This is a genomic window from Modicisalibacter radicis (genome assembly GCF_900961225.1).
In the GTDB taxonomy this organism is placed as follows: Bacteria; Pseudomonadota; Gammaproteobacteria; order Pseudomonadales; family Halomonadaceae; genus Modicisalibacter.
Genome location: NZ_CAAHFN010000050.1, coordinates 56,218 through 113,888, shown reverse-complemented (window position 1 = coordinate 113,888; position 57,671 = coordinate 56,218). Strand labels below are relative to the sequence as shown.

General features: G+C 64.7%; 46 protein-coding genes and 1 CRISPR repeat array (2 of these 47 only partly in view). Of the genes, 25 read left to right on the top strand and 21 right to left on the bottom strand.

The window, feature by feature from the left end; translation table 11 throughout:
• The 3 genes in view from HR9077_RS04465 to HR9077_RS04455 are tightly spaced (at most 53 nt apart) and all read left to right on the top strand, a layout consistent with a single transcriptional unit that may run on beyond the window.
• Positions 1-773, top strand: partial view of a HalD/BesD family halogenase gene (locus HR9077_RS04465; RefSeq protein WP_136065550.1) — the 3' portion only. 124 nt of this gene lie to the left of the window's left edge; the window shows 773 of its 897 coding nt (coding positions 125-897); its start codon lies beyond the left edge, outside the window; the stop codon is at positions 771-773.
• Positions 774-826: 53 nt separating this feature from the next.
• Positions 827-2,128 (top strand): M24 family metallopeptidase, encoded by a 1,302-nt coding sequence (locus tag HR9077_RS04460; RefSeq protein ID WP_136065548.1) that lies wholly within the window; start codon positions 827-829, stop codon positions 2,126-2,128.
• Positions 2,129-2,178: 50 nt separating this feature from the next.
• Complete coding sequence (locus tag HR9077_RS04455; protein WP_136065545.1) at positions 2,179-3,039, top strand: glycine betaine ABC transporter substrate-binding protein; 861 nt, start codon at positions 2,179-2,181, stop codon at positions 3,037-3,039.
• Positions 3,040-3,162: 123 nt separating this feature from the next.
• Here the strand turns inward: HR9077_RS04455 and HR9077_RS04450 are convergent, their stop codons facing one another.
• Together HR9077_RS04450 and HR9077_RS04445 are read right to left on the bottom strand one after the other, a co-directional pair.
• On the bottom strand, positions 3,163-5,721 hold the full coding sequence (locus HR9077_RS04450; RefSeq protein ID WP_136065543.1) for an ABC transporter permease: 2,559 nt from the start codon (positions 5,719-5,721) through the stop codon (positions 3,163-3,165).
• Complete coding sequence (locus tag HR9077_RS04445; protein WP_136065541.1) at positions 5,718-6,383, bottom strand: ABC transporter ATP-binding protein; 666 nt, start codon at positions 6,381-6,383, stop codon at positions 5,718-5,720. Before HR9077_RS04445 ends, HR9077_RS04450 begins: the two co-directional genes overlap by 4 nt.
• Positions 6,384-6,621: 238 nt before the next feature.
• Here HR9077_RS04445 and HR9077_RS04440 point away from each other — a divergent pair, with 238 nt between their 5' ends.
• Positions 6,622-8,298, top strand: a complete 1,677-nt coding sequence (locus tag HR9077_RS04440) for a methyl-accepting chemotaxis protein (protein WP_136065539.1) — start codon at positions 6,622-6,624, stop codon at positions 8,296-8,298.
• A gap of 52 nt (positions 8,299-8,350) precedes the next feature.
• Here HR9077_RS04440 and HR9077_RS04435 read toward each other — a convergent pair whose 3' ends face one another.
• Positions 8,351-9,280 (bottom strand): LysR substrate-binding domain-containing protein, encoded by a 930-nt coding sequence (locus HR9077_RS04435; protein ID WP_136065537.1) that lies wholly within the window; start codon positions 9,278-9,280, stop codon positions 8,351-8,353.
• 104 nt (positions 9,281-9,384) lie between these two features.
• Between HR9077_RS04435 and HR9077_RS04430 the strand changes: the two genes are divergently transcribed.
• The gene (locus tag HR9077_RS04430; RefSeq protein ID WP_136065535.1) at positions 9,385-10,308 is read left to right on the top strand and encodes a DMT family transporter; all 924 of its coding nucleotides are present in this window, start codon (positions 9,385-9,387) and stop codon (positions 10,306-10,308) included.
• A 24-nt stretch (positions 10,309-10,332) separates the two neighbouring features.
• Here the strand turns inward: HR9077_RS04430 and HR9077_RS04425 are convergent, their stop codons facing one another.
• The 5 genes from HR9077_RS04425 to HR9077_RS04410 all read right to left on the bottom strand — a co-directional run bounded on the left by HR9077_RS04425 (position 10,333) and on the right by HR9077_RS04410 (position 14,069).
• Complete coding sequence (locus HR9077_RS04425) at positions 10,333-11,364, bottom strand: metal ABC transporter solute-binding protein, Zn/Mn family (protein WP_136065533.1); 1,032 nt, start codon at positions 11,362-11,364, stop codon at positions 10,333-10,335.
• 79 nt (positions 11,365-11,443) lie between these two features.
• Positions 11,444-12,355: a metal ABC transporter permease gene (locus HR9077_RS04420; protein WP_136065531.1), complete on the bottom strand. Its 912-nt coding sequence runs from the start codon at positions 12,353-12,355 to the stop codon at positions 11,444-11,446.
• Positions 12,352-13,098, bottom strand: a complete 747-nt coding sequence (locus HR9077_RS04415; protein ID WP_136065529.1) for a metal ABC transporter ATP-binding protein — start codon at positions 13,096-13,098, stop codon at positions 12,352-12,354. The genes HR9077_RS04420 and HR9077_RS04415 overlap by 4 nt, the downstream gene beginning before the upstream one ends.
• Positions 13,098-13,244, bottom strand: coding sequence for a hypothetical protein (locus HR9077_RS21855; RefSeq protein WP_168380889.1), 147 nt, complete (start codon positions 13,242-13,244; stop codon positions 13,098-13,100). The genes HR9077_RS04415 and HR9077_RS21855 overlap by 1 nt, the downstream gene beginning before the upstream one ends.
• A 138-nt stretch (positions 13,245-13,382) precedes the next feature.
• On the bottom strand, positions 13,383-14,069 hold the full coding sequence (locus tag HR9077_RS04410) for a hypothetical protein (RefSeq protein ID WP_136065527.1): 687 nt from the start codon (positions 14,067-14,069) through the stop codon (positions 13,383-13,385).
• 339 nt (positions 14,070-14,408) lie between these two features.
• Here HR9077_RS04410 and betT point away from each other — a divergent pair, with 339 nt between their 5' ends.
• Positions 14,409-16,472 (top strand): choline BCCT transporter BetT, encoded by a 2,064-nt coding sequence (betT, locus tag HR9077_RS04405; RefSeq protein WP_136065525.1) that lies wholly within the window; start codon positions 14,409-14,411, stop codon positions 16,470-16,472.
• Between the two features lie 330 nt (positions 16,473-16,802).
• Here the strand turns inward: betT and HR9077_RS04400 are convergent, their stop codons facing one another.
• The 3 genes from HR9077_RS04400 to HR9077_RS04390 form a co-directional block, all read right to left on the bottom strand.
• Positions 16,803-17,372 carry a DUF2335 domain-containing protein gene (locus tag HR9077_RS04400; protein WP_136065523.1) on the bottom strand — a complete coding sequence of 190 codons (570 nt, stop codon included), beginning with the start codon at positions 17,370-17,372 and terminating at the stop codon, positions 16,803-16,805.
• On the bottom strand, positions 17,344-17,541 hold the full coding sequence (locus HR9077_RS04395; RefSeq protein WP_136065521.1) for a hypothetical protein: 198 nt from the start codon (positions 17,539-17,541) through the stop codon (positions 17,344-17,346). The genes HR9077_RS04400 and HR9077_RS04395 overlap by 29 nt, the downstream gene beginning before the upstream one ends.
• 227 nt (positions 17,542-17,768) lie before the next feature.
• The gene (locus tag HR9077_RS04390; protein WP_136065519.1) at positions 17,769-18,635 is read right to left on the bottom strand and encodes a WYL domain-containing protein; all 867 of its coding nucleotides are present in this window, start codon (positions 18,633-18,635) and stop codon (positions 17,769-17,771) included.
• Between the two features lie 138 nt (positions 18,636-18,773).
• On the opposite strand from HR9077_RS04390, the gene cas1f reads away from it, so the two are divergent.
• The 8 genes from cas1f (at position 18,774) to HR9077_RS04350 (ending at position 34,691) form a co-directional block, all read left to right on the top strand.
• A complete protein-coding gene (cas1f, locus tag HR9077_RS04385; RefSeq protein WP_136065517.1) occupies positions 18,774-19,754 on the top strand; it encodes a type I-F CRISPR-associated endonuclease Cas1f in 981 nt (326 codons plus the stop codon).
• Complete coding sequence (gene cas3f, locus HR9077_RS04380; RefSeq protein ID WP_136065515.1) at positions 19,751-23,068, top strand: type I-F CRISPR-associated helicase Cas3f; 3,318 nt, start codon at positions 19,751-19,753, stop codon at positions 23,066-23,068. The genes cas1f and cas3f overlap by 4 nt, the downstream gene beginning before the upstream one ends.
• 27 nt (positions 23,069-23,095) lie before the next feature.
• Positions 23,096-24,442, top strand: a complete 1,347-nt coding sequence (gene csy1, locus HR9077_RS04375) for a type I-F CRISPR-associated protein Csy1 (RefSeq protein ID WP_136065513.1) — start codon at positions 23,096-23,098, stop codon at positions 24,440-24,442.
• Positions 24,439-25,431 carry a type I-F CRISPR-associated protein Csy2 gene (gene csy2, locus HR9077_RS04370; protein ID WP_136065510.1) on the top strand — a complete coding sequence of 331 codons (993 nt, stop codon included), beginning with the start codon at positions 24,439-24,441 and terminating at the stop codon, positions 25,429-25,431. The genes csy1 and csy2 overlap by 4 nt, the downstream gene beginning before the upstream one ends.
• 19 nt (positions 25,432-25,450) lie before the next feature.
• The gene (gene csy3, locus HR9077_RS04365) at positions 25,451-26,482 is read left to right on the top strand and encodes a type I-F CRISPR-associated protein Csy3 (protein WP_136065508.1); all 1,032 of its coding nucleotides are present in this window, start codon (positions 25,451-25,453) and stop codon (positions 26,480-26,482) included.
• Positions 26,483-26,485: 3 nt separating this feature from the next.
• On the top strand, positions 26,486-27,055 hold the full coding sequence (gene cas6f / locus HR9077_RS04360; RefSeq protein WP_136065506.1) for a type I-F CRISPR-associated endoribonuclease Cas6/Csy4: 570 nt from the start codon (positions 26,486-26,488) through the stop codon (positions 27,053-27,055).
• Between the two features lie 129 nt (positions 27,056-27,184).
• A CRISPR array of direct repeats spans positions 27,185-30,513; the repeat unit is 28 nt; unit sequence GTTCGCTGCCGCCCAGGCAGCTCAGAAA.
• A gap of 296 nt (positions 30,514-30,809) precedes the next feature.
• Complete coding sequence (locus tag HR9077_RS04355; RefSeq protein WP_136065504.1) at positions 30,810-32,483, top strand: methyl-accepting chemotaxis protein; 1,674 nt, start codon at positions 30,810-30,812, stop codon at positions 32,481-32,483.
• Positions 32,484-33,029: 546 nt separating this feature from the next.
• Positions 33,030-34,691, top strand: a complete 1,662-nt coding sequence (locus HR9077_RS04350) for a methyl-accepting chemotaxis protein (protein WP_136065502.1) — start codon at positions 33,030-33,032, stop codon at positions 34,689-34,691.
• A gap of 85 nt (positions 34,692-34,776) precedes the next feature.
• On the opposite strand, the gene HR9077_RS04345 is transcribed toward HR9077_RS04350, so the two are convergent.
• The 10 genes from HR9077_RS04345 to HR9077_RS04305 all read right to left on the bottom strand — a co-directional run bounded on the left by HR9077_RS04345 (position 34,777) and on the right by HR9077_RS04305 (position 44,212).
• Positions 34,777-36,156, bottom strand: a complete 1,380-nt coding sequence (locus HR9077_RS04345; protein ID WP_136065500.1) for an alpha,alpha-trehalose-phosphate synthase (UDP-forming) — start codon at positions 36,154-36,156, stop codon at positions 34,777-34,779.
• Positions 36,153-37,982, bottom strand: coding sequence for a glycoside hydrolase family 15 protein (locus HR9077_RS04340; protein ID WP_168380888.1), 1,830 nt, complete (start codon positions 37,980-37,982; stop codon positions 36,153-36,155). Before HR9077_RS04340 ends, HR9077_RS04345 begins: the two co-directional genes overlap by 4 nt.
• On the bottom strand, positions 37,949-38,704 hold the full coding sequence (otsB, locus tag HR9077_RS04335; protein ID WP_136065498.1) for a trehalose-phosphatase: 756 nt from the start codon (positions 38,702-38,704) through the stop codon (positions 37,949-37,951). Before otsB ends, HR9077_RS04340 begins: the two co-directional genes overlap by 34 nt.
• A gap of 195 nt (positions 38,705-38,899) precedes the next feature.
• Positions 38,900-39,076 carry a hypothetical protein gene (locus HR9077_RS21850; RefSeq protein ID WP_168380887.1) on the bottom strand — a complete coding sequence of 59 codons (177 nt, stop codon included), beginning with the start codon at positions 39,074-39,076 and terminating at the stop codon, positions 38,900-38,902.
• 22 nt (positions 39,077-39,098) lie between these two features.
• The gene (locus HR9077_RS04330) at positions 39,099-39,302 is read right to left on the bottom strand and encodes a hypothetical protein (protein ID WP_136065496.1); all 204 of its coding nucleotides are present in this window, start codon (positions 39,300-39,302) and stop codon (positions 39,099-39,101) included.
• Positions 39,303-39,383: 81 nt separating this feature from the next.
• Positions 39,384-39,689, bottom strand: a complete 306-nt coding sequence (locus HR9077_RS04325; RefSeq protein ID WP_136065494.1) for a hypothetical protein — start codon at positions 39,687-39,689, stop codon at positions 39,384-39,386.
• A 94-nt stretch (positions 39,690-39,783) separates the two neighbouring features.
• Positions 39,784-40,410 carry an OmpW/AlkL family protein gene (locus HR9077_RS04320; RefSeq protein ID WP_136065492.1) on the bottom strand — a complete coding sequence of 209 codons (627 nt, stop codon included), beginning with the start codon at positions 40,408-40,410 and terminating at the stop codon, positions 39,784-39,786.
• Between the two features lie 211 nt (positions 40,411-40,621).
• Positions 40,622-42,448 carry a translational GTPase TypA gene (gene typA / locus HR9077_RS04315; protein WP_136065490.1) on the bottom strand — a complete coding sequence of 609 codons (1,827 nt, stop codon included), beginning with the start codon at positions 42,446-42,448 and terminating at the stop codon, positions 40,622-40,624.
• A 92-nt stretch (positions 42,449-42,540) separates the two neighbouring features.
• Entirely contained in the window at positions 42,541-43,536 is a 996-nt protein-coding gene (locus tag HR9077_RS04310) for a polysaccharide deacetylase family protein (RefSeq protein ID WP_136065488.1), read from the bottom strand.
• Between the two features lie 112 nt (positions 43,537-43,648).
• Complete coding sequence (locus HR9077_RS04305; RefSeq protein ID WP_136065486.1) at positions 43,649-44,212, bottom strand: glycosyltransferase family protein; 564 nt, start codon at positions 44,210-44,212, stop codon at positions 43,649-43,651.
• A gap of 603 nt (positions 44,213-44,815) precedes the next feature.
• On the opposite strand from HR9077_RS04305, the gene glnA reads away from it, so the two are divergent.
• The 11 genes from glnA to siaA form a co-directional block, all read left to right on the top strand.
• Positions 44,816-46,222 carry a glutamate--ammonia ligase gene (glnA, locus tag HR9077_RS04300; protein WP_136065484.1) on the top strand — a complete coding sequence of 469 codons (1,407 nt, stop codon included), beginning with the start codon at positions 44,816-44,818 and terminating at the stop codon, positions 46,220-46,222.
• Positions 46,223-46,354: 132 nt separating this feature from the next.
• A complete protein-coding gene (locus HR9077_RS04295; RefSeq protein ID WP_136065482.1) occupies positions 46,355-46,924 on the top strand; it encodes a DUF4124 domain-containing protein in 570 nt (189 codons plus the stop codon).
• Positions 46,925-47,188: 264 nt separating this feature from the next.
• Positions 47,189-48,232, top strand: coding sequence for a nitrogen regulation protein NR(II) (gene glnL, locus HR9077_RS04290; protein ID WP_136065480.1), 1,044 nt, complete (start codon positions 47,189-47,191; stop codon positions 48,230-48,232).
• A gap of 87 nt (positions 48,233-48,319) precedes the next feature.
• Complete coding sequence (glnG, locus tag HR9077_RS04285) at positions 48,320-49,729, top strand: nitrogen regulation protein NR(I) (protein ID WP_136065478.1); 1,410 nt, start codon at positions 48,320-48,322, stop codon at positions 49,727-49,729.
• A 197-nt stretch (positions 49,730-49,926) separates the two neighbouring features.
• Positions 49,927-50,979 carry a class I fructose-bisphosphate aldolase gene (locus tag HR9077_RS04280; protein WP_136065476.1) on the top strand — a complete coding sequence of 351 codons (1,053 nt, stop codon included), beginning with the start codon at positions 49,927-49,929 and terminating at the stop codon, positions 50,977-50,979.
• A 215-nt stretch (positions 50,980-51,194) separates the two neighbouring features.
• Positions 51,195-52,388 (top strand): 5-demethoxyubiquinol-8 5-hydroxylase UbiM, encoded by a 1,194-nt coding sequence (gene ubiM / locus HR9077_RS04275; RefSeq protein ID WP_136065474.1) that lies wholly within the window; start codon positions 51,195-51,197, stop codon positions 52,386-52,388.
• Positions 52,389-52,698: 310 nt separating this feature from the next.
• Positions 52,699-52,920, top strand: a complete 222-nt coding sequence (gene nrdH / locus HR9077_RS04270; RefSeq protein ID WP_136065472.1) for a glutaredoxin-like protein NrdH — start codon at positions 52,699-52,701, stop codon at positions 52,918-52,920.
• A gap of 47 nt (positions 52,921-52,967) precedes the next feature.
• Positions 52,968-53,384 carry a class Ib ribonucleoside-diphosphate reductase assembly flavoprotein NrdI gene (gene nrdI, locus HR9077_RS04265; RefSeq protein WP_136065471.1) on the top strand — a complete coding sequence of 139 codons (417 nt, stop codon included), beginning with the start codon at positions 52,968-52,970 and terminating at the stop codon, positions 53,382-53,384.
• Positions 53,385-53,391: 7 nt separating this feature from the next.
• Entirely contained in the window at positions 53,392-55,551 is a 2,160-nt protein-coding gene (nrdE, locus tag HR9077_RS04260; RefSeq protein ID WP_136065560.1) for a class 1b ribonucleoside-diphosphate reductase subunit alpha, read from the top strand.
• A gap of 102 nt (positions 55,552-55,653) precedes the next feature.
• Positions 55,654-56,634 carry a class 1b ribonucleoside-diphosphate reductase subunit beta gene (gene nrdF, locus HR9077_RS04255; RefSeq protein WP_136065469.1) on the top strand — a complete coding sequence of 327 codons (981 nt, stop codon included), beginning with the start codon at positions 55,654-55,656 and terminating at the stop codon, positions 56,632-56,634.
• A 236-nt stretch (positions 56,635-56,870) separates the two neighbouring features.
• Positions 56,871-57,671: the 5' portion of a biofilm regulation protein phosphatase SiaA gene (siaA, locus tag HR9077_RS04250; protein ID WP_136065467.1), read on the top strand. It continues 1,254 nt past the right edge of the window; only the first 801 of its 2,055 coding nucleotides appear in the window; the start codon lies at positions 56,871-56,873; its stop codon lies beyond the right edge, outside the window.

Below are 57,671 nucleotides of genomic sequence, written 5' to 3'. Positions count from 1 at the left end.
GCGAAGCCGTGGAAGCGGTTCGGGCACAGCTTCGCGTCGACGGCTGCGCATTGCTGTCGCGCTTCATCCGCAGCGACGTTCAGGCGGCGCTGCAGGAGGAGAGCGAGGCCCTCGCGCCGCAGGCCTTCTTCTCGGACAACTGCGTCAATCCCTACGTCACCCCAGACGACCCGAGCCTGCCCGCGGATCATCCGGCACGCTGCTTCCAGCACTATACCAACGGCTTCGTGGCCCGCGACCTCATCCCCGATGAGGCGATCGTCAAGCAACTCTACGGCAATGCCACCTTTCAGCGCTTCATCGCCGACTGCCTGGAAGAGCCGGTGATCCACGAGTTCGCCGATCCCATCGCCGGCCTGGTCATCAACGTGATGCCGGACGACACCGAGCTGCCGTGGCACTTCGATACCAACGAGTTCATCGTCAGCCTGATGACGCGGCGTCCCGACGAGGGCGGGGAATTTCAGTACTGTCCGGACATCCGGCGCCCGGGCGAGGAGAATTTCGCCGACGTGCAGCGGGTCCTTCAAGGCGATCACAGCCTGGTCAAATCGCTGACGCTGAATACCGGCGACCTGCAGCTCTTCAAGGGGCGCTACTCGATGCACCGCGTCGCGTCCGCCAGGGGCCAGCGTCTCTGCACCCTGCTCGGCTACGCCAAGACGCCCGACATGATGGGCAGCCTCGAGCACACCCGCAAGATCTATGGGCGCGTGACGCAGCAGCATATCGATGCGCACAACCAGCGCCGCCAGGACGAACTGATGGGCTAGCCCATGAAGGCAGACCGTACGCGTTTCCTTTCACTTATCCTTGATCGAGAGCTATGAGCGACTTTCAGACCCTCGCCGACGGCGATGCCGGCAAGACCCATATCGTGGCGCTTGCCGATGGCGCCGCCAGGAGCGATTACGCCAGTGGCGCCTTCCGCCGGCTGGCGATCGATGACGATCTGCTGGCCCGCGTCGAGCGCTACCGCCTGGGGCGGCTACGCCAGCAGATGCGCCACCATGACCTGGACGCCGTGATCCTGTTCGACCCGATCAACATCCGTTACGCCTGCGGCTCGCGCAACATGCAGGTCTACTCCCAGCGCAACCCGGCGCGCTATCTCTACGTGGCGGCAGAGGGTCCTGTCGTGCTGTTCGAGTTCAGCGCCTGCCTGCACCTGGCCAAGGGGCTGGAATTGCTGGACGAGGTACGTCCGGCGAGGGCCGTCATGCCCCAGTACAGTGGCCCGCACTGCGCGCGCCACACCGCCGCATTCGTGGACGACATTCGGGGGCTGTTTGCGCGGTCGCAAACGCTGGGCCAGCGGATCGGCATCGAGTCGGCGCCTACCGGAGCGCTGGCGGCGTTGAAGGACGCCGGCTTCGCGCTCACCGATGCGGCGATCGCGATGGAAGGGGCGAAGTCGATCAAGAGCATGGACGAGCTGGCGTTGATCCATCGCTCGGTCACGCTAACCGAGGCCGCGATGACGCGAATGGAAGCCGCGCTGCGACCCGGCATGAGCGAAAACGCGCTGTGGTCGATCTTCAACCAGCACGTGCTCGCGACCGGCGGTGAGTATGCCGAGACGCGCTTGCTGGCTTCCGGCAACCGGACCAACCCCTGGTTCCAGGAATGCTCGGACAAGACCATCGCCCCCGGCGAGCTGGTGGCGTTCGATACCGATATCGTCGGCTGCTTCGGGTACTACACCGACTTTTCGCGTACCTTCCACGTGCCCGGCGCCGGTGCGCCCACGCAGGCCCAGCGATCGCTCTACCGTATGGCCGCCGATCAGCTCGAGACCAATATCGCCCTGCTCGCACCCGGCATGAGCTTTCGCGAGTACTCCCGACGCGCGTGGCCGATTCCGCATGGCTATCGGGAGAATCGCTATCTCGACATCGTTCACGGCTGTGGCATGACCGGGGAGTGGCCGCTCATCGCGCACGACATGGATTGGGACGACGTCGGCTACGACGGCGAAATCGAGCCCGGGATGACGCTCTGCGTCGAGGCGTACATCGGCCATCGCGATGGCGAGGAGGGCGTCAAGCTCGAGGAGCAGGTGCTGGTCACCGAAACCGGCATCGAGCGGCTTTCCAGCTATGGCTACTCCCGGGAATTGATGGGCTGAAAGACATCGTGGGTCACCGACCCGACCCGGACACCAGGAAAAGGAACAGCATGAAATCATTCAAGACGACCCTGATCGCCAGCGCATTGATCGGCCTGAGCGTACAGACGTTCGCGGACGACAGCGTGACCATCGGGACCAACAACTGGGCGGAGAACGTCGCCGTCTCTCATCTGTGGCAACAACTGCTCGGCGAGCAGGGCATCGAGGTGACGCTCGATGAAGTGTCCAAGCCGCTGTTGTTCGGTGGTCTCGCCGAGGGCGATATCGACGCGTCCCTGGAATTCTGGCTGCCCAGCGACAACTCGTACCTGGAGGCCTACGAGGAACGTATCGAACTGCACGGGACCTGGTACGACGATGCCATGGATGCGCTCGTGGTGCCCGCCTATGTCGATGGCGTCGACACGGTAGCGGATCTCGACGCACGCGCCGAGGAGTTCGGCTATCGGGGGGAGCCGACGATATTCGGCATCGAGCCGGGGGCGACGATCCATGAAGAGGCCGAGACGGCGATCGAACGCTACTCGCTGCCCTTCCGCCAGCTCAGCAGCAGCGAAGCGGCGATGTTGGCGCAGCTCGAGGAAGCCTATCGCCGCAAGGAACCCATCGTGCTGACGCTGTGGCAGCCGCACTGGGTCTTCGCCAAGTACGACCTCAAGATACTGGACGATCCGCAAGACACGCTGGTATCCGGACAGCAGATCAAGTGGTTCTCCCGGCGCGGTTTCGTCGAGCAGCATCCGGAAGTGGCCAGGATGCTCGATGCCTGGCATATGACGCCGGAGCAGCTTTCCCAACTGATGCTGGCGATCGAGAAGAGCGGCGATCCCGACAAGGGCGCCGCGCAGTGGATCGCCAACAATCGGCAGTTGGTCGATCAATGGCTGGCGGCGAGCAGCGGTGACTGAGACACCGGCCTGTGGTCTCAATGGTCGCATCGAAACGCCCGCGCGCTCTTGAACTGCACCTCGAGCGCGGGCGTCGTCGTTTCGGCCGGGCGGCGCGGAACGCAATCTGGAGACGCCGCCGGGTCATGTCGCCGCGAACTCCTCGAGCAGCTGGCGGGGCGGACTGTGCCACAGCCGGCGGGCCGGCAGCAGTGCCGCGCCGGCGGCGACCAGCACCGCCAGCGCCAGGGTGATCGCCAGCTCGCCGGGGAAGACGTACAGCGGCAGGCGCCAGCCGAACGCCGCGACGTTGATCACCGCGACCAGCGCCCAGGCCAGGGCGATGCCCAGCGGCAGCGCCACCAGCGCGGTGGCCAGTGCCGCGCCGACCAGCTGGCCGAGCTGCACCGCGACCAGTTGCGCGCGCGACACGCCGAGCGCCCAGAGCGGCGCGAGCTGGGCGCGCCGCGCGCCGGCCTGGGCCAGCAGCGTGGTCAGCAGGGCCAGTGCCGCGACCCCCAGGGTCAGCGCGTTGAGCGCGCGGGTGATGGCGAAGGTGCGCTCGAAGACCTCCTTCGAGGTGGCCTTGAGCCGGCGCTGATCGGTGAGCGTCTCGCCGGGAATCGCCAGCGCCTCGGCGACCCCTTCACGCAGGCGTGCCAGCGCGGCCTCGCGGGCGGTGCCACTCGCGCTGCCCTCGGCAAGCACCACGCCCAGGCTGCCCGGCGGCGCGGCGAACTCGCGGGCGAGTCGCGCGGTGGGCATGACGATCTCGCCGTGGGGGTTGCCGTAGTCGGGGTAGACCGCGGCGATGGCCAGGCGCCGTTCGCGCCGGTCGGGGCCGCGCAGGGTCAGCGTCCCGCCGGCCTGCAGGCCGCGGCGCCGGGCGAGCTGCTCGTTGATGAACACCGCGCCGTCGCGCAACGCCCGCCAGGCCGTCTCGCGGCCCGCCACGCTCGACTGCAGCGGCCACTGGCGGGTCAGTACCGGCGCCGGCTGGATGCCGAACAGCGCCACCGGCACGGCACGCGATGCGGAATCAGTATCGGCATCGAGCAGCAGCGTGGCCTGGGCGTGGCGGGCCGGCAGCAGCGTGGCGACCTCGGGTTGCGCGGCCAGCCAGTCGTGGAGCCTGGCGTAGTCGCCCGCCTCGGGATGGGCGTAGATGTCGGCGAGCAGGCGCTGGTCGAGCCAGTCGAGGAAGGTCAGCCGAAAGCCGCCGACCATGCTGTTCACCCCCAGGTTGGCAGCCAGCGCCAGCAGCAGCGCCATCATCGCCAGTTGCAGGCGCGGCAGCTGGAGCTGCAGGTCGGCCACCGCCCATTGCCACAGCGGCCGGCGCCGCAACGCCCGGCTGGCGAGCTGCAGCGCCATGGCCAGTAGCGCCGGCAACCACAGTGCCACACCGAGCAGCGCCGCGGTGACCATCAGGAAACCGGCGACCAGCGTCGCCCGGCCGCCCTGGCCGAGCGTGGCGCCTCCCGCCGCGGTGAGCCACGCGCCGAGGCCGAGCGCGACGATCAGCAGCACGCTGCCGGCCAGTGCCTGGCGGCGCCATTGGCGAGCCAGCCGCGCGCGCCATGCCTGAGCCTGGCCCAGCGCCAGCACTTCGAGCCGGGCGACCCGCCACAGCACCCCGGAGCCGGCGGTGGCCAGCCCGCCGAGGGTGATCGCCAGGCCGCCCAGCCAGTAGTACCAGGGCAGGGCGAGCTGGCTGCTCACCCGGCTGTCGTAGAGTGCGTCGAGGCTGGCGGCAACGTCCGGCAGCAGCCAGCGGGCCAGTGCCACGCCGCTGAGAATGCCGGCGAGGGCGCCGGTCAGGCCGATCGCCAGCAGCTCGACGATCAGCGCGCCGACCAGGGTGCGCGCCGGCACGCCCAGCGCGCGCAGCGTGCGCATCAGCCCCAGGCGCTGCTCGAGCGCCAGGCCCAGCGCGGCGTGAACGATGAACAGCCCCACCACCAGCGCCAGCAGGCCCATCGCGGTGAGGTTGAGATGGAAGCTGTCGGCGAGCTGCCCGGGCGAGGCCAGTTGCCGCGCGGGGATGCGCACCAGCCGCTCGGGCAGCGCGAACCTCGCCGAGGGGGCGGCGACCAGCCGGGTCAGCTGGCGGTCGAGCTCCAGCAGCGCCTGGGCGACGCCGATGTCGCTGACCAGGGTGGCCGGCGGCAGGCTGGGGTCGTTCTCCACCGGCGGCAGCCGCGGATCGGCGCGGGCGGCGTCGGCGACATCCGGCGCGGCGCGCAACCGGTGTGGCGGCAGCAGCCAGTCGCGCAGTGCCGTGGCGCTGCTCTCCCGGCGAGCCAGGCCCGAGTCGCCGGGCAGCGTCAGCGGGTCGATGCCCAGCAGCGCCACCGTCGCGGTGGTGCCGTCCGATACGCCGGTCAGGCGCAGCTCGCCCTCGATCAGCGGCGAGACCGGGGCCCCGGCACGGCGCAGGGCGAGATAGTCGTCGAGGGTCAGTGCCTGGCCGTCGCGGCGCTCGATACGGTCGAGCTGGCTCTCGAACAGCGCCTCGGCGCGGGCGTAGCTGTCGCGGGCCGAGGCATTGATCGCCTGAACGCCGCTCCATAGTGCGCTGGCGACCCACAACCCGAGCAGCAGCATGGCGAGCTGGCCGGGGTGGCGGTGGTAGTGCGACAGCAGCGTGGCCAGCGTGGTGGCGAACACGCCGCGTGGCTGCGGGGCGGGCCGGCTGCTCATGCCTCGTCGCCGGCCAGCCGGCCGCGCTGCAGGTGCACGCAGCGGTCGAGCGGGGCGGCGACCCGCGCGCTGTGTGTGACCATCAGCAGCGCGCAGCCACTCTCGTCGATCAACGTCTGCAACAGCGCCAGCACGTCGTCGGCGGCGGCCTCGTCGAGGTTGCCGGTGGGCTCGTCGGCGAGCAGCAGGTCGGGGCGCGCGGCCAGTGCGCGGCCGATCGCCAGGCGCTGTTGCTGCCCGCCGGAAAGCTGCTCGGGGTAACGCCCCTCGAAGCCGCCGAGCCCCAGCCGGGTGAGCAGATGCCGGGTCCAGTCCGGGTCTTCGCGCCTGGCGAGCCGCGCCTGCAGGGTCAGGTTGTCGGCCACCGACAGGCTGGGCACCAGATGGAACTGCTGGAAGACCAGCCCCAGGCGCTGGCGGCGCAGCGCGCTGCGCTGCGCCTCGTCGAGATCCGAGAGGCGTGCGTCGGCGAGATGGATCTCGCCGCGATCGGGCACGTCGAGCCCGGCGGCGAGATGCAGAAGGGTCGACTTGCCGCTGCCCGACTCGCCCATCAGCGCGAGGCTCTCGCCGCGTGCCAGACTCAGGTCGACGCCATCGAGGACGAACAGCGGACCTTGCGGGGTCGGGTAGCTCTTGGTGACGTCGATCAGTTGCAGCATGGGCGAGGTCTTGTCGGCACGTGTCCTCGCACATTAACAAAGCCCGTGGCTTCGTGCGTGGGACGATGGCCCCGGGCGAATCCGCTGGCATCGCGCTAAAGTCCCGGCGCCTTTGCCCGATAATACGATAGCGATACAGCCATGCGTCCCTTCCCGGCTGCCTCGCCACCCCTTCTATCGAGCAAAAGCCCGGCACGACCCGTCACGGCGGAGCCAGGCGCCAGCGAGAACCGTCACCATGCAGTTTTTGAAGAAAAGCGTTAAGCGCAGGCTGGCCGTCAGCCTCGGTGCCTGCATCGTATTGCTGATCGCGGTCGGCATCCTGGGACTGTTCAGTGCCGGTTCCGCCAACCAGGCACTCAAGCAGACCTACGACGAGAATCTCGTCACCCTGATGGAACTCGGCAATATACGCACCGCACTGCTCAGCAACCGGGTCAAGATCACCGCCGAGCAGCGCGACCGCGACCCGACGGCGGCGGCGGTGACCAAGGGCGAGGTCGCCGATAACGATGCCCTGGCCGACCAGGCCTGGGCCAACTACTATCCGGAGCGCGTGAGTACCCCCGAAGAAAAGGCGGCCGCCGAGACGTTTCACGCCGCGATGCTCACCCTGCGTGCGAGCATCGAACGCCTCAACGATTCAATGATCGCCAACGATTATGACCGTGCCCGCGAGATCGCGACGACCGCGCTGCGCGCCGAGTACCCGCCGGTACTCAATGGCCTCGGTGCTCTCATCGACCGCAATCTTGCTCAAGCCGAGAGCAGTTATACACAGTCCAACCAGTATTTCGCCTGGCTGCGCACTCTGGTGATCGGCGCCATCGTCTTCTCGGTCCTGCTGGCCCTGGGCCTGACGCTGTGGTTGTCCCGCGGCATCATGACGCCACTGGGCAAGGCGCGCGAACTGGCCGAAGCGATGGCCAGCGGAAGGCTCGACAACGCGATCGATATCACCTGCCGGGACGAGTTCGGCGACATGCTCCAGGCGCTCAAGACCATGGAAACCAAGTTCTCCCGGGTCGTGAGTTCGGTGCGGCGTAACGCCGAATCGGTGACCGTCGCCGCCGACGAGATCGCCCAGGGCAACGACGATCTCAACCGGCGTACCCAGGACCAGGCTTCCAGCCTGGAGGAAACCGCCGCCTCCATGGATCAGATCACCGCCACCGTGCGCCAGAACGCCGACAATGCCAGCCAGGCCGACCAGTTGGTGCAACGTGTCAGCCAGCAGGCGCAGAAGGGCGGCGAGGTCGCCCAGCAGGCGGTCGGCGCCATGGACGAGATCAGCCAATCCAGCAACAAGATCGCCAGCATCGTCGGCCTGATCGATCAGATCGCCTTCCAGACCAACCTGCTGGCCCTCAACGCATCCGTCGAAGCGGCCCGTGCCGGCGAGCAGGGACGCGGTTTCGCCGTGGTGGCCAACGAGGTGCGCAATCTGGCCGGACGCAGTGCCGATGCCGCCAAGGAGATCAAGGGCCTGGTGGGTGAGAGCGTGTCGCGGGTCGAGGCTGGCGCCACGCTGGTCGACCAGGCCGGGCAGACGCTGACCGAAATCGTCACCAGCATCCGTCAGGTCACCGGTCTGATGAGCGAGATCGCCGTGGCCAGCCGTGAACAGGCGCAGGGCATCGATCAGGTCAACACCGCCGTGACGCAGATGGACACGGCGACCCAGCAGAATGCCAGCCTGGTCGAGGAGTCGAGCGCGGCCAGTCGTTCGCTGCAGGACCAGGCCAGCGCCCTGTTGCAGGAGGTGTCCTTCTTCCGTGGGGCGGATGCCGCCCAGGCACCGGGCGTCGCTCGTGCCCCGAGTCGGCCGGCTCCGCCCCGTCAGCTGCCGGCCAGCAACCGCCAGCGTGCAGCGCTAGGTTCCGGCTCGTCACAGGATGAGTGGGCCGACTTCTAGAGCCACCCCGCATGATGCTTCAGGACCGCCTCCGGGCGGTCCTTGCGTTTGGTCAGCATTCCCGCTGCAGGCTCTCCGGGGTGGTGAGGACTTCCCTCAGCCACTCCAGTACCCGGTCCACGGCCGGGCGGTCGCTGGCATGACGGGCTCGATATACCGACATGCCCGCGGGCATGTCGACGCTCTCGACGACCGGGCGCACCAGCTCGCCACGGCGGACGAGCTGGCCGATGCCGCCATAGCCGAGGCAGATGCCCTGGCCGCTCATCGCCGCCTGCAGCATCACCGGGTAGCTGTTGAACAGCGTATCGCTGTGTGGCGGCGGGGGTGGCCGTGGACAGCCGACCCGTTCGAACCAGGTCCGCCAGCTCATCCATTCGTCGCCGCCGGTTTCCCGATAGTGCAGCAGGGGGCGCGTCAACAGCGACTCGACCGTCCAGGCGTGCGGTTCGGCCAGTGCCGGGCTGCAGACCGGGAAGACCTCATCGCGCACCGATAGTGTCGGGACCAGCAGCCCGCTGGGGCGATCGGTGCACTGCATGGCCAGGTCGAAGGGCTCCAGGGCCTGGACCAGTGGCTGGCTCGAGGCGTTGATGCGGACCGAAATCTCGGGATGGCGTCGATTGAAGTCGCCCAGGCGGGGAATCAACCAGTACATCGCGACGTAGAGCTCGGCGAACAGCACCACTTCGTGCGCAGGCTGGCGATGGCGCAGACGCTCGGCGCCCCCGGCGATCTCGCCGAGACCGCCGCGCACGGCCTCGGCGAACTCGCGCCCCGCCTCGGTCAGCACGACCTGTCGATGGCGGCGTTCGAACAGCGTCGTCCCCAGCGCCTCTTCCAGCGCGCGGATGCGACGGCTGATGGCCGCCTGGGTGAGGCTCAGCTCCTGGGCGGCGCGCAGGAAGCTCTGGTGGCGGGCGGCCGCCTCGAACGGCAGCAGGCTGGAAAGCGGCGGCAGCGCCTGACGCAGTCGGCTCATGACTGACTTGATCTCCGGTAAAGCGAAGCGACTCGAAAGTCGTGTGAGGCAAGACCTCCATCCAGTCACACTTTACGCCAGCTATCGCAACCAGGGGAGGCCCGATGAGCTACCCGGCCACCGTCAGAGCCGTCGAGGCCCGCGCCGTCGCCGCCATCGTGACCGCTTCGCTGACGATCGCGTTGCATGACGCTCTGGTCAAGCGAATCAACGACGAGCTCGGCATCTGGCAGCTGTATCTGCTGCGGGCGCTGTTTGCGTTGCCGCTGTTGATCGCCCTGATGCGCGCTCGTGGCGTGCCGCTGCGCCCGCGCCGCGCCGGCTGGGTGATGCTGCGCAGCCTGCTGATGGTGACGATGTGGGGATGTTTCTATGCGGCCCTGGCGCAGCTGAGCCTGCCGGTGGTGGCCGCCACCGCCTATACCTTCCCGCTACTGCTGGCGCTGATGGCGACATGGCTGCCCGACGAGCGTCTCGACGGCCGGGGGGTGGTCGCGGTGGTCATCGGCTTCATCGGCGTGCTGCTGATGCTGCGCCCGGGGGCGCAGGGCGTGTCGCCATGGAGCCTGTTGCCACTGGGAAGTGCGCTGTGCTATGCCCTGGCGGCGCTGGTGACGCGCTATCGCTGCGTGGACGAGCCGCCGCTGGTGATGTCGCTGGGGCTGAATCTGGGGTTCGTCGTGGCCGGCGTCCTGGGGCTGGCGGGGGTGGCCGGGGTCGATGCGCGCAGCGTCGCCGCCCAGCCCTTCCTGTTCAGCAGCTGGCAGCCGGTGGGAATCGGGCTGTGGCTCATGATGGCGCTGCTGGGCGTGCTGATCGTCACCGCCAGCTCGCTGACGGCGCAGGCGTTCCAGCGGGGGCGGCCGACCCTGATCGCCACCTGCGATTACAGCTATCTGCCGTTCGCGGCGCTGTGCAGCGGAGTGCTGGTGGGCGAGTGGCCCGGCCCGATGACGCTGACCGGCATGGCGCTGATCATCGCTGCCGGGGTGCTGGCGATACACGTCCGGCAGCGGGGCGCGCCCTGAACGAGACGCTCGGGGCGCGCGTCGCTAGTCAGCGGCGCCGCTCAGGCCGTCGTGCATGGTCCGGGCATTGTGGCGCATCATGCCGACATAGGTGCTGGCCTCGCCGTCACCGGCCAGCGCGCCGGAGTAGAGCGTTCCGGCGACCGGAAGATCGGTTTCCTCGGCGAGCTGGCGGATCAGCGCCGGGCTGGTGATGTTCTCGTAGAACAGTGCCGTGACCCGGTTGTCCTCGATGAAGTCGACCAGTCGCGCCAGCTCGGCGGCGGCCGGCTCGGCGGCGGTATTGAGCCCCACCGGCGACAAAAAGCGTACATCGTAGGCCTCACCGAAATAGCTGAAGGAATCGTGCCCGGTGACCACGGTACGCCGTTCGGCGGGGATGTCGGCCATCAGCTCGCGGATCTCGCCGTCCAGGGCCTCGAGTTCGCCGAGATAGCGCTGGGTGGCGGCGCGGTACTCCTTGCGGTGCTCCGGGTCGATCTCGATCAGGCCGTCGCGGATGTTGATGACGTATTGCTCGGCACGCGCGACATCCAGCCAGGCATGGGGGTCGAGATCGCCATGATGATGCTCGTCGCCGGCATGCTCGCCATGCTCGTGATCATGTTCATGGTCGTGAGCGGCATGCTCATGATCGTGCTCGCCGTGGTCATGAGCGTGGCCGGCGTGGTCGTGCTCGTCCTGTGCCGCGCCATGATCGGCATCGCTGAAGGCCAGCGGCTCGATGCCGTCGGTGGCGGTCACCGTGACGCCCTGGTAGTTGCCGGCGTCGAGCAAACGGCTCATCCAGCCCTCCAGCTGCAGGCCGTTGAAGACCACCAGGTCGGCCTCGGCGAGTCGCCGGGCATCGGCCGGACTGGGACTGAAGACATGGCTGTCGCTGTCGGGGCCGACCAGCGAGGTGACCGCGACATGCTCGCCGCCGACCTGCTCGACCATGTCGGCGAGCACGCTGAAGCTGGTGACCACGTTCAGCGGCTGCTGGGCCTGGGCGCCGGTGGCGCCGCCCAGCGCGAGGGCGCCCCAGAACAGACCGGGAAGGATACGTTGATGCATGACGGTGCTTCCTTTTGGGTTGAGGACAAACGGTGTCGATCAGCGGGTCGGCGCGCCCGTTCGCTCGGCACTCTCTCTCTCAGCACTCTCTCTCAGCAATCTCGCCGTCGGTGCTCTCCAGGGGCGTCGCGGTGCGCCGCCAGTGCGCCAGCAGGCTGTGGTGGCGTCCCAGCAGCGCGGAAAGGATGTACACGGCGCCGGCCAGCAGGATGATGCTCGGTCCCGAGGGCAGGCTGAAGTGATACGACAGCAGCAGCCCGCCGGTACTGGCGAACAGCGCGATCAGCACGGCCAGGCCGATCAGCCCTTCGAGGCGCTTCGACCAGAAACGCGCGGCGGTCGCCGGCAGCATCATCAGGCCCACCGCCATCAGCGTGCCCAGGGTCTGGAAGCCGGCGGTCAGGTTGAGCACCACCAGGCCCAGGAACACGCCCTGGATCAGCCCATTGCGAACCCCCTGGCTGCGCAGGAACAGCGGGTCGAGGCACTCGACCACCAGCGCGCGAAAGCTCAGCGCGAGGACGATCACGGTGACGCTGCAGACCCCGGCGATCAGCCACAGCGCGGTGGTGTCGACGGCCAGGATCGAGCCGAACAGCACGTGGGTCAGGTCGACGCTGCTGCCGCCCAGCGACACCAGCATGACCCCGGCGGCCAGCGAGATCAGGTAGAAGCTGGCCATCGCCGCGTCCTCGCGGTGGCCGGTGAGCTGCGAGACGCTGCCCGCCAGCCCGGCGACCACCAGCCCCGAGAGGATGCCGCCGAGGCTCATCGCCGGCAGCGAGAAGCCGGCGAGCAGAAAGCCCAGCGCCACGCCGGGAAGGATGGCGTGGGCCATGGCGTCGCCGATCAGGCTCATGCCGCGCAGCATCAGGAATACGCCCAGCGGCGGCGCGGCCAGCGACAGCGCCAGCCCGGCGATCAGCGCGCGGCGCATGAAGCCGTAGTCGTTGAGCGGGGCGAGCAGCAGGGTGTTGAGCGTGTCGATCATCGGGCGGCCCCCGGCGTCTTGAGTCCCGCCACGTTCAGCGGCAGGCGTGGCCCGCGGGCGCTGCCGCCCGCGCCGCTGCCGAAGTCGGCGAGCAATTCGCGGGGCTCACGCCAATGGCCATGGCCGTCGGCCAGTTGCAGCACGCAGCCGGCCAGCGCGGCGAGCTGGTCGAGATCGTGAAGCACGACGATGATGGTGGTGCCCTGGATGGCCATGTCGCGCAGCACCTCGGCGAGCACGACCACGGTGTCGCTGTCGACGTTGGCGAACGGCTCGTCGAGCAGCAGCAGTTCGGCCTCCTGCATCAGGGTGCGTCCGAGCAGGGCGCGCTGGCGCTGGCCGCCGGAGAGCTCGCCCAGCGGGCGGTGAGCGAGTTTCGAGATGCCCAGGCGCTGCATGACCGCGCGAGCCTGACGGTAGTGCGCCGGGTGATAGCCCTTGAAGGCGCCGCGCACCGGCCAGCAACCGGTCATCACCAGCTCCTCGACACTCATCGGGAAGCTCAGGTCCAGCGCCAGCTGCTGGGGCAGCCAGGCGCGCCGTTCGCGCGGCACGCTGCAGTCGATGCGCCCGGCCACCGGCGGCAGCACGCCCATGATCGCCTGGATCAGGGTGCTCTTGCCGGCGCCGTTGGCGCCGATCAGCGCGGTGATGGCGGCGTCGGGGAAGGTGCCGTCGAGATGCTCGATCACGGTGCGCCCGCCCTGGGCGAGTTGCAGGTCGTCGAGTCGCAAACGCGCCATCAGCCGAACGCTCCGTTGGCCCAGGCCACCGCCAGCCATAGCAGCGCCAGCGGGGCGAGCGCCATCAGCAGCCGGCGGCGGGCCGGGAGCGACATCAGGGAAAAGTGACAGGGCCCATCGGGGCGGTGACGGTGTCGGTGTGCCATGGCAACGCTTTCTAGGTTGGAGCTTCGGGGAAGCGGTCAGGGAAAATCCGGAAGGTTATAACATAACAAAGTGCGGCCTGCCCAGCCGTATCGACGCTTGCAGGCGCGTCGGCGCGGCTGGCGGTCCGGCATGCGGAGTCAATAGCGGATATTCACCCCGACCTGACTGGGCGTGAGCACCCAGGCGTATTGATAGTCGAGCCGGTTGCCGCCCAGTGACAGCGTGGCGGGCTGGAAGCGGTTGAGCGCCGCGCCGGCCTGGGTCGGCTGGGTCCATAGCTGAATCTCGCCGACCAGCATGCCGGTGGCAAAGTTGACCAGACCGTCGCGGGGGCGGTCGTCGCCGACGCCGATCGCCAAGCCGCCGAGGGTGTTGACCACCAGCGAGTCGAGCCGTGCCCGCCAGGCGTGTCGGGCACGCTCCTCGGCGGCGGTGGCGCGCATCAGTTCGCGGGCATCAGTGAGCGCCTGGCCATCGCCCCGTTCGGCGAGCGCCTCGAGGCGGCGGTGCGCTGCCGGATGCGGCTGCGGGTCGGCGATCACCCCGCCCAGCGCCAGCGCCGACTTCACCGCGCCGACCCGGCCGTCGAAGCGGTCGTCATCGTCGTCGGCTTCGCTGGCCTGGTAGATGTTGTTGGCCAGGCTCGCGGCGTAGATGCCGCCCCAGCCGTAACGCCACAGCGTGGCCTGGCGCTCGCCGCTGGCCAGGGCATCGTCGTAGGCGTTCCACTCCGCGGTCGCCGACGGTTGCGCCGCCGCCGGGGCGGCCAGCGCCAGTAACACGAGGAAGACGGCGTACCGCGGAATGGGGGGTAGGGTCGACATGGAGACTCCTTGTCATCTTGGGCGTGTGGAACGGCCGTGGCGGGCGCTGCCGTGGAGTATAGAGGAATCGCCACGGTGCGAGGCGCAAGGGTCGATACGCGGCACAAGTCTTGACGAAACCATAAATAATTGTTTCCGTGCGTCGCCTGATCGATAAACGGCACTTTTCCGTATTGCTTCTAAGCTAGTAACAGCGGGAGTGACGAGCGCAGCAGGATCCATGCGCCTGACTTGGCTGTACGAAGAGGCACGCGCCGGCGCCGAATGGCGCGTGGTTCGAAGCCTTGTATGCCCGCTGCCGTGAACGCAAACCTTGCCTGAACCAAATCAGGAACTCCTATGACGACACAATCCAATAATGAGGCCCCGCCACGCGATCGCCTCAATGGGCCGGTGTTCTACAGCTCGGTGGTCGGCATCGTCACCTTCTCGCTGTGGGCGATGATCGCGACCGAGCAGGCCAACACGGTCATCAATGCCATCCTCGGCTGGATCTCCAACACCTTCGGTTGGTACTACTTCCTGACCGTAGTGATCTACCTGGTCTTCGTGATCTACCTGGGGCTGTCGCGCTACGGCAATATCCGCCTGGGGCCCGAACACTCGCGACCCGACTTCAACATCTTCTCGTGGTCGGCAATGCTGTTCTCCGCGGGGATCGGCATCGGCGTGATCTTCTTCGCGCTGGCCGAGCCGCTGACCCAGTTCTACAACGCGCCCAACGCGCCCGATGACCAGGTCGCCGCGGCGCGCCACGCCATGGAGCTGACCTTCCTGCACTGGGGGCTTTCCGGCTGGGGCATCTATACCCTGGTGGGCATGGCGCTGGCCTTCTTCAGCTACCGGCATAACCTGCCGCTGACCATCAGCAGCGCGCTCTATCCGATCTTCGGCGACAGGATCTACGGCATGATCGGCCACGTGGTCGATACCGCCGCCGTGCTGGGCACGGTCTTCGGCATCGCCGCCAGCCTGGGCATCGGGGTCATCCAGCTCAATTTCGGCCTGGACTACATGTTCGGCATCCCCGAAAGCAACTGGACCCAGGTGGTGCTGGTGCTGGGCATCGTGCTGTTCGCGACGATCTCCGCGGTGACCGGGGTGGAGCGCGGCATCCGCCGGCTCTCCGAGTTCAACATCCTGCTGGCGGTGCTGCTGCTGCTGTTCGTGCTGTTCGCCGGCAAGACGATCTTCCTGCTCAACGCGCTGGTGATGAACGTCGGCGATTACCTGTCCAACTTCATCAGCCTGTCGTTCAACACCTATGCGTTCGACCGGCCGACCCAGTGGCTGAACGGCTGGACGCTGTTCTTCTGGGCCTGGTGGATCGCCTGGGGGCCGTTCGTCGGTCTGTTCCTGGCGCGCATCTCGCGGGGCCGGACCATTCGCACCTTCGTGCTCGGCACCATGACGCTGCCGATCATCTTCATGTTCCTGTGGATGTCGTTGCTGGGTAACAGCGCCATCGACATGGCGATCAACGGCGCCACCGAGTTCGGCGATCAGGTGATGAACAACCCGCCGGCGGGTATCTACCTGTTCCTCGAATCGTATCCGATGCCGATCCTGACCACCCTGGCGGTGAGCATCCTGGCGATCGTGTTCTTCATTACCTCGGGGGATTCCGGCGCGCTGGTACTCTCGAACTTCACCTCGAAGCTCAAGAACGTCAACAGCGATGCACCGATCTGGATGCGCATCCTGTGGTCGGCGGTGATCGGCATCCTGACCCTGTCGCTGCTGCTCGCCGGCGGCTTGACCACCCTGCAGAGCGCGGTGGTGATCACCGGCCTGCCGTTCTCGATCGTGCTGTTCTTCATGATGGCCGGGCTGCTCAAGGCGCTGAAGCTCGAGGCCTTCAAGGAAGACAGCCGGCGCCTGAGCCTGGCCGGCCAGCTTTCCGGGCGTACCGGCGGCGGTGGCGAGCGCGACTCGCGCAACTGGCAGCAGCGCTTGAAGCGCGCCATGAGCTTCCCCGACAAGAAACAGGCGCGGCGCTTCATGGACGAGACCTGCAAGCCGGCGATGGAGTCCGTGCGCGACTCGTTGCAGGAGCAGGGTGTTTCAGCCGAAATCCACGAAGGCGTGCAGAACGGCGACGACTACCTGTCGCTCAACGTCGACTTCGAGGACGAGCAGAACTTCACCTACCAGATCTGGAGTCAGGGCTTCTCGACGCCCGGGTTCGCCATGCATGCGCCGCATGCCGACTCGCGTTACTACCGGCTGGAGGTCTACCTGCTCGAGGGTAGCCAGGGCTACGACCTGATGGGCTACACCCGCGACCAGGTGATCGGCGACATCCTCGACCAGTACGAACTGCACATGCAGTTCCTGCACCTCAACCGGATAGAGCCGGGCAACATCAACATGCCCGACAGCCCGGAACAGCCGCCTTCGTAAGGCGTGCCCGGTCGGCCGCCACCGTCAGGCGGCCGGCCTTCGTATCCAGACGCTTGAACCCCCGGTCGCGATGCGGCCGGAGATTTTTGCGTGGGAGGGGCGAGCAATATTCAGTGCCGAGAAGCGCCTGGACGCAACCTTTGTGGCTCTTCGACAACTGTTTGATTTATATATATTTTAAAACTGAACTGATCAAAAATTAGGCAATATTGCTGGTGGAAATATCCCGAGCGTTTTTTTATTTATAAACAGGCGTCTATGATTAGACCGTTCCCCGCAGGCACGGGGATGCGTGGTCAATGGCGTAAAATAGTCGGTGGGGGAAGCGCCTTAGGCGTCGTCTTCTTGTGGCTGGCTGCCTGTACGTCGCTTCTCTAGGATGCGTGGAGCAACGAATATCGCGACCATGCCAACGAGATCCAGAGTTCCGATCACTCCCGCAGCGACAGAACTGAAGGGTGCGATCACGGTGGCTGCCACGAGGCCGACGATGGCAACGGTCAACCCGTATCGTTGTCCACGTTCATCTTTCTTGATGGCACCTTCTAGACCCTTGCGACGCATGTCGTGCGTATGCTGCTGCTCTTCGACGGCCATATTCACGATGAGGCGACGTGTTTCCTCGTCATAGGCGTCCAGTTGCTCGGGAGGCGGGAGAGGGCCTTGATAGCTCACTTGCCGCATCATGGCGACAGATTGGCTTTGTGGCTCGGGGGCAGGGATATTGACGATGAGGTCGCCTAACCGTACCTGTTCTTCTTCAGAGAGCTTGCCATGATGCAACTGCTCGATAAGGTCGACGAACTCCTTTTGAGTTGCCTCGTCCACCTGCTGCCCCTCTTGCAGGGAGAGATCGCGCTGAGCAGGTTGATCACCGTTTGGCGGTGTGGTTGAAGGCATATTGGCTCAAGGCTGAACGGAGGCGGCTGCCAACAGTTGTCCAATGCTGGGCGATACGTTCTTGATCACTGCCCTTGGGCATGTACTGATCGTAGTTTTCGACTGGCCAAACATCCATCACGGAGCCTGCTGCACGCAGGGTACGGCTGCTCGTTACGCGACGTTTCATGACCTTACTCCTGAATGATGTTTTCCAACGCTATACGTTCAGCACGCTATATTGCCGACGTTGCTGCGCTAGGAAGATAGAATCCTATGTCAAAGATAGCGCAAAATAAACCGTACAGTGCGAGACCATTTCCGCGTGACTTGGCCATGTGCGTGTTATCAATGTGCGAATCTTACGGCGCCTGGCATCATCATTCAGCTCCCCGCAGGCGCGGGATCAGCTTTGGCTCAATAAAGCCACTGGCGCAGGGCCTCTCGGTTGCCGAGTTCGATTTGCTGGGCACGTGGGTCGCCTTCCACGTGGCGATGGTTGATGCCGTATTCGCGTAATACGTATTGGGCGAGCGCGCAGCGGCAGGTGATCGCCAGCATGTGCTCCTCCATGGCGTAGTCCTGTGCGATGAGTTCGCGTTCCGCGTCGCTGAGGCGCCGGTCGGGGATGATCTGCAGTGTCAGGCAATTCTCCCAGTCCGCATCGTTCTCCTGGGCAGCAGCGGGCAACGCATCGCCAATGGCCTCGGGAATACCGCGAAAGCGCGATAGCACGAAGTCGCGAAACGCTGCATTCTTCTCGCAATACGCGCGGACATGCCAACGACCCGCGGCATACACCAGCGTATGCGGGGCGATGATCCGGTCCTCGCCGCGTGGCGAGGAAAAGCTCGCGTAAATCACTTCCAGGCGCTGGCGTTCACGCGCCGCCGAGACCACGGCCCGCACCACCCCGGGCGAGACATCGCGGATCGGCATCGGCACCGACTCGGTATTGGCCGCGCCCAGTCCCAGGCCGACGAACTGCGGGTTCAAGGCATCGTGTGTGCCCAGCAGGTGCAGATACTCATCCACATGGCCGCGAATGAAGCGTGGGGTGAACTGCGGGGTCGGCATCCAGGCCTTGCGAGAGGCGTCATAGACGAGGTTGGCCATCGCGACGTCCTCGCGATAGGCACGTAGCACCTGCTGGGCCCGGTCCTTGCCCAGGTGGAACGCCTCGCGCAGCGCCGAAGCCGTGACACGTCCCTCCCAGAACGCCAGCAGCTCGATCACGTGGTACCGCGCCCAGGTATCCCAGGCGAGCGATGCCGTCTCCTTCATGCTCTTCCCCTTGCACAACCGGCCGGAAAATTCCCCTGGTGTTTTATCCATGGGGTGGTCGGGCTCAATCGACTTTGCTTCTATGAGAGTAACAGAGCGTAAGCGCGCTGTGATCGGCCGCTACTACCGGGAGGCGTCATGGACGACTTGTCATCGTCGGACCTCAAAACGATTCTGCACTCGAAGCGTGCAAACCTGTACTACTTGCAACATTGCCGCGTATTGGTGAATGGCGGCCGTGTCGAATACGTCACCGACGAAGGCAAGCGCTCGGCCTACTGGAACATCCCCATCGCCAACACCACCTCGCTGTTGCTGGGGACCGGCACCTCGATCACCCAGGCGGCGATGCGCGAGCTGGCCAAGGCCGGTGTTCTGGTTGGCTTCTGCGGTGGTGGCGGTACGCCGCTGTTTTCCGCTAACGAAGTCGATGTCGAGGTCGCCTGGTTCAACCCGCAGAGCGAATACCGCCCCACCGAATATCTGCAACAGTGGGTGCGCTTCTGGTTCGACGACGCGTTGAGGCTGGAAGCGGCACGTAGCTTTCAGCGTGCGCGTCTGACCCAGGTCGAACGGCACTGGCTGGACGCACGCTTTCAGCGCGATACCGACTTCAAGCCCAGCGCAGGCGATTTGAAAGCGCTGCTCGAACGCAGCCGTGGCGCCATCGACCAGGCCCCGGACACCACCGCACTGCTGACGGAGGAGGCCCGGCTGACCAAGCAGTTGTTCCGGCTCGCCACCCAGGCGGTCGACTATGGCGAATTCGTGCGTGCCAAGAAAGGCAGCGGCGTCGACCCCGCCAACCGCTTTCTCGACCACGGCAACTATCTCGCCTATGGGCTGGGTGCGACCGCTAGCTGGGTGCTGGGATTACCCCACGGGCTGGCGGTGCTGCACGGCAAGACCCGTCGCGGCGGCCTGGTGTTCGATATCGCCGATCTGATCAAGGACGCGGTGATCCTGCCCCAGGCGTTCATCTCCGCCAGCCGGGGCGACGAGGAGCAGGCATTCCGTCAGGCCTGCATCGAGCGGCTCACCCGCGTCGAGGCGCTTGATACCCTGATCGAGGTGGTGCAAGACGTCGCCGAGCGGCTGGACGGGGAAGCGCGGCGATGAACGTACTGATCGTCTCCCAGTGCCGCAAGAACGCGCTCAAGGAAACCCGCCGGATTCTCGACCAGTTCGCCGAACGCCGCGGCGAGCGCACCTGGCAGACAGCGATCACCAAAGCCGGGCTCGATACGTTGAGAAAGCTGCTGCGCCAGAAGGCGCGCAAGAATACAGCCGTGGCCTGCCACTGGATTCGCGGCCACGATCACAGCGAGCTGCTGTGGATCGTCGGCGACGCCTCGTCATTCAATGCCCGCGGCGCCACGCCGACCAATACCACCCGACGCAACATACTGCGCGGCGAGGACGAGAACGACTGGCACTCGCTGCGTCAGATCCATCTGCTGGCCTCGATGGCCGCGCTGTTCCACGACCTGGGCAAGGCCACCGACGCCTTTCAGCAGCGCCTCTCCGGCAAGCTGGAGGGACGCAACCGCTACCGCCACGAGTGGGTATCGCTGCGCCTCCTCGAAGCCTTCGTCGGTGACGATAGCGATGCCGAGTGGCTGGCGCGACTGCATCAGCCAACGGCCGAAGACGACGCCTGCTGGTTGACGCGCCTCAGAAAAGACGGGCTGGATATCCCGGCCGCGGGAGAATCGCCCTTTGCCCACTTACCGCCGATCGACGCCGCTATCGGCTGGCTGATCGTCAGCCACCACCGTCTGCCGGCACTACCCGCCGAAAACGACGACGGCTCCCAGAAATGGTCAGGTGCCAAGTCGACACTCAACGCCAGTGCACTTCCAGTTCTGCCGGGCGACATCTCGGCGGCCTGGAACGAGCGCGTCGAACCCGCGGATGCCAGCGAGCTGGCGCCGTGGTGGCAGTTCTCCCACGGCCTGCCGATCACGGACAAACCATGGCGAGAGAGGGCGCAGCGATTGGCCCGGCAACTGGGCGAACTGCACGGGCAGACGCCACCGCTGGAATCGCCCTACGTCATGCATCTGGCCCGGCTCGCCCTGATGCTCGCGGACCATCACTATTCGAGCCTCGTCGATGTCGGGCGGCTCAGCGGGCCCTGGAACGAGGCACTCCATGCCAACACCACCTTCCGCGACGGCAAACGTGAACGCTGCCAGCCGCTGACCGAGCACCTGCTGGGCGTGACGCGTGCCACCGGCGAGATCGTTCACGCACTGCCGGATATCGCCACGGCGCTACCGCGGATCGCCCGCCACAAAGGGTTCAAGGCGCGCAGCCGCGACGCCCGCTTTCGCTGGCAGGACAAGGCCTTCGACCTGGCCACCGGCCTGCGCGACATGTGCCGGGAGCAGGGATTCTTCGGCATCAACATGGCGTCCACCGGCTGCGGCAAGACCATCGCCAACGGGCGCATCCTGTATGCCCTGGCCGACCCCGAGAGCGGCGCGCGCTTCTCGATCGCGCTGGGCCTGCGCACCCTGACCCTGCAGACCGGGCATGCCTACCGCGAACGTCTCGGGCTCGGCGACGACGAACTGGCCATCCGTGTGGGCGGTAGCGCCAGCCGTGCGCTGTTCGCGCATCAGCAGGGCACCGGTGGATCTGAATCGCGCGCCGAGCTGCTCGATGATCAAGGGCACGTGCTATTCGAAGGTGATCTGAATTCCCACCGCGTACTGGGCAAGGCAGTCGTCGACCCACAGGCACGGGCGCTGATCCAGGCCCCGGTGCTGGTCTGTACGATCGATCACCTGATGCCGGCTACCGAAAGTCTGCGCGGCGGTGGCCAGATTGCACCGATGCTGCGGCTGATGAGCGGCGATCTGGTGCTCGATGAGCCGGACGATTTCGATATCGATGATCTGCCCGCGCTGACACGGCTGGTCTACTGGACCGGCCTGCTGGGCTCTCGAGTGTTGCTCTCTTCCGCGACACTGCCACCGGCGCTGGTGCGCGGCCTGTTCGACGCTTACCGGGAGGGGCGCGCCGACTACCAGAGGCATCGCGGCACACCCAACGCACCGGCCGCCCCCGTCTGCGCCTGGTTCGACGAGCATGGCTGCACGCACCAGAGCTGCGCCGATGGGGGCGACTTCGATAGCGCCCACGGTGCTTTCGCCCGCAAGCGCGCTGCCCGTCTCGCCAAGCTCGATCCACTGCGACGCGGCACGCTCGTGCCCATCTCCGCGCCGTCCACGCATCCGGACGCCATCCATGAGGCGGTGGCACAGACCATCCTCTCAGAAGCCTTCACCCTGCATGAACGGCATCATGAGTGCGATACGCAAAGCGGCAAGTGTGTCAGCTTCGGCCTGGTGCGCATGGCCAATATCGAGCCGCTGGTAGCGGTGGCGCAGGCCATCTATCGCGCTGAGATTCCCGAGGGCACCCAGATTCACCTGTGCGTCTATCACTCGCAGTTTCCGCTGCTGTTGCGCTCACGCCTGGAAGCCCGGCTCGACCGAGCGCTGGACCGCCGCGATTCGGCGGCGGTATTCGAACTGGCCGATATACACCGGCGGCTCGTCGGTGACGCCGAAGATCACCTGTTCGTCGTGCTCGGCTCACCGGTGACCGAAGTCGGGCGGGACCACGATTACGACTGGGCCGTGGTCGAGCCCTCCTCCATGCGCTCGATCATCCAGCTCGCCGGGCGCGTGCGACGCCACCGGCCCGAGCCGGTCGAGACGCCCAATATCGCCCTGCTGGAAACCAACGTGAAGCATCTAGAGGGCGAACGACCCGCTTTTCGCCGGCCTGGCTTCGAAAACAATGATTGGCCGCTGACCAAGCATCGACTGCCTACGCTGCTACGCGATGAGGAAATCGCCGCCATCGACTCGCGCCCGCGCCTACTGCCGGCCGAGCCCCTCGAGCCCACCAGCAAGCTGGTCGATCTCGAACACGCGCGGCTCAAGATGCTGATGGTGGAGGGCGCCGAACCACCCGGCCAGCGACGCACGCGTCGGCGCAAGCCGATCCACCTGGGCGCCTATCTGTTCTACAGGCCGCCGGCGATGTCGCTGAGCGCCGTGGCGATCCAGCAACAGCCTTTCCGCGAAGACAACGTGCCGGATGCCGAGTTCGTGCTGCTACCCGACGAGAGCGAAGAGGATTACGGCTTCTGGCGTGTGGATCAGGACGGCAAGGAGACGAAGTTGACCCCGGTCGAATCCGAGCTGGATCGCCTACCGAACGAAGCGCTGCACAACCCGCGCGTATCACCCTGGAACGAACCGGACTACCTGGCGGCCTTGAGTGAACAAGCCGAGGCCATGGATATGACGCTCGAACACTGCGCGATGCGTTTCGGCCGCATTCGCCTCAAACCGGATCGTGCCCCGCAGGGGTGGCACTTTCATCCGGCGCTGGGGTTTGTGAGGAAAAGATGACAGTTCATTCTACCAATGAGGGGAAGTATGTCAGAGCCGACTAATAGTCCACCGCCGACGCTTGAGGCAGTCATTCGTGGATTCATCTACGAGCGTTTTCTGACCAAGACGGAAAAGCTCGCGCCGGACGATCCCGCGTACCTCAAACTGCATCAGCAGTTCGAGCCGCAGACCTGGCTTGCCGATGCCGCACGTCGCGTCAGCCAGCTTCAGGTCGTCACCCACTCGCTCAAGGCGATGCATCCCGACGCCAAAGGCACCAACCTCTACGTAGAGCCCAGCCAGCTCGAGCGAAACGAACTGGTGGGCAGCCACTGCCTGCCGGCTGACTTCGAAGGCGATGTCGTAGGTAACGCAGCCGCACTGGATGTCTACAAGTTCCTCAAGCTGAAATGGGAAGAACGCTCGCTACTGGAACGAGCGCTCGATGGCGACGAGGCGCTGATCGAGGCTTTGAGCCAAGACCGAGCGGAAGCAGAAAGCTGGGTACGCGCCTTCGCGGATATCGTCGAGCCAAAAGGGACGCCGAGTTCTCATGCGCGTGGCAAGCAGGTCTATTGGCTGGTGGGCGATGACCCTGCCAGTGACAAAGACTACCGTTTGTTGGCACCTCTCTATGCGACAGCGCTCACCCATCCGGTTCATGCACGGCTGAGCGAGGCACGTTTCGGGGACCACGCCAAGGCGGGTCGTAAGGCACGACGCGAAGACGCCGCTTTTCAGGGTGGCTATGCCGACTACCTGAATCTCTCGGTTCAAAAGCTCGGCGGCACCAAGCCCCAGAACATCTCCCAGCTCAATAGCGAGCGTGGCGGCCAAAACTACCTGCTCGCCTCCCTTCCCCCGAACTGGCAGTCACGCGAGGTCTACGCGCCGATGCGTGATCCGTTCAAGGCGTTCAAAGGACGCCCGGAAGTTCGGCGCACGCTCAGTGATCTGAAGCGCTTTCTCGCATCCGACCCCACCGCCAACAGGCAGACGCGCGATTTGCGCGATGACCTGACCGCCATGCTGGTCGATGAGCTGATGCTGTTCACTTTCGACATGCATTCGCTCACGCCGGGCTGGACCACCGAAGCGCGCTGCGAACTCGCTTCGGAAGAGCAGTACTGGCTCGACCCCGGGCGGGCCGAGCAGGACGCGGAATTCGCCGAAGCGCGACGCCAGTCCAATTGGCACGATGAGATCAGCGCGCGTGCTGCGCTCTGGCTCAATCGAGAGCTGGGACAAAAAAGCCCGCTGCAGTTCGGCGACATCGAGCATGGGCATTGGAAAAGCCGGTTCGACGACGTGTTGAAACGCTTCCGCCGCCAGCTCGACGACCTTCAGGATGCGCTGCGTGATGATGAGGAAGACGCAGGAGACCTGACATGATCGATTCCATCTCGCATCTCCTGGTTCTGCCCCGGCTTCGCATCCAGAACGCCAACGCCATCTCCAGCTCGATGACCTGGGGCTTCCCCGCCATGAGCGCCTTCATGGGCGCCATCCAGACACTGGAGCGCAATCTGCCCGACGATATCCGGATTGTCTTCGACGGTGTTGGCGTGGTGTGCCACCACATCGAGCCGCAGGTCACTGAGGGCGGATTTACCCGAGCGTTTCACCTCACGCGCAATCCCGTGGACAAGTCCGGCGCCACGGCGGCCATCGTCGAGGAGGGGCGCGCGCATCTGGACGTGACCCTGCTTATCGGCATCGAGTCCGATGGCGACGATCTGAGCAATGCCGAGCGTCGCCGGACCATTGCCCGCCAACTGTTCGATCAGATGCAGAGCATGCGCATCGCCGGTGGCAGCGTCATGCCGCCTCTGAGCGAGTCAAAACGACAGCGCCCGGAGCTGATCACCTTCGATGATAACGAGGAAGAACGCGGCAAACAGTGGCGACGCCTCAAGCGCCGGCTGCTGCCTGGCTTTGCGTTGGTGCTGCGAGATGACTATCTGACCGAGCACACGGAAACACTCAAGGCCGACGACGACAACGCAACCGCCCTGGACGCCTGGCTCGATCTCTGCCGGCTCAATCATGAATGCCGAATCGAGACATATGAGGATAAGGAGGGCCAGACCAAGGAAGTGGCGAAGTGGGAAATTCGCCGTCCCTACCCTGGCTGGTTGGTGCCCATACCGGTCGGCTACGGCGCTATTTCCGAGCTATTCGATCCCGGCGAGGTCGCCAATGCGCGTGATACGCGGGTGCCGTTCCAATTCGTCGAAAGCCTCTATTCGATCGGCGAGTGGGTCAGCCCGCATCGACTGCACAACCCGGACGCGCTGTTGTGGTTCGTCGACAATGATCTCGAACGCGGTGTTTACCGCCTCACCAACGACTACGTCCTGACCCATTCCGACGCAGACTGATCATCAAGGAGAACACCTCATGGCCAAGAACGACGCTCTGAAAACCGCTTCCGTCCTCGCCTTCGAGCGCAAGCTCGACCCCTCCGATGCGCTGTTCAGCGCCGGCAACTGGGATAAGCGCGACCAATTCACCGCCTGGCCCCACATCCCGGTCACGGAAAAGTCCGTGCGCGGCACCATTTCCAACCGTCTGAAGACCAAGGATCAGGACCCGCTCAAGCTCGATGCCGCCATCGAAAACCCCAATCTTCAGACCGTAGACATCGCCGCCCTGCCCCACGATGCCGATACCCTGGCGGTACATTTCACGCTGCGCGTGCTGGCCGGTGCCGGTACCCCCTCGGCCTGCAACAGTGCCGACTATCAAGCCAAACTGAAGCAGGCGGTCGAAAGCTACGCCAGCGAGCACGGCTTTCAGGAACTGGCCCATCGCTACGCCTGCAACCTCGCCAACGGGCGTTTCCTGTGGCGCAACCGTCTCAAGGCCGAAGCGCTCGAAGTGACGGTGCGCCAGACCCGGGCCGGAGAGACCGAACAAGCGTGGACCTTCGACAATGCCCTGGAGCGCTCGACCCGTGACTTCACTGGCGACGAGCAAACGCGCGCGCTGGGGGAGGTGATCGCCAGTGCCCTGGCTGGCGAGCACTATCTGCTGCTGGATGTGGTCGCCTTTGCGCGTATTGGCGCCGGCCAGGAAGTTTTCCCGTCGCAGGAGCTGATCCTCGACCGTGGCAACAAGAGCAAGACCCTCTACAGTATCGGCGACGACAGGAACGCCGCCATTCACTCGCAGAAGATCGGCAACGCCCTGCGCACCATCGACACCTGGTACCCGGCCCCGGCGGACGGCAGTGATCTGGGGCCGATCGCCGTCGAGCCCTATGGCTCGGTGACCACCCAGGGGACGGCCTACCGCCAGCCGAAGCAGAAAGTGGACTTCTACAACCTGCTCGACAATTGGCTGCTCAAGGATCAGGTGCCGGCAACCGAGCAGCAGCACTTCGTGATGGCGACCCTGATCCGTGGCGGTGTCTTCGGCGACGCGGGGTGAACCATGGATCACTACATCGACCTTCGCCTGCGTCCCGATCCCGATTTTCCGCCCGCCATGCTGATGGGTGCGCTCTATGGCCGGTTGCATCGTGCGCTGTTCGACCAGGACGCGAACGACATCGGCGTGAGTTTCCCGGATCACAAGACCGGCGTGCTGGCGCGCACGCCGGGTGACCGGCTGCGCCTGCATGGTCAACAACAGAGCCTGGCGCAACTGATGGCTCAACCCTGGCTTGCCGGCATGCGCGAACTCGTGGAGATCGGAGAGATCCTGCTGGTTCCCGACGAAGCGCTTCATCGCGTGGTCAGGCGCCGGCAGTTCAAGACCGGCAATGACAGCCAGGTGAAGCGCTACGCGCGGCGTCATGCCATCGACATCGAAGAGGCGCAAGCCAGGTTCGCACGCAGCAGCGAACCACGCATCACCTTGCCCTTCGTTTCACTCAGCAGCCGATCCAGTGGCCAGCGCTTTGCGCTGTTTATCGAGCACGGCCAACCGCAAGCCGCACCGGTAGCAGGACGCTTCAATCACTACGGGCTGAGCCGTGGAGCGACAGTGCCATGGTTTTGACCCTTTTTGGGGAGGTTCTATAGCGCCCTTTTAAATCAACAAGATAGCGTCACTTCCTGTGAAAGGGTGTGGCGCTTTCTTTAGGTGAATGCTCTTTAACAATCAGGAGTTTAGCTGTGATAAGCTCTAGTTCGCTGCCGCCCAGGCAGCTCAGAAAAACCAGGATGGATGCGGACTGGCTGGCGTCGAGTTCGCTGCCGCCCAGGCAGCTCAGAAAATAGAGCGCGGAGACGTACTTGAAGCCATCCGGTTCGCTGCCGCCCAGGCAGCTCAGAAATGCCAGGCGTGACCCTCGGGGTGGATGATCCAGTTCGCTGCCGCCCAGGCAGCTCAGAAAATCAAGGGGCGCGGGGAAGTCTACCTACCCTGGTTCGCTGCCGCCCAGGCAGCTCAGAAATCATGCCCTTTTCTTTGTCACTCGGTCATACCGTTCGCTGCCGCCCAGGCAGCTCAGAAAGTGAGTGGCCGAAAGCCTGGCGCACATCCATTGTTCGCTGCCGCCCAGGCAGCTCAGAAAAGAATCAGCGCGTGGCAGGCATCGCCCACATTGTTCGCTGCCGCCCAGGCAGCTCAGAAACGAAAGGGAGTAATGTTGAGAGGCCGATAAATGTTCGCTGCCGCCCAGGCAGCTCAGAAAACCATCCAGGGGATGCTCAAGGATGACCGGTTGTTCGCTGCCGCCCAGGCAGCTCAGAAAATGGGGTGCCGGTGTACTCGATATTGCCGGGGGTTCGCTGCCGCCCAGGCAGCTCAGAAAGCACGGCTTCATCAACCGACACCGAGGCGGTGGTTCGCTGCCGCCCAGGCAGCTCAGAAAAGTGAGGAGCAGGGTTTCAGCACAGGCGTCGTGTTCGCTGCCGCCCAGGCAGCTCAGAAAATTGAAGCGAGGGCAGCCTGATAGCGCAGGGTGTTCGCTGCCGCCCAGGCAGCTCAGAAAAGTCGCAATCGCCGTCTCGATCAGCGCGGCAGGTTCGCTGCCGCCCAGGCAGCTCAGAAAACACCCCTGTGAGGCCTGAATGATCACCTGAGGTTCGCTGCCGCCCAGGCAGCTCAGAAAACACCCCTGTGAGGCCTGAATGATCACCTGAGGTTCGCTGCCGCCCAGGCAGCTCAGAAAGCCAAGGACTGGCGCGACTTTACCCACCGTTTGTTCGCTGCCGCCCAGGCAGCTCAGAAAATTCGGGAGTACCGCTTTCCCGGTAAAAGGGAGTTCGCTGCCGCCCAGGCAGCTCAGAAACTCAATGGCGCACTGGCTGCTTGGCGCTTCCAGTTCGCTGCCGCCCAGGCAGCTCAGAAATGCCCAATAATGCCGCCAATGTGCTCGATAATGTTCGCTGCCGCCCAGGCAGCTCAGAAAAACACGCTCGGCGCGATCGCCAGCATGGGGCTGTTCGCTGCCGCCCAGGCAGCTCAGAAATGCTGAAACGTCAGGTCGGTATCGCGCTGGTCGTTCGCTGCCGCCCAGGCAGCTCAGAAAAAGAGACTACTTCGTAGATGTCCAAGTAAGGGGTTCGCTGCCGCCCAGGCAGCTCAGAAATGCGAGCGCTTCCGGCGTCTCGGTAACGCCAAGTTCGCTGCCGCCCAGGCAGCTCAGAAAGCGAATCTCGGCCTCGCTCACGTCGGCCTCGAGTTCGCTGCCGCCCAGGCAGCTCAGAAACTACGCGCCGCGTAGGCGTCATCGAGTCTTGCGTTCGCTGCCGCCCAGGCAGCTCAGAAAGCGAGAAGCTGGCGGTGCCAACGTGTGCGCAAGTTCGCTGCCGCCCAGGCAGCTCAGAAATCGCCGCGCTGCTCGCGCTTGATAAGATCGGCGTTCGCTGCCGCCCAGGCAGCTCAGAAAGCGCGAAATCTGCCACTACACCCGGGAATACCGTTCGCTGCCGCCCAGGCAGCTCAGAAAACGGCAGCGCTCTGATCGGTGATGCGCCGGACGTTCGCTGCCGCCCAGGCAGCTCAGAAAGCTTCGTCGAGCCGGTCTATGGCATCCGCGCGGTTCGCTGCCGCCCAGGCAGCTCAGAAAAATGGCTGGGGGTCGAGCTGGGAGTACAGCTAGTTCGCTGCCGCCCAGGCAGCTCAGAAACGAACAGCATGGCATCGCGCCGCCGGCTGGTGTGTTCGCTGCCGCCCAGGCAGCTCAGAAATCGGCGGCGCGCAGCTTGTCCAGCCAGATTTCGTTCGCTGCCGCCCAGGCAGCTCAGAAATCGCGGCCCGCCTTGGGGATCAGACCAGGGCGGTTCGCTGCCGCCCAGGCAGCTCAGAAATCTCCAACAATTCGCGATCATCCATCACAGCCGTTCGCTGCCGCCCAGGCAGCTCAGAAAAATCGCAGCACGATCAAGCGTCAGCTATTCACGTTCGCTGCCGCCCAGGCAGCTCAGAAATTCTTGTTCTCAATCCACGCATCCATCACTATGTTCGCTGCCGCCCAGGCAGCTCAGAAAGGCTAGTGGCGGACGTGTACGCGGATGGGCAGGTTCGCTGCCGCCCAGGCAGCTCAGAAAGCCTCGTCCGGCGTAAACCCCGAATTGTTGACGTTCGCTGCCGCCCAGGCAGCTCAGAAATTCACGATTTGCTCAAGCTGCCGCGCTAGCCTGTTCGCTGCCGCCCAGGCAGCTCAGAAAAGTTGCTGCAGTACTCCGGGGTATGCCTGCTCGTTCGCTGCCGCCCAGGCAGCTCAGAAACTGTCGACCTCTATTGACCGCGTTGTCGCACTGTTCGCTGCCGCCCAGGCAGCTCAGAAAACCCCCGGCGAAGTTGTCGACGACCAGCTCGTGTTCGCTGCCGCCCAGGCAGCTCAGAAATCGAAGTAGTAGCCCTTGAGGACGATCGTTCGGTTCGCTGCCGCCCAGGCAGCTCAGAAAGACGACTGCCCGGTCTGCCTGGGCGCCGGTACGTTCGCTGCCGCCCAGGCAGCTCAGAAAGGCACAAAGCCGGCGTTGCTGCAATTATTCAAGTTCGCTGCCGCCCAGGCAGCTCAGAAAAACGGCCTCGGCCTGCTGCATCACGTAGATGAGTTCGCTGCCGCCCAGGCAGCTCAGAAACTTGACGTGCTGGTGGCCGGTATCGAGTGCGAGTTCGCTGCCGCCCAGGCAGCTCAGAAAAAGCTGGATCGGATGGCAACGGCGATCACCGAGTTCGCTGCCGCCCAGGCAGCTCAGAAATCCCCGAGCCCCACCGTTGGCGTGAGCCAGGTGTTCGCTGCCGCCCAGGCAGCTCAGAAATCGACCGGGACGAGCAATTCGCGGCGGCATAGGTTCGCTGCCGCCCAGGCAGCTCAGAAACAGGAGCTGGCGGCCCAGGCCCAGGCCATGGGGTTCGCTGCCGCCCAGGCAGCTCAGAAATCCTGCATGTGCCGATCAATGATCGACTGCATGTTCGCTGCCGCCCAGGCAGCTCAGAAAAATGAGGTAAAGATACCTAGTGCAAAATGACTGTTCGCTGCCGCCCAGGCAGCTCAGAAATCGGCGATGGTCCCGAGGCGGATCAGGTTATGGTTCGCTGCCGCCCAGGCTTTGCTTCACAACCAGAAGGTACCAAAACTTGTATGCAGGCATCTTGTTCCGGCTCATTCCGGGCTAGCAGAGCATGTTGCCGGCGGTGGAGGTGAATCAGGCAGGAAAGTATGAGAGATGGGCCAGCATTGTTAAACATTGCAAAAACCGCCTTGGAAACGGGGTCAGACGGTTTCCAAGCGGCACAACGCAAGTCAATAATGCCTTGCCGATAAGGCGATAACACAACCGTCGAGGTTCCTCATATGCTTTCTCGCTTCAAGATCGGCACACGGCTCGGCGTGGCCTTTGGGCTCGTGCTTGCGTTGTTGCTCGGTACGTTTGCCGCCGGCGTTCTGGGGCTCAGCTCGATAAGGGACACCGCCAATAACACGCTGAACAAGGATATTGCCCTGGGCAACAATGCAGCCAAGGTTCAGCAGCTTGCGCTTGAAGAGCGTCGATATGAAAAAGATACCTTCATCAATATCGGCGACCTGGACAAGGCAGCTTCCTATTTCGAAAAGTGGGAGCATTCCCGGGAAGCGCTTGCGAACGTTCTAGCCGAAGGTAATGCGTTGGCAAGGCAAGACGAAATAAAGGCACTTTATTCCGACGCCGGGAAAGCCCTGGAAGACTATGCGCAAGGATTTCGTGCCGTGTATGAGAAGATTGTCAGCGGGGATGTCCAAGGGACGGCGCAGGCTAACTCGGTGTTCGGTCAATACAAGGATGCTATCTATCGTCTCGAGGACCTGGCGGTAAAGATCGATGAAGCAGTGGCTGAGCGAGTGGCTATAGCGGTTAACAGTATCGATCAACAGTATCAGACTGCTTTCAAGTCCCTGCTGGGATTTGCGGTCTTTGCGCTTTTGTTGGCCGTGGGACTGGCTTATGCCATCACTCGGAGCATTTCCCGGCCGTTGCACCGTGCCGTGGGAATCGCACAGCGTGTTGCTAAAGGCGACTTGACGTCGCGGATCGATAAAAACGGAAAGGACGAGATATCACTGTTGTTCTCTGCTCTGCTTGAAATGCAGGAGCATCTGAGTGGACTGGTCCGGGAGCTCCGTCGCAGTAGTGATAGTGTTTTCAGTGGCTCGAATGAAATCGCCCTGGGTAGCCAGGATCTGGCGGCACGTACCGAAGCCCAGGCTGCGTCGTTGCAGGAGACGGCATCGAGCATGGAGGAGATGGCTTCCACCGTGCGCCAGAATACGGAGTCGGCACAGGAGGCGGATCGTCTGTCAGCTGACGCCGCTAAGGCGGCAGAGGTTGGTGGTGGTGAGGTAAAACGCACCACTCAGCTGATGGAGACGATTGCCGAAAGCTCAAGGCAGGTCACCGAGGTTGTGACGATCATCGACTCTATCGCTTTCCAGACCAACATCCTGGCGTTGAACGCTTCGGTCGAGGCAGCGCGCGCAGGTGAGCAGGGTCGAGGTTTTGCTGTCGTCGCGCAGGAAGTACGCTCGTTGGCTAGCCGCAGTGCCGAGTCCGCCAAGACGATTCGGGGCATGGTCGAGTCCACGATGCAAGAGATTCTGGGAGGGGTTGAACAAGCGAAACGGAGTGGCGAGACAATCGAGTCTTCGGTCATGGCCATTCTTCAGGTATCCAATCTCATGAAAGAGATCTCGACCGCCACGCGCGAGCAGAACAGTGGCATAGAACAGATCAACATAGCGCTGACTCAGTTGGATTCGGCGACCCAGCAAAATGCCTCGCTGGTGGATGAGACCAGTCAGGCCGCGGCTTCGCTGAAAGGGCAAGCCGAAACGTTGGCGGATATGATCGCAAAGTTCAAAACTGACGATCAGGGTGAAACCCAGCAGGCGGTTGCGCCATCGACCGAGTCAGTCAGGACTTCCAGCCTGCCCGCCCCGCCTGCCAGAAAGTCCGGCAAAGTGGCCGAATTGGAGGAGTGGGAGGCTTTCTGACCCGGCGATCGAGGGGCGGGCGAGGCATTGCGGAGGTGTATCTAAACTCGACAAAGGTCAACTGCATCGGGACGTCGCGGTCGATTCTATGGATCGGCCGCGGAGTCGTGTCCATTTCTGGCCTACAGCCAAGCTGTCATATCGGAGTCTCTGGATAAAGCCCGGGCTGACCTTTCGCGGGTTGAGGCTGAACCTGGTCTGGCCGCCTGGGTACATGAATCCCAGCGTATCTTCCTGCGTCCAAGGCGCACCGCCGCCCAGGCAGCTTGGGCGTTGAGTTTTTTCAGCGTGCCGCTGATCGCGCTGCGGGACCGTAGTGCGCGACCTGAGGGCGGCAATACTTTGCGGGGGCGGTCGGTCGGTGAGGGAGGCTGGCTTGGGTGCGTGTTGTCAGTATCTTGCCTCTGTGTCGGGCTGCCATGTGACGGGTCCGGCGTAGGCGGCTTCCTGGCTCAAGTTGTTTGGCTACCTGCCGATAGCAAATGTTGTATACATAGTGTTCAAGAGTTGTACGAATATGGGCATTCACCTGAGCAGGGATAAGACATGCATGATCTTTCAGTCAGGAAAGGGCTCACGCTGGCATTCAGTATCTTGATGATTATGGTCGCCTTGGTTAGCGGCTTGGGGTTCTATTCACACAAAATCGCTAGCGACAGTTTATCCGAGCTTGCCAAAATCAACGTCAAGCAGCTCAACAGCATCAACCGTGCCCAATTGAACATGTCGCAAGGCGAGACGCGCCTCGTTCAGTTCGTGAATTTTCAACGTCTCGATATGCCCGAGCGTGCGGAAAAGACGCTCGACGAGGCGCAGCGATCATTTCGCCAGGTCGTTGACCGTTTCGAGCAGTTTCGTGCCGTGAAGGTGTCGGAAGGCAACGAGCGAAAGCCCTACGTTGACGCCATCATTGATGGCTACGAGCAGTCCATGAGCGAGCCCTTTGTCGACGCAGTAATCAGCGGAGACGAGGATGCCATAGTGGCTGGCCTGGACGATTTTCGTTCCGGTTACGACGTCTTTTCCGCTGCTGTCGATGATTTTGTGCACTATGCCGAGGAGCGTGGCAATACGCTGATTCATGAAAACGTGCAGTTCAGTAAGCTTGCCGATGGTATTGGGCTGGGTCTTCTGGTCATGGCAGGTCTGATCGTTTTCTTCGTGATTCGTAACGTCAATGTCTATCTGGTCAGGCCCCTCGCGGCAGCCGTGTCCCATTGCGAGCGTGTCGCCGAGGGCGACTTGACGGCGAATGTCGAGTCGCAGGGGCGGAATGAAATCGGCCAGTTGTTCACGGCGTTGGGAAACATGCAAGGAAAGCTCACGAACCTGATCGCAACGCTTCAGTCCAGCAGCGATACCGTGGCCAGCGGCGCTTCACAGATATCGGCAGGAAGTCAGGACCTATCCTCTCGTACTGAGCAACAGGCTGCAGCATTGCAGGAAACGGCATCCAGCATGGAGCAGATTTCCTCGACCGTCCGCCAGAACACTCAGACGTCCCACTCAGCCAATGAGCTTTCTACCCAGGCGGCCAGCCAGGCCGAGGAAGGCATTCGAGAAGTGGAGCAGACGGTATCGCTGATGAAGGACATCGAGCGTAGTTCCGAACAGATCAGTGAAATCATCCAGGTCATCGATTCGATAGCTTTCCAGACCAATATCCTTGCTCTGAACGCTTCCGTCGAAGCGGCGCGTGCCGGTGAGCATGGACGAGGATTTGCGGTTGTTGCCAGCGAGGTCCGAACGCTGGCGACCCGCACGGCGGGATCCTCGCAGGAAATTCACCGGATGATCGAGGATGTGAACTCAAAAATAACCAGCGGGTCGGCTCAGGCTGGGCGTAGCGGTGAGAAGATTCGCGATGTCGTTTCTGTCATCCATCGGGTCTCGGAACTGCTTGGCGAGCTGTCGATGTCCGCTCAGGAGCAGGAATCGGGCATTACCCAGATCGGCAGTGCGGTGACAGAAATGGATTCCGTCACCCAGCAGAATGCTTCCCTGGTACAGCAGACAAGCGCCGCGGCCGCTTCGCTGGAACAGGAATCCCGGCGGCTGGCCGAAATGGTCGCTCATTTCAAGCTCGATGCGAATACAAGGGCCACGCTATCCCGGGTCTCGAACGACGCGGGCGCTCGCTCGCCTGACTCTCCGGCCGCGTTGCCTGCAAGGGCAGCGAAGCGTGAACCTGAATGGGCAGATTTCTGAGTCCTGATCTGTCTCGCCCCACCGGGTCGACCGGAAGGGCGAGGCCGCTTGCGTGCCTCGGTTCCGAGGTTGCAGTCGTTCGCGACTAGGTGCCGGCCTTCTGCTGGCTCAGGTGCTCCATGAAGCGCCGGCGCCATTCGAGCAGGCTGTTGCGGCGAAGTACGCCGATCATCTGCTGGTAACGTTCACGGCGCTCGTCCTGCGGCATGTTCAGGGCCTGTTCGATGGCGCTGGCGATGGCGTGGACGTCATACGGATTGACCAGCAGTGCGCCGCTCAATTCGCTGGCGGCGCCGGCCAGCTCGCTGAGCACCAGCACGCCGGGGTCCTCGGGGTCCTGGGCGGCGACGAATTCCTTGCAGACCAGGTTCATGCCGTCTCGCAGCGGGGTCACCAGGCCGACCCGGGCGGAGCGGAACAGGCCGATCAGCGCTTCGCGGGGGTAGGTCTTGTTGAGGTAGTGCACCGGCACCCAGTCGAGATCGGCATAGGTGCCGTTGATGTGCCCGGCCATCTCCTCGAGTTGACGACGCAGCTCGTCGTACTCGGGGATCGCGCTGCGCGAGGGGCTGGCGATCTGCATGAAGATCGTCTGCTGGCGGCGGTGCTTGAAGTGGGTGAGCAGTGCCTCGAAGGCGTTGAAGCGCTGCACCAGGCCCTTGGAGTAGTCGAGGCGGTCGGCGCCGATGATCAGGTCGCGCTCGCCGAGATCCTGCTTGAGCTGGCGGGCCTGCTCGTTGGCGCAGGAGCGCTCGGCCTCGCCGGCCAGCTCCTCGACGTCGATGCCTACCGGGTAGACGCCGGTGCGCACCTGCTTGCCGTTGCACTCGATGGTGTCGCCGAAGACCACGGCGTCGAAGGTCTCGATGACCGCCTGGCGGAAGGCATGCAGGTCGTTGTCGGTCTGGAAGCCGAGCAGGTCGTAGTGCAACAGGTCGTCGAGCAGCTCGCGATAGCCGGGCAGGGCGCGCAGCAGGTCGTAGCTGGGGAAGGGGATGTGCAGGAAGAAACCGATCGGATCGGTGACGCCCTGCTCGCGTAGCTGCTTGCCCAGCGGCAGCAGGTGGTAGTCGTGCACCCAGATCAGTTCGCCGCCCTCGAGCAGCGTGCTCAGGGAGCTGGCGAAGCGCTCGTTGACCCGCTGGTAGGCCTTGGCGTAGTTCAGCCGGAAGTCCATGGCGCCGAGGTTGAAGTGGAAGACCGGCCAGACGACTTCGTTGGAGAAGCCCAGGTAGTAGTCGTCGTAGTCTTCCTTGGACAGCGGGAGGGTGGCGTAGGTGATGTTGTCGCGCTGCACGGTGGTGGGGCGGCTGGTCGCCGACTGGCTGACCTTGCCGTCCCAGCCGAACCACAGCCCGCCGTACTCGTCGAGGGCGCCGGTGATCGCCACGGCCAGGCCGCCGGCCTGGGGCTTGCCGGGCTCGGGGATGGATACGCGATTGGAAATGACGACGAGACGGGTCATACGGCCTCCTCCCAGCTGCGGCTGAGGTGTAGTGCCGAGTTGATCAACCCGACCATGCTGTAGGTTTGCGGGAAGTTCCCCCACAGTTCGTGATTCGCGGTGTCCAGGTCTTCGGAGAGCAGCCCCTGGCGGTTGCGGCAGTCGAGCATGTTCTCGAACAGCCGCCGCGCTTCCTCCTTGCGGCCGATCGCCCAGAGCGCGTCGATGTACCAGAAGGTGCAGATGTTGAAGGCGTTCTCGGGGCGGCCGAAGTCGTCGGCGGCGGCGTAGCGGAACAGGTGGTCGCCGCGGCGCAGCTCGGCCTCGATGGCACGGACCGTGGAGGCGAAACGGGGGTCGTCGGCTTCGAGGAAGTCGAGTTCGTGCATCAACAGCAGGCTGGCGTCCATGGTGTCGCCGCCGAAGCTCTCGGTGAAGGCCTGGCGGGACTCGCTCCACGCCTCGCGACAGATGACTTCGTGCATGCGGTCGGCCTGCTGGCGCCAGCGGGTCGAATCCTCGGCCAGCGTGAGCTGGTCGGCGATGCGCGCCAGCCTGTCGCAGGCCGCCCAGCACATGATCGCCGAATAGGTGTGCACACGGGCGCGGCCGCGATATTCCCAGATGCCGGCGTCGGGCTTGTCGAACAGCCGCGCGGCCTGCTCGCCGAGCAGCGTGAGGCGGCGGAACAGCGCCTCGTCGCCGGGGCGCGCCAGACGCTCGTCGAAGAACGCCTGGTTGGCGGCCAGCACCACGGCACCGTAGACGTCGTGCTGGATCTGGCTGTAGGCGGCGTTGCCGGTGCGTACCGGCCCCATGCCGCGATAACCGGCGAGTCCCGGGACGTCGTGCTCGTCGAGCCGTGCCTCGCCGCCGATGCCGTAGAGCGGTTGCAGCTCGTGCTCGGCGGCACCGACGACCAGGTTGAGGATATAGTTGAGGTAATTCTCCATGGTCGCGGTGGCGCCCAGCCGGTTGAGCGCATGGACCACGAAATAGGCGTCGCGCAGCCAGCAGTAGCGATAGTCCCAGTTGCGCTGGCTGTTGGCGGCCTCGGGCACCGAGGTGGTCATTGCCGCGATCACCGCGCCGGTGTCCTCGAAGGTGCTCAGCTTGAGGGTGGTCGCTGCGCGGATCACCGCGTTCTGCCAGTCGAAGGGAATCGCTAGCCCGCGGACCCATTCGTGCCAGTAGGTGGCGGTCTCGGTGTGGAAACGCTGGCACATGGCGGTCACCGATTCGGTGACGCTCTCGTCGGGGCCGAGCAGGAAGTTGAGTTCGCCGTCGAGCACGATCGGCGATTCCTGCTGGACATAGGTCACCGAGGCATCGGTGGTCAGGCGCGTGACCCGGTTGCGGCCGATGTAGCGAATATGGTGACTGCCGTGGGTGAGGTCGAGCTTCTGGGCGCCGTAGTCGGTGGTCGGGCGCAGCTTGACGCGGATCACCGGGGTGCCTTCGAGCCGCTCGACCCGGCGCACCAGCGCCACCGGGCGGAAGGCGCGGCCGAACTGGCGAAAGCGCGGGCAGAAGTCGCTGATGCGTATACGCCCGCCGTACTTGTCGGTGAGTTCGGTGCACAGGATCGCGGTGTTGCGCTGGTAGTACTGCCGGGTGTCGACCAGGTCCTGCAGTTCGATGGCGAAATAGCCGCGATCCTGGGTGTCCATCAGGCGCGAAAAGAAGGGATCGCCGTCGAAGCGTGGCAGGCAGCACCAGACGATGCGCGCCTGGGAATCGACCAGCGCACCGACCTGGCAGTTGCCGATCAGGCCGAGTTCGAGGTTGCTTTGTTCCACATCGGGGGACGGGGTCAAGTGGCTTGCGTTGTCAGGCTCTCCAGCCATGTCAGTACCTCCTGTACTGATTCAAGATAGCAGGTTGCGGCAGTCTCATCCTGGCTGCCGACACGCACGGAATGCCCGCCGCGGGCGTTGACGATGCGAAAGGCGTCCTCGTCGGTGACGTCGTCGCCGATGAACACCGGCGTTCGGGCCTGGAAGGTCGGCGCTTCGTCGAGCAGCCGGGCCACGGCAGTACCTTTGTGGTAGCCGCTTGGGCGCAATTCAAGGACGCACTTGCCGGGGACCAGCTCGAAGGTTTCGCCCAGCGCCCGATGCTGGGCGGCGAAGAACTCGCGACAGGCTTCGGCGAGCTCCGGGGCTCCGCGGTAGTGCAGGGTCAGCGAGACGCCCTTGTCCTCGTAGTGCAGGCCGGGATGGTCGGCGACGAAGGCCGCCAGGGCGTCGCGGCAGGATGCCAGCTGGGCGGGCTGGGCGATCGCCGTGTGGCGGCTGCCGTCGGCATCGCGCCACTCCAGCCCGTGGATGCCGGCCATCGGCAGCGAGACCGGCCCGAGCAGCTGTTCGAGCTGGTCCAGCGGACGTCCGCTGACCACCGCCACGGCGCCGTCGAAGGTCTTGCCGAGTTCGTCGAGCAGGCGCTTCAGGCGTGGCGATACCCGTACCTCGCTGGGATGGGCGGCCAGCGATACCAGGGTGCCGTCGAAGTCGAGAAACAGCGCCCAGTCGCGGCGCGGCGAGGGAAGGGTCGTCGAGGGTGTGGGCATTGGGTTCCGCGTGATCGTCGCTGCGTGAATGGTCGGGTTCGTCGGTATCACCAGCCTGGATCGCTCCAGACTGGTGCCTGGTGAGACCCGCCCATGATAGGCAGATCGGGGCGGCGGTTGGCAACGCCGGCTACCCGCTGGCCGTGCCCCGGGACGCCGTTTCAGGCGGAACCGGGCGGTGCGGTGCCGGGCGGGTCAGTGCTCGGCCTGTTCGAAGCGCTCGGCGGCGCGCAGTGCTTCGTCCTGCGTGGCATGCTCGGAGACGACGTTTTCGTTGTCGGGCTGGCTTTCGTCGATCACGATCCAGCCGGTAATCGTCTCCTTCAGGTCGCTGCTATCGATGATCGGTTCGACGCGGGCTTGTTTCTGCATGGTCATCCTCCGTGATGAGCGGTTAGAAGCCTTCCCGGGTCAGTTCGCCGGAAGGCGGACGGTTGAGTTCGGTGCAGGGGCAGTCCTGATGGGCACAGGGCATGCCATCCGGATGGCCCGCGGCACACCCCGAGCAACAGAACGCCTGGCCCTCGCTGAGCGCGGCATTGTCGCTGGTGACTTCATGTTCGCAGCCCGTGCAGGCGCAGGTTCCCAACTCGGCCATCGCGTCTCTCCTTGGCGTCGGTAGTGAGTGCCCCTGTCAGCGTAGACAAGCCGCCGAACCGATTGCCAGCGCTGGATCGGGTCAGTCGCCATCCGCGGCGGAGGCCTGGAAGGCGCGCTTGTCGTCGGGCAGGCGCACGGTATCGCCGAGCGACAGCTTGCCCAGCGAGTCCACGCGCTCGCCGCTGGCGGCGTCGATCAGCGCGACCACTTCGCCGATGCTGGTGGCGTCTCGGTAGGCTTCGACGCGGATACGCACGCTGGCGCCCTGGTAGCGGGCGGTGACGATGCTGCCGGGGTGGGGCTCGCCGTACTCGTTGGGATCCTTGGCGTAGTGCGAGGCAACGCTGCCGGCGCCGGGGGCGTCCCAGTCGACGTGCTTGTGCATGGCGCTCTCCTGTCCGTGAGTGTCCCTGACAGGGTAGCGCGCCCGGCCGCGTTGCGCCCAGTGGGCAGCGACCGGGGCGGTGCTGGGGAGCGTTCTAGAAGCGGAAGCTGAGTCCGCCCATGATCACCAGTGGGTCGATTTCGACGTTGGCGTCGTAATCCGTGCCGCCGATCGTGGCGGTGGCGTCACTGTCGATATCCAGGTACCAGGCAGCGGCGTTGAGTGCCCAGTGCTCGTCGATCAGCAGATCGACGCCGACCTGGGCGGCGGCGCCCCAGGAGTCGTCGAGATCGAGCTGGCCGACGTCCAGGTCTTCGTCCGAGAAGTGGGTGTAGTTGATACCGGCACCGACGTAGGGCTGCACGCGTGCGTCGGTGCCGCCCAGCGGGTAGTACTGAAGGGTCAGGGTCGGCGGCAGGTGCTTGGTGGAAGCCATGTTGTCGCCGTTGAGCGCGATGTCGTGCTCGAAGGGTTCGGCGGCGAGCAACTCGACGCCCAGCTTGTCGGTGAAGCGGTAGCCAAGCGTGAAGGCGAAGCCGCTATCGTCGCCGACATCGACGCCGAGGCCCAGGTCGTTGAAGTCGCCGTTGTCGCTCTTGGGGTCGACCTTGGCGACGCCGAAGCGGGTGAACATATCGCCTTCACCGTAGGCCAACGCGGGCGCGGTGGATACCAGGCCGGCGGCGAACAGGGCGGCGGAAAGCAGGACGGGGGTGCGCATCACGAGGTCTCCGGATCGGTTGTTGGTCCTTGCCCTTGCTGCGAGGTATCGCTTCGGTGCGGGCAGGCACGCTCACAATAACCCTAAAGACCGTGTGGGAATTTGCTCTGGGACAAGTCACGCTGCGGTTGCGCCGGTCAGTTGGCCCAGGACACGACCTGGATCAAAAAAGCCCGCCGAAGGCGGGCTCTGGAGAATCGCTTGAGCGCGCTTACTTCTTGCTGGCGCGCTTGCGCTCGTTCTCGGTGAGGTGCTTCTTGCGCAACCGGATGTGGTTGGGGGTGATCTCGACCAGTTCGTCGTCGTCGAGGAACTCGATCGCCTGCTCGAGGCTGAAGCGCACCGGCGGGGTCAGCACGATGTTCTCGTCGTTGCCCGAGGCGCGCATGTTGTCGAGCTTCTTGCCCTTGGTCGGGTTGACCACCATGTCGCTGGCACGGTTGTTGATGCCGATCAGCATGCCTTCGTAGACCTCGGTGCCGTGATCGATGATCAGCTTGCCGCGTTCCTGCAGGGCGTAGAGCGCATAGGCCAGCGCCTTGCCGGGCACCATCGAGACCAGAACGCCGTTGCGGCGTTCGATGGAGGCGTCCGGCTTGAGCGGGCCGTAATGATCGAAGCGGCTGGTGAGGATGCCGGTGCCCGAGGTCAGGGTCAGGAACTGGCCGCGGAAGCCGATCAGCCCGCGCGCGGGGATGATGAAGTCCAGGCGCACGCGTCCCTTGCCGTCGGGGTTCATGTTGGTCATCTCGCCCTTGCGGTAGCCGAGCTCCTCCATGACCGCGCCCTGGTGCTGCTCCTCGCAGTCGATGATCACCTCTTCGTACGGCTCCTGCTTGACGCCGTCGATCTCCTTGATGATCACCTCGGGGCGGCCCACGGCCAGCTCGAACCCTTCGCGGCGCATGGACTCGATGAGTACCGAGAGGTGCAGCTCGCCACGCCCGGAGACCTTGAACTTCTCGGGCGATTCGCCCTGCTCGACGCGCAGCGCGACGTTGTGGATCAGCTCCTGCTCGAGGCGATCCTTGATGTTGCGGCTGGTGACGAACTTGCCGTCCTTGCCGGCGAACGGCGAGTCGTTGACCTGAAAGGTCATCGACACGGTGGGCTCGTCGACGGTCAGCGGCGGCAGCGCCTCGACGGCGGACGGATCGCACAGCGTGTCGGAGATCGCCAGGTCGTCGATGCCGGTGATGCAGATGATGTCGCCGGCTTCGGCCTGCTCGGTCTGCACCCGCTCGAGACCCATGTGGGTCATGACCTGGCCGATCTTGCCCTTGCGGGTGTTGCCTTCCTTGCTGATCACGCTGATCTGCTGGTTGGGCCGCACGCTGCCGCGCTTGATGCGGCCCAGACCGATGACGCCGACGTAGCTGGAGTAGTCGAGCGCCGAGATCTGCATCTGGAAGGGGCCGTCGAGCTCGACCTTGGGCGGCTCGACGATGTCGACGATGGACTGGAACATCGGCGACATGTCGTCGGCGAGCTGCTCCGGCTCGGGGCCGGCGATGCCGTTGAGCGCCGAGCAGTAGATGATCGGGAAGTCGAGCTGTTCATCGGAGGCGCCGAGATTGTCGAACAGGTCGAAGATCTGATCGATGACCCAGTCCGGGCGCGCGCCGGGGCGGTCGATCTTGTTGACCACGACGATCGGCTTCAAGCCCTGGTCGAAGGCCTTCTGGGTGACGAAGCGGGTCTGTGGCATGGGGCCGTCGACGGCGTCGACCAGCAGCAGCACGGAGTCGACCATCGACATCACGCGCTCGACCTCGCCACCGAAGTCGGCGTGCCCGGGGGTGTCGACGATGTTGATGTGATAGACCTGCTCGTCGGGAGCCTGCCAGCGGATCGCCGTGTTCTTGGCCAGGATGGTGATGCCGCGTTCCTTTTCCTGGTCGTTGGAGTCCATGATCCGCTCCTGGCCCTCGGCTTTACGATCCAGGGTGCCGGACTGACTCAGAAGCTTGTCGACCAGGGTGGTTTTGCCGTGGTCGACGTGAGCGATTATGGCTATGTTGCGAAGTTTCTCGATCACGACGGGATCCTGCAGGGAAATAAGGGCCGCATTATAGGGTCAGGCCGTTTCCACTGCTACCTTCGTGAGCCGACTTTCACCGTTGGCGGGGCCTACAGCTGACCCAGCAGGTAATCGAACAGCCGCCCCGGGCTCGCGGCGAGCCGCTGGTTGACGGCGATCCGCGGCAGCGCCAGTGGATTGTCGTGTCGGCCCAGCCAGCCGCCCTGGCCGGCCAGGGCCAGCGAGACCCCGCAGCGATTGGCCAGTTGCTGGACGCGCGCCGAGGGCTGGCTCTCCGGGTAGACGAAGGCCGCCAACGGCTCGCGGCACAGGCGTGCCAGCTCCTGGCGCGAGCGATGCACCTGCCAGCGCACACCGGCGTCGTCCTGGGAGTCGAGGGCGCGCATGTCGACGCCGCGCGCGCCGAAGCGGATCAGGCCGCCGTTCTCGAGACGGCGGATGCTGAAGGGGTCGAGCCCGTGGCGGGGGTGGCCGAGCTCGCCATGCAGGACCTCGCCGAGCGTCTCGAGGGTGTTCGGATCGTGCCGGGCGAGCTCCAGCAGGTAGGTCAGCAGGGCCCGGCTGTAGGCGGTATCGGGGTGCGACGGCGGCATGGGCGGTAGCGGCAGGCCGGCATCGCCCAGGGCATCGCGAATCAGCGTGGCGTGCCGACGCTGCCACAGGCCTTCGCCGATGGTGTCGCGCCAGGCGCCGTGCGGTCGGTGCAGCCAGCCGGTATTGACGAAGATGCTGGCGGGGATCGCGTAGTGGTCGAGCAGCGGCGCGGCGACCTGGAGATTGTCGCGCCAGCCGCCGTCGAAGGTCAGGCTGATGCGTGCCTGCGGGTCGTGATGGGGCTTGAGGGCGGTCTCCAGGCAGACCAGCCGCGACAGTTCGCTGAGCGTCAGCAGCAGCCGCTCGAAGCTCTCGGGACCCAGGCACCAGGGCGCGCGATGCGGCAGGCGAGCCTCGGTCTCGCTGGGCAGGACCCGCTGCAGGGCGATGATGGCGCTTCGCCCCCACAACGGTTCGATCAGGCTGCGCCGCCAGTGACCGCGCAGGCGATGCGCCAGGTCCTGGGCCAGGGACAGCGCCAGGCCGGTCATTGTCCGGCTCCGGCAGGTAACGCGTCACGACCAAGCATGCTGCTTTCTCCTTGTGCCTTGATGGCACAGCACACACCAGTACCGGCATTTTACCGCCAACCGCACGCGAGTACTAACTGACCGATCGTCGGCATTCCTCGGGTCGACATTGCAGGACTCTGGCGTGGCAAGCCTGCAGACGACCCAGCAGATCGCGTTCGGCCTGACCTTCCAGTTCGGGATCGAAGCCGCCGAGGCGTTCGAACCATACCCGCTGTACGGCGAAGACCTGGGCATGCAGCCGGGCCCGGCCGATCCGCGGGAACCAGGCGGAAGCGGGCCAGCGGTCGGCGGCCAGCACCAGTGCATCCCAGGGCTGGACGCGCAGCGCCTGATCGATCTCCTGCAGCCATGTGTCAGAGAGCTCACCGGTCGATTCGATGAACACGAGGACGTTGCCATGACCGACGTTGGCGGCGGCGTTGAGCCGCGCGCCACGCGTCAGCCCGGGCAATGTCAGCGTCCGGGCACCGTGACGCTCCGCCAGATTGCCCAGGGGCAGGCGTGGGCGGTCGACGATGAGCCAGCGTTCGACATCGCCCTCGATCCGCCCAGCCAGCTTCTCCAGGATTTGCAGACAGCGTTCTGCGCGGTTGTAACCTCGTCGAAAATCGATGACCACACTGTATGTATTCATGTGCCTGGCGACCTGGAATCCGGTAGGGCCCCGGTTACCGTGACGTTGACGTGGGCCGTCCGATGTCACGACGCTGCAACGGCGCTTTTGTCAACGTCTCGCAGGCCTCCGTCGTCTCCTGGCTATTGCGATAGTTGTGTAAACGAAGAGTAGCTCCGAGTTTCAGAGTGTTTCAATTGGCCAGCTAGCTGAATTTGCCGCTTTCGTGGTTGGTTTTCGTCGCGTGCAAAGGAGTGAGGCGCTTAATGCGCTAATGCTTGGCTGGCTGGGGGAGGGCCGGTCTAGCTGGCGGCCGGCACGGTCACTCGATGAACCGGAATAGTGCATTAGGGGTGATTTGTGCTCCTTCATGGTGCGTCGGCGAGGTGCGTGCACCGCCATGATGCGCTTTCGGGCAATTGTCGGGCGCTTCACGGCATCCTTGGTTGGTCGCTTTCGGCTTGTAATTCATGCACTTGGTTAAAGTTGGCAAGCGTCCTTGCGCCATTTTGGCACGGCTTCTGCATTTGTTTTGGCAGAAATGGCATGCATGGGCAATCCGCGCCCCGACGTGCTAAAACGACGCTGGACACGCAAGCCAATGGCTCATCTGTGGAGGACACCATGTCTGAGAAGACTCTAGCCCTGATCGAAGAACACGACGTCAAGTGGGTAGACCTGCGCTTTACCGATACCAAGGGCAAGGAGCAACACGTTACGATTCCGGCCAGCGCGGTCGACGATGAGTTCTTCGAGGACGGTCAGATGTTCGACGGCTCCTCCATCGAAGGCTGGAAGGGCATCAACGAATCCGACATGATCCTGCGCCCGGAAGACGGCTCTGGTTTCCTCGACCCGTTCACCGAAGATGCGACCCTGGTGTTGCGCTGCGACATCATCGAGCCGTCGACCATGCAGGGTTACGAGCGCGACCCGCGCTCCATCGCCAAGCGCGCGGAGGCTTTCCTGAGCGCTTCCGGTCTCGGCGACACCGCCTTCTTCGGCCCCGAGCCGGAATTCTTCATCTTCGATGAGGTGCACTGGAAGGCCGACATCGAAGGCGCCATGTACAAGATCACCTCCGAGGAAGGCGCCTGGTCGACCGATCGCAAGATCGAAGGCGGCAACCTGGCCCACCGTCCGCGCGTCAAGGGCGGCTACTTCCCGGTCCCGCCGGTGGACAGCTTCCACGACATCCGTAGCGCGATGTGCAACACCCTCGAGGCGATCGGTCAGAGCGTCGAAGTGCATCACCATGAGGTGGCGAACGCCGGCCAGAACGAGATCGGCGTCAAGTTCAACACCCTGGTCAAGAAGGCCGACGAGGTTCAGGAACTCAAGTACGTGGTCCACAACGTGGCTCACGCCTACGGCAAGACCGCGACCTTCATGCCCAAGCCGCTGGTCGGCGACAACGGTTCCGGCATGCACGTTCACTCCTCCTTCTGGAAGGATGGCGAGAACCAGTTCGCCGGCGACGAATACGCCGGGCTGTCCGAAACAGCGCTGTACTACATCGGCGGTATCATCAAGCACGCACGGGCGCTGAATGCCTTCACCAACGCTTCGACCAACTCCTACAAGCGTCTGGTGCCGGGCTTCGAGGCGCCGGTCATGCTGGCCTACTCGGCGCGCAACCGTTCCGCGTCGATCCGCATCCCGTACACCGCCAGCCCCAAGGGCAAGCGTGTCGAGTGCCGCTTCCCCGACCCCACCGCCAACCCGTACCTGGCGTTCGCGGCGATGCTGATGGCCGGCATCGACGGCGTGAAGAACAAGATTCACCCCGGCGACGCGATGGACAAGAACCTCTACGACCTGCCGCCGGAAGAGGGCAAGAAGGTCCCGACCGTGGCCAACAGCCTCGAGCAGGCGCTCGAAGCGCTGGACAACGATCGCGCCTTCCTGACCGAGGGTGGCGTGTTCACCGACGACATGATCGATGCCTATATCGAACTCAAGGGTGAAGATGTCGAGCGCCTGCGCATGACGACTCACCCGGTCGAATTCGACCTCTACTACAGCTGCTGAGCAGCCGAGCGATACAGGTCGTTCGAGTACCGAGGCCCGCCGTCATGGCGGGCCTTTTTGCATTACACTGGCGGCCATCGTCAATCGCTCAAGTGCCGCTCTGGCGCGACGGCACGGGAGGGTGAAAGGGTCATGATCAAGCGCGTTTTCACGCTGACGTTACTGTGTGCCGTTTCGCTCGGGGCGGCGGTGGCCGGGGCGGCCAGCGTCTATCGCACGACCGATGCGCAGGGCAATGTGGTGTTTACCGACAAGCCGGTGGATAACGCGGAGCGGGTCGATCTCGAGCCGTTGACCGTGGTGCCCTCCGCGCAGATCGAGGCCGCTCCGGCGCGCACGCCGCGTGCCGAGCCGGCCGACTCGCGCGGCGTCGGCCAGCCCTTCATGCCCTATTCGACCTTCCGCATCGCCGAACCCGAGGATGGACAGACCCTGCCCACCGGGGCGGCCGGGAACGTGCAGGTGCAACTGGCCATCGAGCCGGCGCTGCGTGAGGATCACAAGGTACGCCTGCTCCTCGATGGCGCGATAAGCCAGTCGGCCCTGCATAGCCGTGCCTTCATGCTCACCAACCTGTATCGCGGCGAACATACCCTCGTCGCCGAACTGCTGGACGCCGAGGGCCAGGTGCGTCATCGCAGTGCGCCGGTGACGCTGTACGTTCATCGCGCCAGCGTCAATATGCCCGCCAATCCCAATTGAAGGCCCGCCGCCCGGGTTGCTGCTGCTGCGCCGAGAGGCGCGCCAGTCGAGGCACCCGGCGGCATCTCGCGGGACGGCTCGGGCAGGGCGCACCGTCGGCGGCCTGAAGTGGGGCAACGCCGACTCCTGCGCCACTCTGCTGCACCATTCTGGTGCCTTGTGCGTCCGCGCCCCGCAAGGTGGCCCGCTTGCCACGGGCCTGGCCAGGCTGGCGCGCTTCTTGCAACCATCAAGCTAACGGGGCCCGGGATGTCGAGACGCACCATGTACCAACGCTTGCTGGAAAACCTGACGACGGCGGTCCTGCTGCTCGATGAGCGGCTGGCCGTGCGCTGGCTCAATCCGGCCGCCGAGGCGTTGCTGGCGGTGAGCCGCGGCCGGGTCGAGGGGACGCGCCTGGAGTGTCTCGAAGGCGAAAGCGGTGCGGTCGCCGATGTGCTGCGCAAGGCCCTCGACGAGTACCACCCCTTCACCCAGCGCGAGGCCATATTGCTGCTTGCCGGCGGCGAGGCGATTACCGTCGATTTCACCGTCACGCCCTTGTCGCAAGCCGAACTGCTGCTCGAGATCGAGCCGCGCGACCGGCTGTTGCGGATCTCCCGCGAGGAGGCGCTGGTCACCCGCCAGGAAACCATCAAGGTGCTGTCGCGGGGCCTTGCCCACGAGATCAAGAATCCGCTGGGCGGCATTCGCGGCGCGGCGCAACTGCTCGAACGCGACCTGCCCGACCCGCAGCTGGCCGAGTTCACCCGGGTGATCGTCGAGGAGGCCGACCGGCTGCGCGATCTGGTTGATCGCATGCTCGGCCCCAACAACCTGGTACACCACGAGCCACTCAACGTGCATCGGGTGCTCGAGCGGGTACGCGCGCTGCTCGAGGCCGAGCATCCCCGGGTCGACTATGTGCGCGATTACGACCCCAGCCTGCCCGACCTGCACGGTGACGAGTCGCAGTTGATCCAGGCGGTACTCAACGTGGCGCGCAACGCGGTCCAGGCGATGGAGGAGAGCGGCACGCCCTCGCCGCGGCTGACGCTGCGTACCCGCGCCAGGCGGCAGTTCACGCTGGGTGCCGAGCGCCACCGGCTGGTCTGCGAGGTGGCGATCGTCGACAACGGCCCGGGGATCCCCCTGGCGCTGCGCGAGACGCTGTTCTACCCGATGGTCTCGGGGCGTGCCGAGGGCAGCGGCCTGGGCCTGTCGATCGCCCAGTCGATCCTGCATCAGCATCAGGGGCTGGTCGAGTGCGACTCGCATCCCGGCTGTACCGAATTCCGTCTCCTGATGCCGCTGGACATTCACCAGTGACCGGGACGAAGCATCACGACAGCGCCGGACGCGCTGAGACTGCGACATTCGCCGGAGGCGAAACTATGCTACCCGCTGGAGGGCTTTATGAATGATGTCGCCCGTGTCGTCATCGTCGATGACGATCGAGCCATACGCTGGGTGCTGGAGCGTGCCCTGGCCCAGCCGGACCTGGAAGTGGCCAGCTTCGACCGGGCCGATACCGCGCTCGAGGAGATTCTGAGCTACCCCCCCGATGTGCTGCTCACCGACATACGCATGCCGGGGCTCGATGGGCTCGACCTGATGGCGCGCGTGCGCGACGCCTGTCCGGACCTGCCGGTGATCGTGATGACCGCGCACTCCGACCTGGACAGCGCGGTGGCGTCCTATCAGGGCGGCGCCTTCGAGTATCTGCCCAAGCCGTTCGATGTCGACGACGCCCTGGCGCTGGTGCGCCGCGCGGTGGCCCATGCCCGCGAGCGCGCCTCGCCGGCGGTGGCGCCCGAAGGGTTCTCCGCGGATATCATCGGCGAGGCGCCGGCGATGCAGGAGGTCTTTCGCGCCATCGGCCGGCTGTCGCAGTCGCATATCACCGTGCTGATCAACGGCGAATCGGGGACCGGCAAGGAGCGGGTCGCCCAGGCCCTGCACCAGCACAGCCCGCGCAAGTCGCACCCGTTCATTGCCCTGAACATGGCGGCGATCCCCAAGGATCTGATGGAGTCCGAGCTGTTCGGTCACGAGAAGGGTGCCTTCACCGGGGCCACCGCCCAGCGTCGCGGGCGTTTCGAGCAGGCCGACGGCGGCACGCTGTTCCTCGACGAGATCGGCGACATGCCGCCCGACACCCAGACCCGGCTGCTGCGGGTGCTGGCCGATGGCGAGTTCTACCGGGTCGGCGGGCATCTCTCGGTCAAGGCCGATGTGCGGATCATCGCCGCGACCCACCAGGACCTCGAGACGCTGGTCAAGGAGGGGCGTTTCCGCGAGGACCTGTTTCACCGCCTCAACGTGATCCGCGTGCATCTGCCCAAGCTCGCCGAGCGCCGCGAGGACATTCCGCGCCTGGCCCAGCACTTTCTCGCCGAGGCCGCCAAGGAGCTTTCCACCGAGCCCAAGGTGCTGACCCGGGACGCCGAGCTGCACCTCACCAAGCTGCCCTGGCCGGGCAACGTACGCCAGCTCGAGAACACCTGCCGCTGGCTGACGGTGATGGCCTCGGGGCGCGAGGTGCTGATCGACGACCTGCCGCCGGAACTGCGCGATATCGAAGGCACCGAGGTGGCCAGCGGCGACTGGCGCGGCGCCTTTCGCGAGTGGGCCGACCGGGCGCTGGCCGCCGGGCATACCCACCTGCTGGAGGAGGCGGTACCGGATTTCGAGCGCATCCTGATCGAGACCGCGCTCAAGCACACCGGCGGGCGCAAGGGCGAAGCGGCGGAGCTGCTGGGGTGGGGGCGCAACACCCTGACGCGAAAGGTCAAGGTGCTGCTGCCTGCACTGGCCGAGGAGTGAATCCGGCCACGACCGCGGCGTGATGGCGCGGGTGTTTATCCGCTATCCTTGGGTGGATTGCCAAGCCGGATCGCAACGTTGACCGTACAAGGTGGCGTGGCAAGGTGGAAAGCGCCGCACGATATCGCCAAGATGGGCGGCGGATCTCGATCCGTGCGAAGAGCAAGGACCATACTCAAAGGGAGGCGCGCAAGCCAATGACCGATATTGCCAAACTGCTGGGCGACGAGGCCGACAGCCTGCTCAATCACACCTGTCGCGGTTTCGACAAGCAAAGCCTCTACCTGCCGGGGCCGGACTTCGTCGACCGGGTGATGAGCGACACCGACCGCGGCCCCAACGTGCTGCGCAACCTGCAGGCGATCTACGATCACGGCCGCCTGGGCGGTACCGGCTACGTGAGCATCCTGCCCGTCGACCAGGGCATCGAGCACTCCGCCGGCGCCTCGTTCGCCCCCAACCCGCAGTATTTCGATCCCAAGAACATCGTCGAGCTGGCGATCGAGGGCGGCTGCAACTGCGTGGCGTCGACGCTCGGCGTGCTGTCCTCGGTGGCGCGGCGTTACGCCCACAAGATCCCGATGATGCTCAAGCTCAACCACAACGAGTCGCTGACCTACCCGGCGATCTACGACCAGACGCTGTTCGCCCAGGTCGAGCAGGCCCACGCCATGGGCTGCGTGGCGGTGGGCGCGACCATCTACTACGGCTCGCCCGATTGCCGCCGTCAGATCACCGAGATCAGCGAGGCCTTCGAGCACGCCCACCAGCTGGGCATGGTCACCGTGCTGTGGTCGTACCTGCGCAATCCCGATTTCAAGAAGGACGGCACCGACTATCACGTCGCCTCGGACCTGACCGGCCAGGCGATCCACATGGCGGCGACCATCAAGGCCGACATCGTCAAGCAGAAGCTGCCCGAGAACAACGGCGGCTACCGGGCGATCGGCTTCGGCCACACCCACGACAAGGTCTACGATGAACTGACCTCCGACAATCCCATCGACCTGGCCCGCTACCAGGTGGCCAACTGCTACATGGGGCGCATCGGCCTGATCAACTCCGGCGGCGGCTCCAAGGGTCACAGCGACCTCGGCGAGGCGGTGCGCACCGCGGTGATCAACAAGCGGGCCGGCGGCATGGGGCTGATCTCCGGTCGCAAGGCCTTCCAGAAGCCGATGGCCGAGGGTGTCGAGCTGCTCAACGCGATTCAGGACGTCTACCTGGCCAAGGATGTCACCGTGGCCTGATCGGTCGCTGACCATCGCCGGCGACGATCCGGCACATCTCGAGGCCCGGCTCATGCCGGGCCTTCTGGTTCCGGAGTCCTGTATCGCTACCCGCGCGGTCTTTTGCCGCGGCTGTCGTCCGGGCTCGCGCCTTCGGTTAACATGAGTGCTTCTCATTCATCAGGCTGGCGATCCTGTTGGGCATTATCCGAGCGGGTATCAGCGAAGGGGGCGTCATGGCGGACGAGTCGAGCGATGTAGCGGTGATCGGTGCCGGCCCCGCCGGGCTATGCCAGGCCGTGGAGCTGGCCGGCGCCGGGCTGCAGGTGAGCGTCATCGACCGGCTGTCGAAAGCGCAGTTGGCAGAGCCCGCCGACGACGGCCGCGAGATCGCCCTGACCCATGCCTCGCGCAAGCATCTCGAGCGTTGCGGCATCTGGCAGCACCTCGACCCCCAGGCCTGCGCGCCGATCCGCGAGGTGCGACTGTACAACGGCCACGAGTCCCGGGGCTTGATCCTCGCCGATACGCCGCGCGATGCGCAGCAGCCACTCGGCTGGCTGGTGGCCAATCGGGCGATACGCCGCGCGGCGTTTCTCGCCGCCTCGGCCTGCGCAAGCATCGAATGGCTGGATGGGCGCCAGGTGAGCGGCCTGCGCCGCGACACACGGACCCTGAACGTGACGTTCGATGCCGCCAGCGAGTGCCCGGCGCGGCTGGTAGTCGGCGCCGACGGCCGGTTCTCGATGTCGCGCCGGCTGATGGGAGTGCCCGCCCAGCTACACGATAGCGGGCAGCGCCTGTTGGTGGGGCGGGTGAGCCACGAGCGGCCCCACGGACAGGTGACCTGGTCGTGGTTCGATTATGGCCAGGCGCTGTCGCTGCTGCCGCTGCAAGGGTCCAACGCCTCGCTGGTGATGACCCTGGACCCGGCGGACGCCGAGCGGTTGCTGGCGCTCGGCGCCGAGGCCTTCTCCGCCGAGATCACGCGGCGCTATCGCCACTGCCTGGGCGATATGCGGCGCAGCGGCGAGTTCCACGCCTATCCGCTGGTGGAGAGCCGCGCCGAGCGGCTGACAGCCCCGCGCTTCGCGCTGATCGGCGATGCCGCGCTGGGCCTGCACCCGGTGACGGCGCATGGCTTCAACGTCGGGCTGGCGAGCGTTCGCCGCCTGGCCGAGGAGGTCCGCAAGGCCCGAACCAGCGGGCGGGATATCGGCGCGGACACGCTGTTGGCGGCCTACGAGCGGCGCCATCGACGCGCCACGCAGCCGCTGTGGCTGGCGTCCCGCTCGCTCACGGCGCTGTACGGCGATACGCAGCCGCTGGCGCGACTCGCACGCCATGGGCTGCTTGGCGCGGCGCGCCACGCCAAGCCGTTGCGCTGGCTGCTGGGAGGTTATCTGCGCGATGGCTTCGGCCAGCGCTAGGAAGACACGACACGAACGCCCCCCGACGGCTCGCCCGGCTCTCGTTTGCCGGCCTTTATCTCCGCTTTCGCGAGTCCGGCGACACGCAAGTCAGCCGTGATGACGGCCCCGGAGGCGCCCCTGCGGGCGCCGCTGGCGGGCCATGCCGACATCCGGCGATCTCGCCGTTTACTACAATATGTTTGACGTGGGTCGGCAAAACCTACCATATATAGATAAAATGCATTGGCCGTTCGCCCGGTCAATCGGTAGGATTGAGTCATCGACGCGTCGATGACTCGCCGCCTTAAACCAAAACGGAATCATTGTCATGAGTATCAAGATTTACAGCAAGCCGGATTGCATGCAGTGCCACGCGACCTACCGGGCGCTCGACAAGCAGGGGCTCGATTATACCGTCGTCGACCTGACTCAGGACCATGAGGCCATCGAGACCGTGGAGTCGCTGGGCTATCGCCAGCTGCCGGTGGTGGTCGCCGCGGGTGAGCACTGGTCGGGGTTTCGTCCCGAGAAGATCCGCAGCCTGGCGTAAGCCGCGGCAAGCCTTTGATCGCCAACTGGACGCAACGGGAGAGCGACGTGAGCGAACTGGTCTATTTCTCGACCAAGTCGGGCAACACCCGGCGCTTCGTGGAAAAACTGGGGATTCCCGCCGCGCGCATCCCGCTGAACCGCGACGAGGGGGCATTGCGGGTCGACCAGCCCTATGTGCTCGTCGTGCCGACCTACGGCGATGGCGATCCGCGCACGGCGGTTCCGGGCCCGGTGATCCGCTTTCTCAACGATGAGCACAACCGCGCGCTGATCCGTGGCGTGATCGCGGGTGGCAACACCAACTTCGGCGCCGCCTATGGCCTCGCCGGGCGTGTCGTTGCCCATAAATGCCAGGTACCGATGCTCTACCGCTTCGAACTGACGGGCACGCCCGAGGATGTCGCCGCAGTCCGTCAGCGTCTGGCGCCCCTTTTGCAAACCGAGCTATCTCATGTTGGATGAAACGACGATGCAGACCCATGAACCCGGCGTGTCGGGCGAGGCGGCCCGGCCCAGGCAGTCGCTGGATTACCATGCGCTCAATGCCATGCTCAACCTGTATGACGCCGAAGGCCATCTGCAGCTCGACAAGGATCGCGAGGCCGCGCGTCAATACTTCCTGCAGCACGTCAATCAGAACACCGTGTTCTTCCACACCCTCGAGGAAAAGCTCGATTACCTGGTCGAGGAGGGCTACTACGAACGTGCGGTGCTCGAACAGTACGATTTCGCCTTCGTCAGCGCGCTGTTCGATCAGGCCTACGCGGTCAAGTTCCGCTTCCAGAGCTTTCTCGGCGCCTTCAAGTACTACACCAGCTATACGCTCAAGACCTTCGACGGCAAGCGCTACCTGGAACGCTTCGAGGATCGTGTGTGCATGGTCGCGCTGAACCTGGCGCGCGGCGACGAGGCGCTTGCCCGCCAGCTCGTCGACGAGATCCTGCATGGGCGTTTCCAGCCGGCCACGCCGACGTTTCTCAATTGCGGCAAGCAGCAGCGCGGCGAGCTGGTGTCGTGCTTCCTGCTGCGCATCGAGGACAACATGGAGTCCATCGGGCGCTCCATCAATTCGGCGCTGCAGCTCTCCAAGCGCGGTGGCGGGGTGGCCTTCCTGCTGAGCAACATTCGCGAGGCCGGGGCGCCGATCAAGCGCATCGAGAACCAGTCGTCGGGCATCATCCCTATCATGAAGATGCTCGAGGACGCGTTCTCCTACGCCAACCAGCTGGGCGCGCGGCAGGGCGCCGGCGCGGTGTATCTCAACGCCCACCACCCGGACATCCTGCGTTTTCTCGACACCAAGCGCGAGAACGCCGACGAGAAGATCCGCATCAAGACGCTCTCGCTGGGCGTGGTGATCCCCGACATTACCTTCGAACTGGCCAAGCGCAACGAAGCGATGTACCTGTTCTCGCCCTATGATGTCGAGCGCATCTACGGCGTGCCGTTCGGCGACATCAGCGTTACCGAGAAATACCAGGAGATGGTCGACGACGGGCGTATCCGCAAGACCAAGATCAACGCCCGCGAGCTGTTCCAGGCGATCGCCGAGCTGCAGTTCGAGTCCGGCTACCCGTATCTCCTGTTCGAGGACACCGCGAACCGCGCCAACCCGGTGGCCGGGCGCATCAACATGAGCAACCTGTGCTCGGAGATCCTGCAGGTCAATTCGCCGACCGAGTACGACGACGATCTGGGCTATCGGCGCATCGGCGAGGACATCTCCTGCAACCTGGGGTCGCTGAACATCGCCAAGGTGATGGATTCGCCGGACTTCGCCGCCAGCATCGAGACCGCGATCCGCGGGCTGACCGCGGTTTCCGAGATGAGCGACATCCGCTCGGTGCCGTCGATCGCCGAGGCCAACAAGCGCTCCCACGCCATCGGCCTGGGCCAGATGAACCTGCATGGCTACCTGGCCCGCGAACATATCCACTACGGCAGCGAAGAGGGCCTGGATTTCACCAACCTGTATTTCTACACGGTGACTTTCCACGCGCTGCGTGCCTCGAACCGCCTGGCCATCGAGCGCGGCACCGCCTTCGCCGGTTTCGAGGAGTCGCAGTACGCCAGCGGGGCTTATTTCGACAAGTACACCGAACAGGCGTGGGCGCCCAGGACCGCGAAAGTGCGCGGCTTGTTCGAGAAGAGCGGCATCGAGATCCCGACCCAGGCCGACTGGCGCGCGCTCAAGGAATCGGTGATGGAACACGGACTTTTCAACCGCAACCTGCAGGCGATTCCACCGACCGGCTCGATCTCGTACATCAACAACTCGACCTCGAGCATCCACCCGGTGGTGTCCAAGGTCGAGATCCGCAAGGAGGGCAAGCTGGGGCGTGTCTACTACCCGGCGCCGTTCCTCAACGACGCCAATCAGGAATACTATCGCGACGCCTACGAGATCGGCCCCGAGGCGATCATCGACACCTACGCCGAGGCCACCCGCCACGTCGACCAGGGCCTGTCGCTGACGCTGTATTTCCACGACACGGCGACCACCCGCGACATCAACCGGGCGCAGATCTACGCCTGGCGCAAGGGCATCAAGACGATCTACTACGTGCGCCTGCGCCAGTCGGCGCTGGAAGGCACGGAGGTCGAGGGCTGCGTGTCCTGCACGCTCTAGGTCGCCGGACGATCCGGCTTCGCAACCCTGGGCTTTGAAATCATGCCCCGCCACGCCGTGGCGGGGTCGCGCAATCCCTTATTCCGAGTGAGAGTCCCGTTCATGACTGCCACTGCTTCTACCCCACGCCTGCGGCGCGTCGATGCCATCAACTGGAACCGGCTGCAGGACGACAAGGATCTCGAGGTGTGGAACCGCCTCACCAGCAACTTCTGGTTGCCCGAGAAGATCCCGCTGTCCAACGACATCACCTCGTGGAACACGCTCACCGAACTCGAGCAGCAGCTGACCATTCGCGTATTCACCGGGCTGACGCTGCTCGACACCATCCAGGGCACGGTCGGCGCGCCGGTGCTGATCGAGGACGCCGTCACCCCCCACGAGGAGGCGGTGTTCACCAACATCAGCTTCATGGAATCGGTGCATGCGCGCTCCTACAGCTCGATCTTCTCGACGCTGTGCGCGACCCGCGACGTCGACGCCGCCTATCGCTGGAGCGAGGAAAACACCCACCTGCAGAACAAGGCCGAGCTGATTCTCGAGCGCTATCGCGCCGAGGATCCGCTGATGCGCAAGGTCGCCAGCGTGTTCCTCGAGTCGTTCCTGTTCTATTCGGGCTTCTACCTGCCGATGTACTGGTCGAGCCGCGGCAAGCTGACCAATACCGCCGACCTGATTCGCCTGATCATCCGCGACGAGGCGGTGCACGGCTACTACATCGGCTACAAGTTCCAGCGTGCGCTGGAGGCCGAGTCGGCGGAGCGCCAGCGCCAGGTCAAGGAGTACACCTTCGACCTGCTGCTCGAGCTCTACGACAACGAAGTGCACTATACCGAGTCGCTCTACGACGAGGTGGGGCTGACCGAAGAGGTCAAGGCGTTCTTGCATTACAACGCCAACAAGGCGCTGATGAACCTGGGCTACGAACCGCTGTTCCCCGGTGCCGTGGAGCAGGTCAATCCGGCGATTCTCGCCGCGCTCTCGCCGGGGGCCGACGAGAATCACGACTTCTTCTCCGGCGCGGGTTCGTCCTACGTGATCGGCAAGACGGTGCGCACCGAGGACGAGGACTGGGCATTCTAGCGCCTCGCGCAGGTTGGTTCTGGAACCGCAAAAGCACGGCCCCGGTCGTGCTTTTTGGTGGGTGCCATGCCGGCCGAGCGATCCGTCATGGCGTTGGCGCAGCCATCGTCTGCCGGTATGGCCGCGCCCAACGACAGGGCATGAGAAAACTCGTTCTCGATGCCGGTTTGTGGCATGTTAGCTATTTGCGGTATTCCGACTAGACCTATAACGCCGCGCATTCGGGAACGTTTTCGATGACATTTCGCTGGGGGCTACGTGGCAGGTCGACACTGACCCTGCTGCTTGCCTGCCTACTCTCGTTGCTGTCCGCCCTCGTCATCGGCTGGCAGGCAATCGACGATATCCGCCGCCATTTCGCCACCGGCTATGCAGAGAGCTACACGCTGCTGCACATGCAGCGAATCCTGGCGCCGGTGTCGCGGGAGCTCGCGCTGGCGCAGCGTTTCGGCAACGCGCTGACCACCCGTGACTGGCTGGCCGACGAAACCGATCCGGACAAGCGGCGCCGCTTCTTTCGGGAAGCGGAAGGCTTCCGCCAGAGCTTCGCCGACCACACCTTCTTCATCGTCGTCGATGCCAGCGGGGACTACTACTTCAACACCGACGGCAGCGCCAAGGCGCGCACGCCCCGCTATCGCATCGCTGGCGGCGACGCCGAGGATGCCTGGTACTTCAATACCCTGAGCAGTGGCGTCACCGACAATATCAACGTCAATATCGACAGCAAGCTCGGCGTGACCAAGGTCTGGTTCAATGTCGTGGTGCGCGACGCCCGGTCGCCGCTGGGCATCGCCGGCAGCGGCCTCGACCTGAGCGACTTTCTGGACGACTTCATTCGCGACGGGGCCAACGGCATGACCCCCATGATCGTCGACCGAAACGGCGCCTTCCAGGCGCATCCGGATGCCGGTCGTATCGCCTACAGCTCGGGCGCCGAGGCTGGCCAGGTCGGCCACGGCCAACGCATCCAGGACCTGATCGACGCCCCCGGGCAGCGCACCGCCGTGATGAAGGCGATCGGCTTCGCCGTGCAA

Coding starts and splice junctions, on each gene's coding strand:
- HR9077_RS04340 (WP_168380888.1), bottom strand. CDS start 37,982: ATGGCTGGAGAGCCTGACAACGCAAGCCACTTGACCCCGTCCCCCGAT.
- HR9077_RS04415 (WP_136065529.1), bottom strand. CDS start 13,098: ATGGCGCGTTTGCGACTCGACGACCTGCAACTCGCCCAGGGCGGGCGC.
- HR9077_RS04345 (WP_136065500.1), bottom strand. CDS start 36,156: ATGACCCGTCTCGTCGTCATTTCCAATCGCGTATCCATCCCCGAGCCC.
- HR9077_RS04450 (WP_136065543.1), bottom strand. CDS start 5,721: ATGAGCAGCCGGCCCGCCCCGCAGCCACGCGGCGTGTTCGCCACCACG.
- HR9077_RS04320 (WP_136065492.1), bottom strand. CDS start 40,410: ATGCGCACCCCCGTCCTGCTTTCCGCCGCCCTGTTCGCCGCCGGCCTG.
- cas6f (WP_136065506.1), top strand. CDS start 26,486: ATGGATCACTACATCGACCTTCGCCTGCGTCCCGATCCCGATTTTCCG.
- cas3f (WP_136065515.1), top strand. CDS start 19,751: ATGAACGTACTGATCGTCTCCCAGTGCCGCAAGAACGCGCTCAAGGAA.
- HR9077_RS04280 (WP_136065476.1), top strand. CDS start 49,927: ATGACCGATATTGCCAAACTGCTGGGCGACGAGGCCGACAGCCTGCTC.
- HR9077_RS04430 (WP_136065535.1), top strand. CDS start 9,385: ATGAGCTACCCGGCCACCGTCAGAGCCGTCGAGGCCCGCGCCGTCGCC.
- glnL (WP_136065480.1), top strand. CDS start 47,189: ATGTACCAACGCTTGCTGGAAAACCTGACGACGGCGGTCCTGCTGCTC.
- HR9077_RS04440 (WP_136065539.1), top strand. CDS start 6,622: ATGCAGTTTTTGAAGAAAAGCGTTAAGCGCAGGCTGGCCGTCAGCCTC.
- nrdE (WP_136065560.1), top strand. CDS start 53,392: ATGCAGACCCATGAACCCGGCGTGTCGGGCGAGGCGGCCCGGCCCAGG.
- HR9077_RS04410 (WP_136065527.1), bottom strand. CDS start 14,069: ATGTCGACCCTACCCCCCATTCCGCGGTACGCCGTCTTCCTCGTGTTA.
- HR9077_RS04455 (WP_136065545.1), top strand. CDS start 2,179: ATGAAATCATTCAAGACGACCCTGATCGCCAGCGCATTGATCGGCCTG.
- HR9077_RS04445 (WP_136065541.1), bottom strand. CDS start 6,383: ATGCTGCAACTGATCGACGTCACCAAGAGCTACCCGACCCCGCAAGGT.
- HR9077_RS04460 (WP_136065548.1), top strand. CDS start 827: ATGAGCGACTTTCAGACCCTCGCCGACGGCGATGCCGGCAAGACCCAT.
- betT (WP_136065525.1), top strand. CDS start 14,409: ATGACGACACAATCCAATAATGAGGCCCCGCCACGCGATCGCCTCAAT.
- cas1f (WP_136065517.1), top strand. CDS start 18,774: ATGGACGACTTGTCATCGTCGGACCTCAAAACGATTCTGCACTCGAAG.
- HR9077_RS04325 (WP_136065494.1), bottom strand. CDS start 39,689: ATGCACAAGCACGTCGACTGGGACGCCCCCGGCGCCGGCAGCGTTGCC.
- HR9077_RS04420 (WP_136065531.1), bottom strand. CDS start 12,355: ATGATCGACACGCTCAACACCCTGCTGCTCGCCCCGCTCAACGACTAC.
- HR9077_RS04390 (WP_136065519.1), bottom strand. CDS start 18,635: ATGAAGGAGACGGCATCGCTCGCCTGGGATACCTGGGCGCGGTACCAC.
- HR9077_RS04435 (WP_136065537.1), bottom strand. CDS start 9,280: ATGAGCCGACTGCGTCAGGCGCTGCCGCCGCTTTCCAGCCTGCTGCCG.
- nrdH (WP_136065472.1), top strand. CDS start 52,699: ATGAGTATCAAGATTTACAGCAAGCCGGATTGCATGCAGTGCCACGCG.
- HR9077_RS04350 (WP_136065502.1), top strand. CDS start 33,030: ATGCATGATCTTTCAGTCAGGAAAGGGCTCACGCTGGCATTCAGTATC.
- HR9077_RS04310 (WP_136065488.1), bottom strand. CDS start 43,536: ATGACCGGCCTGGCGCTGTCCCTGGCCCAGGACCTGGCGCATCGCCTG.
- HR9077_RS21850 (WP_168380887.1), bottom strand. CDS start 39,076: ATGCAGAAACAAGCCCGCGTCGAACCGATCATCGATAGCAGCGACCTG.
- HR9077_RS04355 (WP_136065504.1), top strand. CDS start 30,810: ATGCTTTCTCGCTTCAAGATCGGCACACGGCTCGGCGTGGCCTTTGGG.
- glnG (WP_136065478.1), top strand. CDS start 48,320: ATGAATGATGTCGCCCGTGTCGTCATCGTCGATGACGATCGAGCCATA.
- nrdF (WP_136065469.1), top strand. CDS start 55,654: ATGACTGCCACTGCTTCTACCCCACGCCTGCGGCGCGTCGATGCCATC.
- csy1 (WP_136065513.1), top strand. CDS start 23,096: ATGTCAGAGCCGACTAATAGTCCACCGCCGACGCTTGAGGCAGTCATT.
- HR9077_RS04295 (WP_136065482.1), top strand. CDS start 46,355: ATGATCAAGCGCGTTTTCACGCTGACGTTACTGTGTGCCGTTTCGCTC.
- HR9077_RS04400 (WP_136065523.1), bottom strand. CDS start 17,372: ATGCCTTCAACCACACCGCCAAACGGTGATCAACCTGCTCAGCGCGAT.
- HR9077_RS04395 (WP_136065521.1), bottom strand. CDS start 17,541: ATGAAACGTCGCGTAACGAGCAGCCGTACCCTGCGTGCAGCAGGCTCC.
- glnA (WP_136065484.1), top strand. CDS start 44,816: ATGTCTGAGAAGACTCTAGCCCTGATCGAAGAACACGACGTCAAGTGG.
- HR9077_RS21855 (WP_168380889.1), bottom strand. CDS start 13,244: ATGGCACACCGACACCGTCACCGCCCCGATGGGCCCTGTCACTTTTCC.
- ubiM (WP_136065474.1), top strand. CDS start 51,195: ATGGCGGACGAGTCGAGCGATGTAGCGGTGATCGGTGCCGGCCCCGCC.
- HR9077_RS04330 (WP_136065496.1), bottom strand. CDS start 39,302: ATGGCCGAGTTGGGAACCTGCGCCTGCACGGGCTGCGAACATGAAGTC.
- HR9077_RS04425 (WP_136065533.1), bottom strand. CDS start 11,364: ATGCATCAACGTATCCTTCCCGGTCTGTTCTGGGGCGCCCTCGCGCTG.
- csy3 (WP_136065508.1), top strand. CDS start 25,451: ATGGCCAAGAACGACGCTCTGAAAACCGCTTCCGTCCTCGCCTTCGAG.
- HR9077_RS04305 (WP_136065486.1), bottom strand. CDS start 44,212: ATGAATACATACAGTGTGGTCATCGATTTTCGACGAGGTTACAACCGC.
- otsB (WP_136065498.1), bottom strand. CDS start 38,704: ATGCCCACACCCTCGACGACCCTTCCCTCGCCGCGCCGCGACTGGGCG.
- csy2 (WP_136065510.1), top strand. CDS start 24,439: ATGATCGATTCCATCTCGCATCTCCTGGTTCTGCCCCGGCTTCGCATC.